The sequence below is a fragment of the Candidatus Polarisedimenticolia bacterium genome (genome assembly GCA_035764505.1).
Lineage (GTDB): Bacteria > Acidobacteriota > Polarisedimenticolia > Gp22-AA2 > AA152 > AA152.
Genome location: DASTZC010000130.1, coordinates 1 through 57,671, shown reverse-complemented (window position 1 = coordinate 57,671; position 57,671 = coordinate 1). Strand labels below are relative to the sequence as shown.

44 protein-coding genes (1 of these 44 running past the window's edge) are annotated in these 57,671 nt (G+C 66.6%); 26 read left to right on the top strand and 18 right to left on the bottom strand.

Annotated elements, in window-relative coordinates; all coding sequences use genetic code 11:
• Both VFW45_09305 and VFW45_09300 read right to left on the bottom strand, forming a co-directional pair.
• On the bottom strand, positions 1-559 hold part of the coding region annotated (locus VFW45_09305) for a hypothetical protein (GenBank protein HEU5180978.1) (this coding region is incomplete at its 3' end). Its footprint begins 275 nt before the window's first position; 559 of 834 annotated nt are visible.
• 141 nt (positions 560-700) lie between these two features.
• A complete protein-coding gene (locus tag VFW45_09300) occupies positions 701-1,408 on the bottom strand; it encodes a DUF72 domain-containing protein (protein HEU5180977.1) in 708 nt (235 codons plus the stop codon).
• Positions 1,409-1,482: 74 nt separating this feature from the next.
• On the opposite strand from VFW45_09300, the gene ligD reads away from it, so the two are divergent.
• From ligD to VFW45_09280, 4 genes are all read left to right on the top strand, one after another.
• Complete coding sequence (gene ligD, locus VFW45_09295; GenBank protein ID HEU5180976.1) at positions 1,483-4,239, top strand: DNA ligase D; 2,757 nt, start codon at positions 1,483-1,485, stop codon at positions 4,237-4,239.
• 16 nt (positions 4,240-4,255) lie between these two features.
• A complete protein-coding gene (locus VFW45_09290; GenBank protein ID HEU5180975.1) occupies positions 4,256-5,134 on the top strand; it encodes a Ku protein in 879 nt (292 codons plus the stop codon).
• A gap of 9 nt (positions 5,135-5,143) precedes the next feature.
• A complete protein-coding gene (locus VFW45_09285) occupies positions 5,144-5,965 on the top strand; it encodes a tetratricopeptide repeat protein (GenBank protein HEU5180974.1) in 822 nt (273 codons plus the stop codon).
• A 328-nt stretch (positions 5,966-6,293) separates the two neighbouring features.
• Positions 6,294-6,491, top strand: coding sequence for a hypothetical protein (locus VFW45_09280; protein HEU5180973.1), 198 nt, complete (start codon positions 6,294-6,296; stop codon positions 6,489-6,491).
• A gap of 76 nt (positions 6,492-6,567) precedes the next feature.
• Here the strand turns inward: VFW45_09280 and VFW45_09275 are convergent, their stop codons facing one another.
• Positions 6,568-7,020 carry a hypothetical protein gene (locus VFW45_09275; GenBank protein HEU5180972.1) on the bottom strand — a complete coding sequence of 151 codons (453 nt, stop codon included), beginning with the start codon at positions 7,018-7,020 and terminating at the stop codon, positions 6,568-6,570.
• 314 nt (positions 7,021-7,334) lie between these two features.
• The gene (locus VFW45_09270) at positions 7,335-8,561 is read right to left on the bottom strand and encodes a phospholipase D-like domain-containing protein (protein HEU5180971.1); all 1,227 of its coding nucleotides are present in this window, start codon (positions 8,559-8,561) and stop codon (positions 7,335-7,337) included.
• 157 nt (positions 8,562-8,718) lie between these two features.
• Here VFW45_09270 and VFW45_09265 point away from each other — a divergent pair, with 157 nt between their 5' ends.
• From VFW45_09265 to VFW45_09235, 7 genes are all read left to right on the top strand, one after another.
• Entirely contained in the window at positions 8,719-9,297 is a 579-nt protein-coding gene (locus VFW45_09265; protein ID HEU5180970.1) for a hypothetical protein, read from the top strand.
• A gap of 48 nt (positions 9,298-9,345) precedes the next feature.
• Positions 9,346-10,758, top strand: coding sequence for a CotH kinase family protein (locus VFW45_09260; GenBank protein ID HEU5180969.1), 1,413 nt, complete (start codon positions 9,346-9,348; stop codon positions 10,756-10,758).
• Positions 10,759-10,840: 82 nt separating this feature from the next.
• Complete coding sequence (locus tag VFW45_09255) at positions 10,841-11,623, top strand: SDR family oxidoreductase (protein HEU5180968.1); 783 nt, start codon at positions 10,841-10,843, stop codon at positions 11,621-11,623.
• 198 nt (positions 11,624-11,821) lie between these two features.
• Entirely contained in the window at positions 11,822-12,514 is a 693-nt protein-coding gene (locus tag VFW45_09250; protein HEU5180967.1) for a DNA starvation/stationary phase protection protein, read from the top strand.
• Positions 12,511-13,701 carry an FAD-dependent oxidoreductase gene (locus VFW45_09245; GenBank protein ID HEU5180966.1) on the top strand — a complete coding sequence of 397 codons (1,191 nt, stop codon included), beginning with the start codon at positions 12,511-12,513 and terminating at the stop codon, positions 13,699-13,701. Before VFW45_09250 ends, VFW45_09245 begins: the two co-directional genes overlap by 4 nt.
• Positions 13,702-13,959: 258 nt before the next feature.
• Entirely contained in the window at positions 13,960-17,766 is a 3,807-nt protein-coding gene (locus VFW45_09240; GenBank protein HEU5180965.1) for a MopE-related protein, read from the top strand.
• 462 nt (positions 17,767-18,228) lie between these two features.
• Positions 18,229-19,380, top strand: coding sequence for an alkaline phosphatase family protein (locus VFW45_09235; protein ID HEU5180964.1), 1,152 nt, complete (start codon positions 18,229-18,231; stop codon positions 19,378-19,380).
• 58 nt (positions 19,381-19,438) lie between these two features.
• Here VFW45_09235 and VFW45_09230 read toward each other — a convergent pair whose 3' ends face one another.
• Positions 19,439-19,801 carry a DUF1428 domain-containing protein gene (locus tag VFW45_09230; protein ID HEU5180963.1) on the bottom strand — a complete coding sequence of 121 codons (363 nt, stop codon included), beginning with the start codon at positions 19,799-19,801 and terminating at the stop codon, positions 19,439-19,441.
• Between the two features lie 138 nt (positions 19,802-19,939).
• On the opposite strand from VFW45_09230, the gene VFW45_09225 reads away from it, so the two are divergent.
• Genes VFW45_09225 through VFW45_09215 form a run of 3 tightly spaced genes read left to right on the top strand, consistent with a single transcriptional unit; the run spans position 19,940 to position 24,245 of the window.
• Entirely contained in the window at positions 19,940-20,497 is a 558-nt protein-coding gene (locus VFW45_09225; GenBank protein HEU5180962.1) for an RNA polymerase sigma factor, read from the top strand.
• Between the two features lie 46 nt (positions 20,498-20,543).
• Positions 20,544-21,386, top strand: a complete 843-nt coding sequence (locus tag VFW45_09220) for a zf-HC2 domain-containing protein (GenBank protein HEU5180961.1) — start codon at positions 20,544-20,546, stop codon at positions 21,384-21,386.
• 3 nt (positions 21,387-21,389) lie between these two features.
• On the top strand, positions 21,390-24,245 hold the full coding sequence (locus VFW45_09215; protein ID HEU5180960.1) for a CHAT domain-containing tetratricopeptide repeat protein: 2,856 nt from the start codon (positions 21,390-21,392) through the stop codon (positions 24,243-24,245).
• Positions 24,246-24,276: 31 nt separating this feature from the next.
• On the opposite strand, the gene VFW45_09210 is transcribed toward VFW45_09215, so the two are convergent.
• The 6 genes from VFW45_09210 to VFW45_09185 all read right to left on the bottom strand — a co-directional run bounded on the left by VFW45_09210 (position 24,277) and on the right by VFW45_09185 (position 33,695).
• Positions 24,277-26,607 (bottom strand): TonB-dependent receptor, encoded by a 2,331-nt coding sequence (locus VFW45_09210; protein ID HEU5180959.1) that lies wholly within the window; start codon positions 26,605-26,607, stop codon positions 24,277-24,279.
• Positions 26,583-27,608: a beta-propeller fold lactonase family protein gene (locus tag VFW45_09205; protein HEU5180958.1), complete on the bottom strand. Its 1,026-nt coding sequence runs from the start codon at positions 27,606-27,608 to the stop codon at positions 26,583-26,585. Before VFW45_09205 ends, VFW45_09210 begins: the two co-directional genes overlap by 25 nt.
• A 227-nt stretch (positions 27,609-27,835) precedes the next feature.
• Positions 27,836-28,576, bottom strand: coding sequence for a murein L,D-transpeptidase catalytic domain family protein (locus tag VFW45_09200; protein HEU5180957.1), 741 nt, complete (start codon positions 28,574-28,576; stop codon positions 27,836-27,838).
• Positions 28,577-28,652: 76 nt separating this feature from the next.
• The gene (locus tag VFW45_09195; protein ID HEU5180956.1) at positions 28,653-30,485 is read right to left on the bottom strand and encodes a L,D-transpeptidase family protein; all 1,833 of its coding nucleotides are present in this window, start codon (positions 30,483-30,485) and stop codon (positions 28,653-28,655) included.
• The gene (locus VFW45_09190; protein HEU5180955.1) at positions 30,482-32,014 is read right to left on the bottom strand and encodes an ATP-dependent DNA ligase; all 1,533 of its coding nucleotides are present in this window, start codon (positions 32,012-32,014) and stop codon (positions 30,482-30,484) included. Before VFW45_09190 ends, VFW45_09195 begins: the two co-directional genes overlap by 4 nt.
• 22 nt (positions 32,015-32,036) lie before the next feature.
• On the bottom strand, positions 32,037-33,695 hold the full coding sequence (locus VFW45_09185; GenBank protein ID HEU5180954.1) for a DUF748 domain-containing protein: 1,659 nt from the start codon (positions 33,693-33,695) through the stop codon (positions 32,037-32,039).
• Between the two features lie 438 nt (positions 33,696-34,133).
• On the opposite strand from VFW45_09185, the gene VFW45_09180 reads away from it, so the two are divergent.
• Complete coding sequence (locus VFW45_09180) at positions 34,134-34,895, top strand: exodeoxyribonuclease III (GenBank protein ID HEU5180953.1); 762 nt, start codon at positions 34,134-34,136, stop codon at positions 34,893-34,895.
• Between the two features lie 57 nt (positions 34,896-34,952).
• Here VFW45_09180 and VFW45_09175 read toward each other — a convergent pair whose 3' ends face one another.
• Positions 34,953-35,126 carry a hypothetical protein gene (locus VFW45_09175; protein HEU5180952.1) on the bottom strand — a complete coding sequence of 58 codons (174 nt, stop codon included), beginning with the start codon at positions 35,124-35,126 and terminating at the stop codon, positions 34,953-34,955.
• A 197-nt stretch (positions 35,127-35,323) separates the two neighbouring features.
• Here VFW45_09175 and VFW45_09170 point away from each other — a divergent pair, with 197 nt between their 5' ends.
• The 4 genes from VFW45_09170 to VFW45_09155 all read left to right on the top strand — a co-directional run bounded on the left by VFW45_09170 (position 35,324) and on the right by VFW45_09155 (position 39,800).
• Entirely contained in the window at positions 35,324-36,847 is a 1,524-nt protein-coding gene (locus VFW45_09170; protein HEU5180951.1) for a DUF3943 domain-containing protein, read from the top strand.
• A 133-nt stretch (positions 36,848-36,980) separates the two neighbouring features.
• Positions 36,981-38,069 carry a PA0069 family radical SAM protein gene (locus VFW45_09165; protein HEU5180950.1) on the top strand — a complete coding sequence of 363 codons (1,089 nt, stop codon included), beginning with the start codon at positions 36,981-36,983 and terminating at the stop codon, positions 38,067-38,069.
• Between the two features lie 253 nt (positions 38,070-38,322).
• Positions 38,323-38,895 (top strand): hypothetical protein, encoded by a 573-nt coding sequence (locus VFW45_09160; protein ID HEU5180949.1) that lies wholly within the window; start codon positions 38,323-38,325, stop codon positions 38,893-38,895.
• A gap of 131 nt (positions 38,896-39,026) precedes the next feature.
• Complete coding sequence (locus VFW45_09155; protein HEU5180948.1) at positions 39,027-39,800, top strand: HAD family hydrolase; 774 nt, start codon at positions 39,027-39,029, stop codon at positions 39,798-39,800.
• 101 nt (positions 39,801-39,901) lie between these two features.
• Here VFW45_09155 and VFW45_09150 read toward each other — a convergent pair whose 3' ends face one another.
• Positions 39,902-40,087 (bottom strand): CsbD family protein, encoded by a 186-nt coding sequence (locus VFW45_09150; protein HEU5180947.1) that lies wholly within the window; start codon positions 40,085-40,087, stop codon positions 39,902-39,904.
• 209 nt (positions 40,088-40,296) lie between these two features.
• Between VFW45_09150 and VFW45_09145 the strand changes: the two genes are divergently transcribed.
• The 5 genes from VFW45_09145 to VFW45_09125 all read left to right on the top strand — a co-directional run bounded on the left by VFW45_09145 (position 40,297) and on the right by VFW45_09125 (position 44,500).
• On the top strand, positions 40,297-40,842 hold the full coding sequence (locus VFW45_09145; GenBank protein HEU5180946.1) for a DUF6328 family protein: 546 nt from the start codon (positions 40,297-40,299) through the stop codon (positions 40,840-40,842).
• Positions 40,839-42,428, top strand: a complete 1,590-nt coding sequence (locus VFW45_09140) for an FAD-dependent oxidoreductase (protein ID HEU5180945.1) — start codon at positions 40,839-40,841, stop codon at positions 42,426-42,428. The genes VFW45_09145 and VFW45_09140 overlap by 4 nt, the downstream gene beginning before the upstream one ends.
• A 173-nt stretch (positions 42,429-42,601) precedes the next feature.
• On the top strand, positions 42,602-42,751 hold the full coding sequence (locus tag VFW45_09135; protein HEU5180944.1) for a lmo0937 family membrane protein: 150 nt from the start codon (positions 42,602-42,604) through the stop codon (positions 42,749-42,751).
• 101 nt (positions 42,752-42,852) lie between these two features.
• Positions 42,853-43,077 carry a hypothetical protein gene (locus VFW45_09130; GenBank protein ID HEU5180943.1) on the top strand — a complete coding sequence of 75 codons (225 nt, stop codon included), beginning with the start codon at positions 42,853-42,855 and terminating at the stop codon, positions 43,075-43,077.
• A gap of 97 nt (positions 43,078-43,174) precedes the next feature.
• Positions 43,175-44,500 (top strand): NAD(P)/FAD-dependent oxidoreductase, encoded by a 1,326-nt coding sequence (locus VFW45_09125; GenBank protein HEU5180942.1) that lies wholly within the window; start codon positions 43,175-43,177, stop codon positions 44,498-44,500.
• Positions 44,501-44,545: 45 nt separating this feature from the next.
• Here VFW45_09125 and kdpB read toward each other — a convergent pair whose 3' ends face one another.
• The 3 genes from kdpB to kdpA are packed head-to-tail and all read right to left on the bottom strand — an operon-like array spanning position 44,546 to position 48,914.
• Entirely contained in the window at positions 44,546-46,582 is a 2,037-nt protein-coding gene (kdpB, locus tag VFW45_09120; GenBank protein HEU5180941.1) for a potassium-transporting ATPase subunit KdpB, read from the bottom strand.
• A 19-nt stretch (positions 46,583-46,601) separates the two neighbouring features.
• On the bottom strand, positions 46,602-47,192 hold the full coding sequence (gene kdpC, locus VFW45_09115) for a potassium-transporting ATPase subunit KdpC (GenBank protein ID HEU5180940.1): 591 nt from the start codon (positions 47,190-47,192) through the stop codon (positions 46,602-46,604).
• A 12-nt stretch (positions 47,193-47,204) separates the two neighbouring features.
• A complete protein-coding gene (kdpA, locus tag VFW45_09110) occupies positions 47,205-48,914 on the bottom strand; it encodes a potassium-transporting ATPase subunit KdpA (protein ID HEU5180939.1) in 1,710 nt (569 codons plus the stop codon).
• Between the two features lie 428 nt (positions 48,915-49,342).
• Here kdpA and kdpD point away from each other — a divergent pair, with 428 nt between their 5' ends.
• Positions 49,343-52,090: a two-component system sensor histidine kinase KdpD gene (gene kdpD, locus VFW45_09105; protein HEU5180938.1), complete on the top strand. Its 2,748-nt coding sequence runs from the start codon at positions 49,343-49,345 to the stop codon at positions 52,088-52,090.
• Positions 52,087-52,788, top strand: a complete 702-nt coding sequence (gene kdpE, locus VFW45_09100; GenBank protein HEU5180937.1) for a two-component system response regulator KdpE — start codon at positions 52,087-52,089, stop codon at positions 52,786-52,788. The genes kdpD and kdpE overlap by 4 nt, the downstream gene beginning before the upstream one ends.
• 9 nt (positions 52,789-52,797) lie before the next feature.
• Here the strand turns inward: kdpE and VFW45_09095 are convergent, their stop codons facing one another.
• Positions 52,798-56,421, bottom strand: coding sequence for a M1 family aminopeptidase (locus VFW45_09095; GenBank protein ID HEU5180936.1), 3,624 nt, complete (start codon positions 56,419-56,421; stop codon positions 52,798-52,800).
• 4 nt (positions 56,422-56,425) lie between these two features.
• A complete protein-coding gene (locus tag VFW45_09090) occupies positions 56,426-57,316 on the bottom strand; it encodes an ABC transporter ATP-binding protein (GenBank protein HEU5180935.1) in 891 nt (296 codons plus the stop codon).
• Positions 57,317-57,671: the final 355 nt, after the last annotated feature.

Here is a 57,671-nt window from a genome sequence, read left to right as displayed (position 1 = left end):
GATCTCCGGATTCGACTCGAACCATCTCGACCAAGGTGCGGCGCTCATCCTTTTGAGAGACTGGCAGACGGCCGGAAACGAGCGCTTCGCGCAGCGCTTCCATCTTCAGGCGTGAGGGGCGATGAATGCGCTCGTCGCTTGAGAAGAAGCTACGGGCCAGACGATCCACCAGGAGGGGCCTAGCCAGGCACTCCTGAATCAGGAAGGGATCGTCATGAAGCGCCGCAAAGACTTCCCGAAGGCGGTCCGGCAAGCGGGTGCTGCGCGCCAATCTCTGCATCTCCGCCTGCAGCATCGGGGCGGTGACGGGCGCGTGCCACTGTTCCTGCAGGATCGCCGACTTCCACAGGGTGTCACGGACCTTGGCTTTCAGCGCCTCGGGAGGGACGGCTTGGTCGAAAGGAAGCCTGGCTTCCAGCTGATGGGAGTAATAGACACGCTCGATGGCCTGCTGGGCATCGACGCGCTCCTCGAAGGTCAAATCACGGGCTGTCGCGGGCAGCGCACCGGCAATCAGCGGCAGCAGAAGGCAGGTGGGAAACCTGAGGGAGTTTCCCAAGGTTCACCTCCTTCGCCCGATCGAGAGCAACGCCATCGAGCATCACAGCCGTCATCGTCTCTGGATGGGTCAGTCTGGCACCCTCGCTATGAACCGTCAAGGGGATTCGCCCAGGATTGCCTGCGAGGGGGACGTGCGGTGCTACCTCGCTTGGCTCTCGGCCCGCCAAAGCTGCGTGAGGTGGTCCGCGAACCGGGTGGCGAGCCCCTCGTCCTCGTGCTTGAAGTAAACGTAGGCGCGCTCCAGCTTCTCCGCGCCGAGGCGCTCGACCCAGCCGCGCAGGCCCTTTTCGTCGTAGTGAGTGCGGCGTAGCCGCAGGTAGGCGAACTCCGACGTGCGGACGAAAGGAGTGTCCCCCTCGTCGGTGTCGGCGACGCACAGGGCGGCGCCGTGCTCCTCCAGCGTCTTGTAGACCTCGTCGTCCTGCCAGGAATCGTGGCGGAACTCGAGCGCTGCCCGCCGCCCGCGGGGGAGCGCGCCGAGCAGGTCGCGCAGCCGCGCCACGTCCTTCTTCATATAAGGAGGCAGCTGGAACAGCAGCACCCCGAGCTTGTCTCCCAGGATCTCCGCCCGCTTCGTGAACTCCCCGACGGAAGGACCGGCCAGGTTCAGCTGCTTCATGTGGGTGATGCGCCGCGGCGCCTTCAGTGTGAAGGCGAAACTGTCGGGCACCTCGCCGGCCCAGCGCTCGAGCAGCGATTCGGGCGGCATGCGGTAGAAGGTGTTGTTGATCTCGACCGTCGGGAAGCGGCCGGCGTAATAGCGCAGCATCTGGTCTGCCGGCAGCTTTTCGGGATAGAAGTGGCCGACCCACTCCTTGTAGGAATAGCCGCTGGTTCCTGCTAGCATTTGCACGTTTTCCGGCTCCGCTCGGCACCCTCGCTCATCGCTCAAGAGGTGCAACACCGCCAGGTCAAGGAGGCATCCTGGCCGATCGACCGCCCAAGGACAAGAGCAAAAAGCCTGCCCCCGCGCCGACCGGTACTCCGCTGGGGGAGTACTCCGCCAAGCGGGTCTTCACGGCCACCCCCGAGCCGGGACCGGCCCTCACCGGAAAGGGAAGCGGCCCGCTCATGTTCGTGATCCAGCAGCATTCAGCCCGGGCGCTGCACTACGATCTGCGCCTCGAGTGCGACGGGGTCCTGAAATCATGGGCCGTCCCCAAGGGACCGTCGCTGGATCCTACCGAAAAACGCCTCGCCGTCCACGTCGAAGATCACCCTTATGACTACGCTTCCTTCGAAGGGGTCATTCCCCCGGGTCAATACGGGTCCGGAGAGGTGATTGTCTGGGATTGCGGCCTATATTCTCCCGACGAGGGGCAGAAGACCTGGTTCCACGACCGGCCGGAGGCGGAGAAGCAGGTGCGCGAAGGGATCGACCAGGGGAAGCTCAGCTTTCTGCTGCGCGGCGAGAAGGTGAAGGGATCGTTCGCCTTGGTGCGCACCAAGGAGGCGAAGAGCTGGCTGCTGATCAAGCACAAGGACCGCTTCGTCACCACGCGGGACGTCACCGCACAGAACCGCTCGGTCCTGTGCGGCGCGCCGGTGGAGGCGATGAAGGTCGTGCCGGCGCGGCGCATGCCGGCGGAGCGCCTCGTTCCCACGGGAGAGGTCGAGCCGATGCCGGCGAAGCTCGAGCCGATGCACGCCGAAATCGGCGAAGCGGCCTTCAATCGGCCCGACTGGATGTGGGAGCCGAAGCTGGACGGCTACCGCGTGCTCGCCTTCATCGACGGTAAGAAAGTCAGCCTGCGCTCCCGGCGCGGCCTGGAGCTGGTCCCCTGCTTCCCGGGCCTGGTGGAAGAGCTGGGCTCTCAGGCAGTGTCCGGGATGATCCTGGACGGCGAAATCGTGGCCTTCGACGCTGACGGCAGGCCTTCCTTCAACGCGCTGCAGAACCGGGTCCAGGTGAAATCGCCGCGCGACCTGGCGGCGGCCGAGCAGAGCGTGCCGGTGGTCTATTTCTGTTTCGACCTGCTGCATTTCGCCGGCATCGGACTGACCTCGCGCCCCTACCACGAGCGGCGGCGCTACCTGTCGCAATGCCTGCTCCCCACGCCGCGCGTGCAGCTGGTGCATGCCTCGGAGGACGGCGTGGCGCTGAGCGAGGCGGCGCAAGCCGCCGGCTTCGAGGGAGTAGTCGGCAAGCGCATCTCCAGCCGCTACCAGCCCGGCAAGCGCTCCGACCAGTGGCTCAAGGTCAAGCCGACCCAGAGCGTCGATTTCGTCATCGGCGGCTACACCCGGGGGAAGGGCTCGCGCGAGAGCCTGGGGGCGATCCTGGTCGGGACCTGGGAAAAAGGGAAGCTGCGATTCGCCTCGCATGTGGGCTCGGGCTTCGACGAGCGCTCGCTGGCGCAGATGAAAGAGAGGCTCGAGCCGCTGCGCCAGGACGACTGCCCGTTTGCCGAAGAGCCGGAGCTGACCAATCCGACAATCTGGGTGAAGCCCGAGCTGGTGGCCGAGGTGAAGTTCCACAGCTGGACCGAAGACGGCCACCTGCGCGCCCCGGTCTTCCTGAGGCTGCGCGACGATCTGTCGGCGCGCGACCTGCGCAAGGCCCGGCCGGCGCGCGCGACGGTGCCACCCGCCGCATCGGCCGCGCCTTCGGATGAAATCGGGGAGGTGGTGGCGCAGCTCGATGCCTCCCGCAAGGACTTTCCCCTGGCGGTGGGGCCGCATCGCATCCGGCTCACCAACCTGGACCGGGTCTACTGGCCGGCCAACGAGGCGCTGCACCAGCCCGCTCTGACCAAGCGCGACCTGCTGCGCTACCTGGCTCGGGTGTCGCCTTGCATCCTGCCGCACCTCAAGGACCGTCCCCTCACCATGATCCGCATGCCCGAGGGGATCCATGGTCAGCGCTTCTTCCAGAAGCACTGGGAGCAGGAACGGCCCCCCTTCGTCGAGACGATCACCGTCTTCTCGTCCCACAAAGAGGAGCAGCACGCCTACCTGCTGTGCAACAACTTCCCGACGCTGCTCTGGCTGGCGCAGTCGGGGACCCTGGAGTACCACGTCTGGCACTCGCGCGCCTGCCTGGGAGAAGACGCCGTCGTGCAGGGGACCGATTATGCCTCGTCGCTCGAGGCGCTGGAGGGATCGATCCTGGATTGCCCCGATTACCTGGTCTTCGATCTCGACCCCTACATCTATTCGGGCAAAGAGGCGCCGGGAGACGAGCCGGAGCTGAATAACGTCGCCTTCGAGAAGGGGAAGGAGGTCGCCTTCCACCTGCGCGAGCTGCTGCAGGGAATGTCGCTGGAGCCGGTGGTGAAGACCTCGGGCAAGACCGGGCTGCACGTCTTCGTGCCGATTCGCCGCTCCATCGGCTTCGACAAGGCCCGCGAGCTGTGCGAGATCGTCGGTCGGCACCTGATGCGGCGGCATCCGAAGGACATCACGATGGAATGGAGCGTGCCCCGGCGGACCGGCAAGATTTTCTTCGACTATAATATGAACGCCCGCGGCAAGACGCTGAACGTGGCCTACTCGCCGCGCGGCGCACCCGGAGCTCCCGTCTCCATGCCGCTGACCTGGGAGGAGCTGGCTATCGCGCACCCTCTCGATTTCCGGATCACCAACGTCGCCGAGCGCCTCGCCGCCAACGGGGACCGATGGAGCGACGTCCTGAACCGCAAACAGGATCTCGAGCGCCTGCTCAACCGCGCCACCTGAACAACCGGAGGGAAGCATGGCACCACGGTCAATCGCGTCCTTAACCGTATCCTTCGGGCTCGTGTCGATCCCGGTGAAGCTCTACTCCGCCACCGAGTCCAGCCACGCGATCTCCTTCAACCTGCTGCACAAGGGGTGTGGGTCGCGGCTCAAGCAGCAGTACTTCTGCGCCAAGGAGGAGGTGCCGGTCTCGCGGGACGAGATGGTCAAGGGGTACGAGTTCGCCAAGGACCAGTACGTCATGTTCACGCCGGAGGAGCTCAAGGCGATGGAGGAGGCGGGGACGCACAGCGCCGACATCACCGAGTTCGTGCCGATCGAATCGATCGATCCGGTCTACTTCGACAAGGCCTACTACCTCGCCCCCGACAAAGGAGGCGCCAAGCCCTACGCGCTGCTCACCCAGGCGCTGCGCGAGTCGAACCGCTGCGCCATCGGGCGCTGGGCGGCGCGCGGCAAGCAGTACATCATCATGATCCGCCCGGTCGAGGACGGATTGGTCATGCAGCAGCTCCTCTACGCCGGTGAGGTGCGATCCATCCGGGAGATCGAGATCCCGAAGACCGACGTCAAGGACGCGGAGCTCAAGCTCGCCAAGCTGCTGATCGAGCAGCAGGCCTCCGACAAGTTCGATCCCGCCCCCTACGTCGACGAGGTGCGCTCCCGCATCGAGACGGCGGTGCAGCAGAAAGTGGAGGGGCAGGAGATCACCATGGCCGAGGTCCCCGAGGGCGGCGGCCAGGTCATCGATCTGATGGAAGCGCTGCGCGCCAGCCTGGAGCGCAAGGCCCCCACCAAGGCGCAGGAGCCGGCCGAGGCAGCCGAAGGGCGCAAGCCCCCGAGACGCGCCCGGGAGGCGGCGGGAGCTGCCACGAAAAAGAGCGCCAAAAAATAGGGCGACGCCGTGAACGGCTACAGCGTCCGCGAAGTCGAGAAGCTGGTCCACATGCCGCGCAGCGCCATCCGGGCGCTGGTCGAGGCGGGGTTCGTCTCCCCGGCGCGCGGACCGCGCAACGCCTGGAGATTCTCCTTCCAGGACCTGATCGTGCTGCGGACCGCGCAGGCTCTCGCGGCGGCCAAGGTGCCGCGCAAGCGGATCACCCGCTCGGTCCGGGAGCTCCGCCGCCACCTTCCCGAATCGATGCCGCTCTCGGGCCTCAGCATCGCGGCCCTATCCGACAGCGTCGTGGTGAAGGAGGGCTCGCGCAGCTGGCAGGCCGAGTCGGGACAATACCTGCTGGCCTTCGAAGGCAATCCCGCCGACGGCTCGCTGAGCATTCTGGAGCGGCCCGACGTCCCGGCCGCCGCCGGCGCCGAGGACTGGTACGAGCACGGCGCCGCCCTCGAGTCCCAGGATCGGGAGCGCGCCCGCGAGGCTTACGAGCAGGCGATAGCGGCCGACCCGGGCCACGTCGAGGCACGCATCAACCTCGGGTGCCTGCTCCATGAGATGGGGCGGCTCGAGCAGGCCGAGAGCGTCTACCGCGCGGCGCTGCGCGCCGGCGGGAGCGACCCGGTGCTCCTGTACAACCTGGGGGTCCTGCTGGATGACCTGGGCCGCAAGCGCGAGGCGCTGGAATCGTACGAAGCGGCGCTGCGCACCGACCCCGGGTTTGCCGACTGTCACTACAACCTGGCCCTGCTGTGCGAAGGGCTCGGAAAGCCCAAAGACGCCATCCGTCACATGGCCGAATACCGCAAGCTCACCGCGACGAACCGCCCGTAAGGGCCGGCCCGGTACCGTAAGCAATCTTCGCTCGCGACCCGAATCCTGCAGGAAAGCCACGCCGCTGCCCGGAGGCTCAGGCGGTAGGTGACATGGATGGTGGCGCGTATCGAGTTTTGCCCCGGCCCGGGAAGCGCCAGCAGCGACAATATAGGAAGCTTGCCCCGCCTTGCGATCCTCCACAAATGGTGGGAGACGGAAGGTTTCACCCCTGCGTGCAGTGTCCAATCGTGACTCGGCACGGTCTCGAGGGCGGGAGCGCCGTCTTTCTGCGGGCGATACTGGACTTGGGTGACTTGCGGCACTAAGTTGAGGGCCGGAGGTGCAAATGACCACGAAGACCGGCAGGACGAAGCGAACGACCCGCACGACGACTGGGACGCGCACGACCGGAACGACGAAGTCGATCAGGAAGATGCAGACCCGGATGAAGAAGGTGCGCCGGCAGGCGACGGCCGCGAAGCGCAAGCACGCAAAGCTGGTGGCTGCCTATCGCAAGCTGCAGAGAAAGGTCCGCGCCGCATAGCTCGGTTCGTCAAGCAACACAAAGGCCGGCCTCGGGGGGGATTCCGAGGGCGGCCTTCGTATTTATTGCTCTAGTTTCAATGACTCCAGACCGTCGCCTTGCGTGCCCACTCGCTGCGGGGATACCGGCGCTTCAGGGCCTTGGCCGCCATCGCCAGATACTTGGCGTCGTTGCTCTTCTTGTAGGCGGCCACCCCCTCCCAGTAGCAGGCCTCCGGCCCGGCTCCCGCTTTGGGGAAGCTCTCCGCCACGGTATGCAGCGTCTCTTCCGCCTTGGCGTACTCCTCCTTCTGGAACTGCAGCTTTCCCACACCCAGGTTGAGCTGCGCGAGGAAGTCCTCGGCCGGCAGGAACCCCTCGATCCGGTGGCGCTCCACGCCGTCGGAATCGAGGACCAGCTGGGTAGGAGTCCAGTGTGCGTTGAAGCGGTCGAAGACAGGCTTCTGCTCTTTGATGTGCACTTTGATGGGCACGAACTGCGTGGAAACTGCATCGACGACGCGGGAATCGGGGTAGACCTCGGCTTCCAGCCGAGCGCACCCTCCTCACATCGGGGCGGCGCTGAAGTCGAGCAGCACAGGCTTTCCCGAGCGCTTCGCTTCCTGCAGCCCTTCCTCCACATCTTTCAGCCATTGAATCTCAGCCATGGCACTCTCCTTTGATACGTCCCAACGGCCTGCTGTGAGACGATGACACGCAGCACATAAGGCTCTGCAGCAAGTCTAGCCAATGGGAACCGACCGGACGAGTCGAAAACCACGAACCCGGTCATTCGGCCGACTTCTTGGGTCTCTGCCTTTACCATGAATTACGTAGGGGAAGCGTATCGGACGTCAGGCGCGGCTCAGTACAGCGGCTCGAACCAGCTGGAGAAGGTCTCGAAGAAGCGCGCGGTGAAGCCGCGATGCTTCCAGGCGTCGAAGGTGATCTCGTGGCAGACCTTCAGGTCGCGCTGGAACATCGCCTCGACCGAGGCGGCGAAGCGGCGGTCGTAGAGCGAAACGCCATCTTCTGCGTTCTTGGACATGGAGCGGGCATCCAGGTTGATCGATCCGATGGTCGAGAAGAGGCTGTCCACGACCAGGGTCTTGGAATGGATCATCGTCGGCTGATACTCGAAGATGCGAACTCCCCCCTGCAGCAGCTCGCCGTAATCGTGCCGCGAGGCCATCCGGACCGGGGGAACGTCGGTGTTGGGCCCGGGGACCATCACCTTGACCTCGACGCCGCGCCGTGCCGCCGCGATGAGCGCAGCGCGGATCTGGTCGTCGGGAAGGAAATAGGAGTTCTGGATGTGGATGCTCTTGCGGGAGGACTCGATCGCCATGAAGTAGAGCATCTTCGGGAGCGACGAGGCATCGCCTTTGGAAGCCTTCATGGCGTGGGCCGTCATGGCGCCGGCTGGCTCGAGCTTCGGATAGAAGCGCTCCCCGGCCAGGATCTCACCGGTGGTGTAGGTCCAGTCTTCCCCGAAGATCGCCTGCATCTGGGAAACTACCGGGCCGGTGATGCGGGCGGTGCTGTCGTGCCATTCCGCCTTGTTCCGGGCTTTTCCCATCCAGCGCCGGTCGATGCAGAAGCCGCCCGCATAGCCGATCCTCCCGTCGACCACCAGCAGCTTGCGGTGGGTGCGGCGCCCGTAATAAGCGTGGCTCCGCGCCGGCCGGTAGTCCTTGCAGATGACACCTGCCGCGAGCAGCTCGTCGCGCAGCTTGCCCAGCTTGCTTCCCTGGGCGTCGGGCATCAGCCGGACCTGCACCCCGCGCCGGCTCGCCGCCATCAGCGCATCGGCGAACAGCCTGCCGGCCTCATCGTCCATGTAGATGTAAGTCTCCAGATTGACGGTGGAGCGCGCCTCGGCGATGTCCCGCAGCATGGCCGGGAAGACGCCGTCGCCGTTCTCCAGGAGCTGCGCGTCGTTTCCCTGCACCATGGTGCCGCCGAAGTTGTCCAGGGATCGCAGGAACGCCGCGTCTTCGACTGCCATGGGGGCACTCAGCGCGTAGGTGCTGCGCTGTTCGGGATGGAGTGTCGAGCAGCCGCCGAGAAACAGGGCCGCGACGAGGCACATGAGGGCCGCGAGCCGGCAAGTCATCCCGGAAAGCTAAGCACACAAGGTGCCGAAAGTCACACTGGGAGCCACAAAAAGGCACGCACGGCGGTGGTCGCCGCATCTCTCCGGTGCTAGGGTGCTCCAGGAAGAACCCAACATTTTCGGGAGGTGTTCGATGAAGAAGGCAGTACTTCTCGCGCTTCTGTTGCTCCCGGCGCTCGGCCTGGTGGCCTGGGGCGGCGACGACAATAGCCAGGGCGACAACGACAATCACCGGCTTCCGGCGATCCTCGCCTTCGACACGATGTACGGTGTGGAAGGGCCGCTGCTCGGTTCGGCCAACGCGATCCGCGGCGTCGTCGGTGACGAGGCGCCGTGGGAAATCGCGCATTTCATCCGGGGCAGGCTCGACACCAGCGGCCGGCTCAAGATCGCGGTCAGGGGCCTGGTTTTCGCAGACGATCCGCTGTCGCCTCCGGATTTCATCGGCAAGAACGACGAGCCGACCTTCCGGGCGGTGGTGAGCTGCCTGACCGAGAGCCCACAGGAAACCATCGTGGTCGCCAACGTCACGACCGATCCCTTTCCGGCCAGCCTTCAGGGAGACTCCTTCATCCAGCAGAAGCTCGATCTGCCGAACCCATGCATCGCCCCCATCATCTTCGTGATCGCCGGATCCGAGGACAAGTGGTTCGCGGTGACCGGGTTCGAGGCGGAAGAAGGGGGAGAGGAATCGGCGCACCATCATCGCTGATTTTGGGACAAGCAAACGGTGCAGCGTTCCGGCAGGCCCCGGGAGAGCATGCGCCGGGCAACTTTGGCGGCCTTCATGGCCGCGGGGTGTCTGGCTGCGCTGATTTCCTTACCGCAAACGGCAGGCGCCGGCCATCGCGAAAAGAGCGAGGCCGGCGTCCCGCCCTCCGGCCGGATCGAGTTCACCAGCTCCACCCTGCCTCTCATCGTCATCGACACCGAAGGCCGTGCCATCCATGACAAGTCGCGCATCGACGCGCGCATGAAGGTGATCGGCGAGACGGGGCACGAGCGCAACGATCTGAAGACGAGCCCCCCCACCTACACGGGCCACATCGGCATCGAAATCCGCGGCCAGAGCAGCCAGGACTGTCCCAAGAAGCAATACGCATTCGAGACCCGCATCGGCCCCAACGGCTCGTCGCGCGAGGTTCCGCTCCTGGGGATGCCGGCCGCCGCGGAATGGATCCTGCAGGGTCCCTGCTTCGACCGCAGCCTCCTGCGCAACCTCCTCGCCTATCAGCTGAGCAACAAGATGGGGCGCTACGCCGTGCGTGCGCGGCTGGTAGAGGCCTTCATCCGCGAGCGCGGGACCGAGAATCCCGCGGACCACTATCGCGGGGTCTACGTGCTGATGGAGAGGATCGCGCGCGGCCCCGAGCGGGTGAACGTCGCGGCGGCGAGCGACCGCGACCCGAGCGGCGGCTACATCCTGAAGATCGACAAGGGAGAGGGTCCCCATGTCATCACCGCGCACGGAACGAAGATCCTCTTCGTGGATCCGGAGAAGCCCAGCCCGGCACAGAAGCGCTACGTGCGCGACTATTTCGACGAGTTCGAGTCGGCCCTGGAAGAAGGCGGCTCCGACCCTGAAAAAGGCTACCCCCACAGCATCGACGTCGACTCCTTCATCGATTACTTCCTCCTGAACGAGCTCATGAAGAATGTCGACGCCTTCCGGATCAGCACCTACATGCACAAGGAGCGGGGCGGCAAGCTGGAGATGGGGCCGGTGTGGGATTTCGACCGCTCTTCGGGGAACATCGACTCGATGGGCGGGAACCGCCCCGATGGCTGGTACTTCACGGAGAAGATCTCGGGGTTCACCGTCCCCTTCTGGTGGAGGCGGCTGGTCCAGGAAGAGGCCTTCCGGAAGCGCCTGTCGCAGCGCTGGAAGACGCTGCGCCAGGACACCCTGAGCGATGCTTCCATCACCGGCATCATCGATGCCGACCTCTCCCGGCTGAAGGACGCGGCGGAGAGGAATTTCGCGGTCTGGCCCTTCCTGGGCTCGACGCAGCCGCCCTTCAACCGCGACCCGAAGCCGAGCGCCGATTACGCCGGAGAAATCCGGGAGCTGAAAGACTTCCTCAAGGCGCGCGCCGCCTGGATGGACGATCACGTCGACACCCTGGGCGCGGCGGGCGCCTCGCCTGCCAACCGGGCGCAATTTCATCCATAAAGAGCACTGCTGAATGCAGGCGCCGACGGCCGGCATCCTATATGCTAGGCCCCGGTTCCGGCGGATCCAGTCGGGAGGAGAAATGAGCGAGGACAAGCGGACCGCCGCGATCAGCGGCGCGGCCCAGGGGATCGGTCGGAAGACGGCCGAGCTGTTGGCCAGCCGCGGCTATCGCGTGGCCCTCAACGACCTGCGCATGCCCGAGGAGACGCTCGGCGCGATCCGCGCCGGGGGCGGCGAGGCAATGGCCCACGTCGGGGACGTGACCGACGAAGCGTTGGCCGAGAAGTTCGCGCGGGCCGTCCTCGACACCTGGGGAAGGGCCGACGTGCTGGTCAACAATGCCGGGATCAGCCTGATCGCTGCGGCCGAAGCCACCTCGGCAATGGACTACCGCCGCGTGCTGGAGGTGAACCTGGTCGCGCCTTTCCTGCTGGCGAGGGCCTTCGGCTCGAAGATGCTCGCCGCTGGGAAGGGCTGCATCGTCAACGTCGCCTCGGTGGCCGGCTTGCTCGGCATCGCCGATCGGGCAGCTTACAACGCGTCGAAGCATGGCCTGATCGGGCTGACGCGGACCCTGGCGGCGGAATGGGGAGATCGCGGGGTGCGCGTGAATGCGGTCTGTCCCGGCTGGGTGAAGACCGAGATGGACGCCGCCGATCAGGTGGGCGGACAGTACAACGACGCCGACATCATCGGCAGGGTGCCGATGGGCCGGTTCGCGGCTCCCGACGATGTCGCCCGGGCGATCGCCTTCCTGGCGGACGACGGGGAGAGCGGCTTCGTCAACGGCTGCACCTTGACGGTGGACGGCGGCTGGACCGCCGACGGCGGCTGGCAGTCGCTGCGCGGCCGCCACCGGTAGAGTTCCCCTCCGGCCTTCCCGCATCGTTCCGGAACTCCCGCACGCCGGCCCCGCGGCGAAACTCTAAGCACCCCTTTCTCGCCTCCGACCCTTCGCCGATGTAGCATCCCGAGAAAGCCCAAGGCGCCCAAAAGCGCAGCCGGCGGACGCCGCCGGACCAATCAGAACGTACACCACCATCGACGGAGGATTCCTTCAATGCGCGCCGACAGAAAAGGCAGCATCATCGGGAGCAAGGGACGGGTCCGCGAGGAAGATCTGGGAAAGCGCCACAGCGCGGTCACCAAGATCGACCGGGCGCGGCCGATCGATCATCAGAAGGCGCGCGAGTTCCAGGCCTTCGGCCAGATGACCCACAGGCCGATCGCCCTGTCTGAGAATGTCGCCCGCGAGAGCGTGGAGAACCTCAACCAGGTCCTTGCCGATACGATGACGCTGCGCGATCTGTACAAGAAGCACCACTGGCAGGCCGCCGGTCCCACCTTCAACCAGGTCCATCTGCTGTTCGATCAGCACTACGAGGAGCAGTCGCTGCTGGTCGACATGATCGCGGAGCGCATCCAGATGCTCGGCGGCGTGACCCTGGCCATGGCGGCCGACGTGGCGGAGACCACCCTGATCCCGCGGCCCCCGAAAGGGCGCGAGGAGCTGCCGGTGCAGGTCTCCCGGCTGCTGCACGCGCACGAGATCATCCTCCAGGAGGCGCGCGCCATGGCCCGCCGGGCGGACGACAGAGGGGACGACGGGACGAACGATCTGCTGATCTCGAACGTCATCCGCGACAACGAGAAGCAGGTCTGGTTCCTGTCGGAGCATGTCGTCGATCTCCCGATGGTCAAGGCCGGGGCGGAAGGCGCCGATGAGCCACGGGGGCGCGAGGGAAGCCGATGAACCGGTCCGCCTACCTGATCGTCGGCGGAGGGATGACCGGCGACGCGGCCGTGGGCGGCATTCGCGAGGTGGATCGCGACGGCCCGATCGCGGTGATCGGCTCGGAGCCTCATCCGCCCTACGATCGACCGCCGCTCTCCAAGGGGCTCTGGAAGGACAAGCAGGAGGAGGCCATCTGGCGCAAGAGCGACGCGTCCGGGGTGAGGTGGCACCGCGGCAGGACCGTCCGCCGGCTGGATCCTCGGAACCATCGCGTCACGGACGATCAGGGGCAGGAGCACGCCTACGACAAGCTTCTGCTGGCCACCGGGGCCACACCGCGCCGGCTCGATTTCGGCGGCGAGCAGGTCGTCTACTTCCGAACGCTGGACGATTACCGGCGCCTCCGCACGATGGCCGCACATAAGCGGCGCTTCGCCGTCATCGGCGGAGGTTTCATCGGCTCCGAGATCGCGGCGGCGCTGGCCATGAACGGCCGCGAGGTGACCCTCATCTTTCCTGACCAAGGGATCGGCGGGCGCATCTTTCCTCCGGCGCTTGCGGAGTTCCTCAACGGCTACTATCGCGACAAGGGGGTCGAGGTGCTCCCTGGCAGCTCCGTCGTCGGCATGGAGAACCGCGGCGCGTCGGCGCTGCTCCGGGTGCGCACCCCCGAGGGAAACGAGCGGCAGGTCGAGACCGACGGCGTGGTGGCCGGGATCGGCATCAGCCCCAACGTGGAGCTGGCCCACGGTGCGGGGCTCGAGACGCAGAACGGCATCCGTGTCGATGCATCGCTGCGTGCCGGCCATCCCGACATCTTCGCGGCGGGGGACGTCGCCACGGTGCGCAACCCGATTTTGGAGCGCTGGGTGCGGGTGGAGCATGAGGACAATGCGAACACCATGGGACGCATGGCGGGCCGGGCCATGGCAGGCGAAGCGCTGTCCTTCGACCATCTCTCGTTCTTCTATTCGGATCTCTTCGATCTGGGATACGAGGCGGTCGGCGAGCTCGACGCACGCGCCGAGCTGGTGGCTGACTGGAAGGATCCGTATCGCGAAGGGGTGGTCTACTACCTGCAGGACGGCCGCGTCCGAGGCGTGCTCCTGTGGAACGTGTGGGAACAGGTCGACAAAGCCCGCCAGCTGATCGCCGAGCCGGGGCCGTTCCAGCCGGAGGATCTCAAAGGCCGCCTAGGGTCCTGAGTACGCCCAGGCGAAATCTCCACGACAAAGAATTTGCGTTAGGCGGGCCGAATCGGCGTATAGTACCCCCAAGTTTTCTTCCGCAATCACAGCTAACGGTCGCCTGTCTCCAAGGTCGGGGGAGGCATGGGAAGATCGACGTTTCGGCCGCGGACCTCCGGCGTCCGCCCGGCCGTCAGGCTCGCGTGCGCTGCCGGACTCTTTCTCGCCCTGGGTGTCCCCGGGCGCATCCAGGGGAATCCATCCCGCCAATCTTCCTTGAGCTTCGATCAGCGCGTCGCAGCGCGCCGCCGAATCGAAGAAGTCCTCTGGCGCCACCGAATCTGGCCCGTGGGCAACCAGGGTCCCAAGCCCCCGCTCGAAGCGGTGCTGGATGATCGGGTATTGAGGGAAACCGTCCGCGACGCCCTGCGCAAATCAACTGCCCTCGAATTCCTCTTCAATCGTCCCATTACTTCCAGACAGCTCCAGGCTGAGCTCGACCGCATGGTCCGGCAGAGCGAAGACTCGCAGACGCTGGCCGAGATGCTCGCGGCGCTCGACAACGACCCGTTGCTGGCCGCCGAGGTCCTGGCGCGGCCGCTCCTGGCCGACCGGTTCCTGCGCGCCGCCTACTCGGATGACGAGCGGTTCCACGGAGAGACACGCCGGCGTGCCCGTTCGGTGCTCACCAGCCATCCCGATTCTCAAACGCTTCGCCGTCTCGCCGATCGATACGAGGAGAGAACTCTCATTCTGGAATTGTCCCCCGCCGCATCGACACGGGGTCTCGGTTCGGGTACCCGGGTTCTCGACCCGCCCGACTGGAACGAGGCGGTTCGTCGGCTCGCCGTCCGATTGCCGCCGGAAAGCGTGAGCCCTGATGCATCCCGGAGCGATTGCGGGATCGACGCGATCCTGGCCGCGCTGCCCCCCGGCCGTGCCGGCCGCCTCGAGGAGAACGAGGACGGCCTCTCTGTCGTCATCCTGCTGGAGAAGCTTCCAGGGCTCGTCCGGTTCGGAGTCGCCTCCTGGCCGAAAGTGCCCTTCGACACCTGGTGGACTGAGGCACAGCCCGGCATGTCGGATGCACTGCAGGTCGACGCCGGACCTTACGTCGTGCCCGATTCGGCTCCTTCACCCTCCTGCACCAATGATTCGTGGGTGGCCACGGGTGGGACGCCGCCTTCGCCGCGGCGCTATTTCACCATGATCTGGACCGGAGCCGAGATGATCGCCTGGGGTGGCGACAATTTCGGCGGCGTCAACACCGGCGGTCGATACGACCCTGCGACCGCCTCCTGGTCCCCGACCACGACGGTGGGAGCACCCAACCCCCGTTCCGATCACACCGCCGTCTGGACCGGCACCCACATGATCATATGGGGAGGAACCGAAACTCCTGCCGGGACGACGGGAAGCCGCTACAACCCGGCGAGCGGCACCTGGAGCCCGATCAGCACCCTCAACCAGGCAACCGGTCGCGGCGGTCACACGGCCGTCTGGACCGGCTCCCGGATGCTCGTCTGGGGAGGCGTCGGGGCGATAGGGATCCCGGTGGCGACGGGAGGGCGATACGACCCGTCCGCCGACACCTGGTCCGCCATGAACCCGGCGCCTCTCGCCGGCCGCTGGCTGCATTCCTCGGTATGGACTGGCACGGAGATGATCGTCACAGGGGGCCGCGACGCACCGGGTCCGGCCCTGCCGTTCTACGACGGCGGTATCTACAACCCGGCAACGGATTCATGGGCGCTGTTGTACCTGCCGATCGAGGCGCGTCGCAGCCACACGGCCGTCTGGGACGGCAGCTCGATGATCGTGTGGGGCGGTGACAACAACCACGGAATCGCCTACGGCAACGGGGCCCGCTGGTTTCCGGCCAGCGGCAGCTGGACGCTGGTCTCGACGGCGGGGCAGCCAACGCGCACCAACCACACCGCGGTCTGGACCGGCGACGAGATGATCGTGTGGAGCGGCTGGCCGGGAGTCCCGAACGCGACCAACAACACGGGAGCGCGGTATCGCCCCGATATCGACGCCTGGGTCGGCACGGCCACCAGCGGCGCGCCATTCGCCCGCACGGATCACCAAGCGGTCTGGGCGGGCACCCGGATGATTGTCTGGGGGGGACAGACCGGCGGGGGAGGGATCCTCGACACGGGGGGCGTCTACTGCGCCTGCCGAAGCTGGAGCCTGGACGGAGACGGGGATGGACACGGCAATTTGAGCGGGACCCCGACGACGACCTGCGACGGGACGCGTCCCACCGGGCTCTATGCGCAGGGGGACTGCAACGACGCCAATCCTGCCATCCATCCCGGCGCCTACGACGGCGACTGCAACAACGTCGACGAAGACTGCGATCTGGTTGCGGATGACGATTACGTCGCGCCCGTCCATTCCTGTGGAGTCGGGGTCTGCGCCCGGACCGGCCCCATCGTCTGTGTCAGCGGGCAGCTCCAGGACCAGTGCGCGCCGGGTCCGCAGGAGGAGTCTCTCGACATCACCTGCGACGCGCGCGACGGCGACTGCGATGGTCCGGTCGATGAGGATTACCTCCCGGTCCCGGACAGTTGGACCGCCACACCCGCTTCGCCGGAGGCCGTATCGGGGCTTGGCGCCGTCTGGAGCGGATCGGAGCTGCTCGTCTGGAGCGGCAGCCAGAATGGCAACCTGCTGGATTTCGGACAGCGTTATTCTCCCGCGACCAATTCGTGGGAGGTCTTCTACGATCCGCTTGGACTGGAGCCGCGGCAGGGACATACGGTGGTATGGACCGGCGACTCGATGATGATCTGGGGCGGTGAAGACGGGTTCCAGTATTTCGCGGACGGCGACGAGTTTCATCCCGCGTCGGAAGCGTGGAACATGGTGGACGACTTCTCGGCGCCCCAGCCGCGCAGCGGCCATACGGCAGTCTGGACGGGGAACACAATGATCGTCTGGGGCGGCAGGAACGATGAAAGTTTCCTGCGCGACGGCGGCGTCTATGAGCCTTCGTCGCCCTTCTGGTCAGCCACCGGCCTGACGGGGGCTCCGACGGCGCGCACCGGCCACACGGCGGTCTGGACCGGAAACCGCATGGTCGTCTGGGGAGGTTTGGGGGGCACGCCGGTCTCGCCCTTGCCTCTGGCGACCGGATCGCGCTACAACCCCGCGACCGGCAGCTGGTCCGCGACTTCGACCACCGGAGCGCCCTCGGCCCGCTCGGGCCACACCGCCGTCTGGACCGGCACGCAGATGATCATCTGGGGGGGAACAGGATCCTCAGGGCTGCTGGCCACTGGAGCGCGCTACGATCCGACCGCCAATACCTGGAGCGCGCTTCCGACCATCGGCGCGCCTGCCGCGCGCTCGGGACACACGGCCGTCTGGACCGGGAGCCAGATGATCGTATGGGGAGGCGTGGGCGCCTCCGGCCGACTCGCCGATGGCAAGATCTACGACCTGTCAGCCAACGCCTGGTTCGATCTGAGCGGCATCGCGGCGCCGGCGGCGCGCGGCAGCGCTTCGGCGGTCTGGACGGGAAGCGACATGATCGTGTGGGGAGGAGAAAATGGTGCCGCTCTTGCCAGCGGCGGCCGCTACCGCCTGCAGACGATTTGCGGGCTCGGCCCTTGCCAGGCCGTCGGCCAGTCGACTTGTTCCGGAGGAGTGCTGGGCTTCGCCTGCATCCCCGGTCCCTCGTCGCCCGAGGTCTGCGACGGGGTCGACAACGACTGCGACGATATCGTGGACGATAATGTTCCGGTTCCGGGCGGCGGATTGTCGATGGGCGCGAGCTGGGATCCGTCCGTTGGATTCGGGCTCTCCTGGACGCCGATCCCGAACGCCACCTCGTACGACATGGTCGTTGGCTCCGTTGCGACGCTGCACGCCACCGGCGGCGACTTCAGCATCTCCACCTCCGGCTGTGTCCTGAACGATTACGCCTCCACCTCGGTGAGCTTCGGACTCATCGGCGACGGCTACTGGTTCCTCATCCGGGGCGTCAACGCCTGCTCGGGGAACGGGACCTATGACGGCCCCGGCGCCTCTCAGGTCGGCGCCCGCGACCCCGAAATCGTCCCCGATTGTCCCTGAGGCCGCTGGCACGACGACATGAGTTCATCTTCCCATCCGAAACTTTCATGAGTGATTCCGACGATCGGCCCGGCGGACCGGGAAACTACCGGCCGTTCCCGGCAAGGCTCTCCTTCATCCAGCGCAAGAGAAGAGGAAACGGGTCGTTCTGGTGTCGGACCTGCCCGGGCACGGCACCGTGGCCTGATCGATCTGCCAAACGTTCCCTGGGCGGTGTGAGTTGATCCGCGTCGATTTCCAATTCTTTTTCCAGAGCTTTTCCATGCCGCCCCCTGGGCCGCGGTCCGGGTGCAGTGTAATCTCGGAATGGTTCGTTTCGAAGCGTCCCGGGGCCCGCGCGCCAGCGCGCTGATACACCTCTTTGCCCATGGGGTTCCAATGGTAATCAAAGACTCGCCGACCGTCGCGAGAGCGGCTCGGCTTACCGTTGCCGTTCTATTGTTATTCCTTGCCGGCGGGCTCTTGGCGGTAGGCGAAGCGCAGGCCGCGTCCAAGCGCTCCCCCAAGTCGCGCATCAAGAAGATTGTCGTGGTCATGATGGAGAACCGCAGCTTTGACCACCTGCTGGGATGGCACCCGACCGCCGATGGGATGCAGGAGGGGCTCTCCTACCCCGACGATGGCGGCAATCTCCAACCGACTCACCATCTTGAGGACTTCCAGGGTTGCGGGCACCCCGATCCGGACCACAGCTACGCGGGCGGGCGGGAGAACGTCGCCGAAGGGGCCATGAACGGCTTTCTGAAGACGGATGAGAATGACGATTACGCGATCGGCTATTACCTCGAGAACGACAAGCCCTTCCTCTCGGCCCTGGCGCGCAACTTCACCACGCTCGATCGGTTCTTTTCCTCGATCCTGGGCCCGACCTATCCGAACCGAATCTTTCTTCACGCCGCCCAGACCGACCGGTTGGAGAACACCCCGGAGCGGAGCACGCTGCCCACCATCTGGGATCGGCTGGCCGAGAAGGGTGTGTCGGCGGGCTACTACTACACCGACTTCTCCTTCCTGATCTTCTGGGGGGACAAGTACGCCTCCATCAGCCGTCCCTACGAGCGGTTCCTGACCGACGCCGCGGCCGGCAAGCTGCCTCAGGTCTCTTTCGTGGACCCGCGGTTCCTGGGCTATGAGCTGGGGATTGGCGGGAGTGACCATCCGAAGGGGGACATCCGGGAGGGGGACGCCTTTTTGTCCCGCACGTTCCACGCCCTTGCCGAGGGTCCCGACTGGCCGAACACCATCTTCATCGTCACCTATGACGAGTGGGGAGGCTTCTTCGACCACGTGAAGCCGCCGCGCGCCGCGGCGCCCAACGACGTGGATCAGGACGTGGTGAACGGCAAGGCCCTTCTGGGGCTGCGCGTCCCCACGATCATCGCCTCGCCGTTCACCAAAGGGGATCCGAGCAACCCGCGGGTGGTCTCCGCGGTCTTCGACCACACCTCGATTCTGAAGCTGATCGAATGGCGCTGGGGACTCACCCCTTTGACGGCGCGGGACGCCTCGAGCGACGTGGGCAACCTGCTCGACGCGCTGGATGGCGAGCACTACGATACGACGGTGCCGGAGCTTCCGAAACCCGATTCCCCGCCGCTGCACCTGTGCAACTGATGTCTTGAGCCGACCGCCCGGCGGCGCGGCGCCGCCGGGCCGTCCCGGCGTCAGCGGCTCACATCGAGACGATCGATTTGAACCCGCCCCAGAACATCCGCTTGGAGTCGAAGGGCATCGCCTTGGGGTCCATCATGTCGTTCAGGCGGGGGTCCTTCATGACTTTCGCATTGATGCGGTCGCGGGCGGCGCGCGACTTGTAGACGATGTAGGCGAACACCACCGTCTCGCTGGGCTTGAGCTTCACGCTGCGCGGGAAGGAGGTCCACTTGCCACGCTTCACGTCGTCCGCGACTCCTTCGAGGTATTCCAGCGCGCCGTGGTCGCGCCACACCTTGCCAGCCTTCTGCGCCATGCGGCGGTAAGCCGCCAGCTTCTTCTTCGGAACCGGGACCACATACCCATCGACGTATCGAGCCATGGGAGTCCTCCATCTTGGTTGGATTCGACGGGGGCATTGTATGCGGTGCGAAGCGGGCTGGCCACCGGGGACCCGGCACGTGAGGTTGGCGGGCGGAGGGAGGCTTCGGGTACGATAACCCGAACCCTTGGAAAGCTCATGGCCTATCTCGACAAGAGCCTCGAAGCTCGTCTCCTGCTTGGTGACGTCGAAGCGCTGGACGTCGTGAGCCGGTGGATTGCGCACGTCCTGACGCTGCCCCGCTTCTGGCGGCTGAATCAGGAGTGGAGGGATCTCCACCAGGAGGCGATGGCCTGCCTGATCGAGAGCCTGCGAGAGGGCCGCTTCGACGCTTTGCGCGACCTGCGGGTCTACGTGAAAGGGATTGCGCACCATGTCGCGCTGCAGAGGCTGCGGGAGATCCGCGGAGAGAGGGGACGCGCAGTGCAGGGGGATGAATTGAATCCTGGTGCCGACTCCGAAGGCCTGGTGATGACGCAGCAGCTGGTGCGCCGCGTGCTGGACCTGGCGTCGGAGGAGTGCCGGGAGCTCATCGCTTCTTATTTTCTGGAACAGCAGAGCTACGAGGAGATTGCCGGCGGGCTGGAAGTGCCCGTCGGAACGATCAAGTCGCGTCTGTTCCGCTGCCTGGAGAGCGCTTACTGGGCCGCCGCGGGAACGCGCGTCGCCAGACGCCAACTGGTCAAGAAAGCGTGAACAGAATGCCGGCTCGGCACAAGAATAAGGTCAGGGGGAAGCGCCGATGACTCACGAGGAGGCGCAGGAGCTGATTCCCGCGTTCGCTGCCTCGAAGCTGCAGGGGTCCACCCTCGACGGGCTGCGGGCCCATCTGAGCGCCTGTGGAGAGTGCGCCGAGCTGGCCTCGGGCATCGCCGGGATCGTGGGGACCCTTCAAGAAGGGGGCCTGGCGCTGTTGGATGCTCATCCGAGCGAAAAGGAGCTGCGGGCCTATTTCGAGGGAGCCTCAACTCTCGCGGAGAGCGGGCAGATCGAGAAGCATCTGCGCACCTGCGCTTCCTGCAGCCTGGAAGTGTCGACCAAGACCCGCGGCGACGTCGTGCTTCGCGACCGACGGCCTGGGAGCCGGACAACTGCTTCTGCCTGGCAGCTCGGCGCCGCGGCGGCCGCCATCCTGGGGGCGGGGATCCTCATCGGCGTCATGGTCAAAGCCGGAGTATCCCGGCCCTCCGGAACCGATGTTGTACCCGCCGGCCCGACTTCCTGGAGCGGCCCGGTGGATCTGCATGTCCTGCCGCCGCCGCAGCGAGGCGAGACGATCCCGCGTTTCATTCTCAAGAAGGGCCAGCCCGGCACGATCCTGCACCTGCCGCGGGTCATCCCGCGCGGAGGTAGCCCTTCGGATCGGTTCCGTCTCCTGCTGCGCAGCGGAGATGGAGCCGTCAAGTTCGACCAAGTTTATCCGCGGCCGGAAATTGAGCGGGCGTTCGACGCCTGGGGCGTGATGCCGCTCTTCATGCCGGCATCGAGCCTCCCCTCGGGCCGGTACGAATTGACGGTACAGCGGGACGATCCGTCGGCCGAGAAGATCGCATCCATTCCCTTCGAGGTAACCCGCGAGGAATAGTGCATGGACACCACGAGGCAGCGCTGCGCCGCCAAGACAATTCTGGGCGTTCTGACGCTGCTGATCGGAGCGTGTCGCGCCCAGCCCCCTTCCGTGAAACCCACTCTTTCCCTCATCGAAGAGAAGGTCAAGAGACAAGAGGATTTTCAGGGGGCCGCCCGCATGGCGCGGGACGTCCTGCGCCGCCTGGATGCATCGGGCCAGGGGGACAGCCTCGACGCCGCCGACGCCATCGACCTCCTGCGGCGCGCATCGTGGGGGGTCAACCAGTGCGGTGATCCCGATGCCTTGAGCCTCTGCCGTCGGGCCATGGCAATCCGAGAAAAGCACCAGCGCGTCGACGACATGGGCTACGTATGGAGTCTCAGCAACTATGCCAATTGCCTGGGTCCAGGCGGCAATGACTTCCGCGCTGCCAAGCCCTACTACGAGCGTGCCGTCGCAATCGCTGAGAAGGTGCTCGAGCCCATGGATCCCAGTCTGGGGCGAAGGCTGAGCAATCTCGCCGCGGTCGATAGCGAGCTGGGGGAGTACGGCGCGGCGCGGCCGTTGTTCGAAAGAGCCCTGACGATACTCGAGAAGAACCTGGGTCCGAAGCATCACGACGTTGGAGTCGCGCACTTCAATCTCGGGGCGCTCGTCGAGCTTCTGGGCGATTACGAAGCAGCGCGCTCGCACTACGAGTGGATCCTTGCCAATCAGGTAAACGACCCGGCGAGCACGGATACCGGCGGCGTACTGACCCGCCTCGGAATCGTGCTGAACGAGACCGGAGATCCGCGCGGCGCGGAGGAGCTCTACCGCCGGGCCTTACGCATCTATGAGACGAACGGGGGGCCGGAAGACAAGAACGTCGCCTGGATCCTCGGCAACCTCGGACGGCTGAAGCTGGAAAGCGGCGATCGGGAAGGGGCCTACCGTCTGCTCGAGAGAGCGGCCGCGATCGGACGCAAGGAGCACGCAATCGGCAGTGCAGAGGCGGTCCCCGGCATGCTCTTTTTTGCGGACGTCCTGACCGATCGGGGTGAAACGCAGCGGGCGGCGGCGATCTTCGAGGAGGCGCTGTCGATCCAATCAACGGCTTTCGGGCCGGAGGGGTGGCACCTCGCTCCAGGAATGGTGGGCTATGCCCGGCTGTATTACAAGACGGGGCGCTCCGCGGCGGCGCTCGACTACGCCCTTCGAGGCGAGTCGTTCGCCCGGCGGCAGTTTCAGGAGACGGCCCGCGGCCTCTCCGAGCGGGAGGCCCTGCGCTACGACCGCGTCCGCGAATCGGGCATGGACGTGGCGCTCTCGGTTCTCGCGATGTCTTCCTCCGACCGTCCGGTCGACGCCGTGGAAAGGGTGTGGGATGCCCTGGTGCGCTCGCGCGCCCTGGTCCTGGACGAAATGGTTGGGCGGCGCCGCAACCTCCTGGTGACCGGTGTGCCGGGGATCGAGGCCCTGTTCGCTGATCTTGACGCCGCGCGCAATCGCCTGGCGAAGCTTGCCGCCACCGCTGGGGAGCCGGCCGACCCCGCGGCACACCACAAGAAGGTCGAAGAGGCGAGGCAGGATGAAGAGCGCATGGAAAGGGCCGTCGGCGAGAAGAGCGCCGAGTTCAGGCAGCGCATCGCGGCGCGAAGATTCGGTCTGTCCGAGGTGGTCGCCTCAATGCCCAGGGACAGTGCGCTCGTGTCCTATGTCCTGTACGGTCGTCCCGCGGCCACCGGCGGCCGGAGATCGCCCCGCAGCTCGTACGGCGCCTTCGTAACGGTGGCCGGCCAGGCGAAGCCTTCGTTCGTACGGATCGGAGAGGCAGGGACGGTCGACTCCCTGGTCGAGCGATGGAGGCGAATCGTCTCCTCGCCTCCCCCGCCGGCAGCGATGGCAGAAACGCAGGACAGGGACCGCGAGATGGGAAACCGGCTGCGCCAGCTCCTGTGGGACCGGCTGCCCGGCCCCGTGCGCGAGGCGCGCAGCGTATTCCTCGTTCCCGACGGCAGTATCCACCTGGTCAATCTTGCGGCGCTGCCCGATGGACACGGCGGGCGGCTCCTCGAGTCGGGGCCGAGCGTGCACTACCTCTCCGCCGAGCGGGACCTCTCCCGGCCTGTCAGGAGCCGCCCGCCCGGGGGGAGTTTCCTCGTCATGGGCGCTCCCGATTTCGGCGACGCCGTTCCCAGTTCGGCATGCGATCAGGCGAAGGTCCACTTCCCGGTTCTCCGCGGGGGCGGGACACACTTCAGTCCTTTGCCCGCGAGCAAGGACGAGGCGAAGCAGGTCGCCGACCTCCTGGCAAGCCGCTTTCGAGCCGACCATAAAGCTCACGAGGACAACCTCCTGGTGGGCCGCGAGGCAACGGAGGAGGCTTTCAAGAGGCTCGCCGCAGGACAACGGGTGATTCACCTGGCGACCCACGCTTTCCTGACGGGTGAGAGCGGGGCCAATCCTCTTGAGGACTCGGGGCTGGCCTTCGCGGGCGCCAACGCCAGGCGCTGCGATCCCGGGGAGGCCGAGGACGGCCTCCTGATGGCCGACGAGATCACCTCGCAGGATCTGTCGGCGGCCGAGTGGGTGGTGCTGTCGGCCTGCGACACGGGAGTCGGACCCATCCAGGCAGGGGAGGGGGTGCAGGGGCTGCGGCGCGCCTTCGAGCTGGCCGGCGCCGGGACGCTCGTCATGAGCCTCTGGTCGATGGAGGATCAGGCGACGCGGGATTGGATGAAAGATCTCTACGAAGCGCGCCTGAATGGCGCCTCCTGGCCCGAGGCGGTCCACCAGGCAAGCCTCTCGCTCATGGCCGAAAGGCGCCGGGCTGGATTGAGCACCGATCCTTTTTATTGGGGAGCGTTCGTCGCGGCCGGCGACTGGAGGTAGCGCCTTTTCGACAGCGGCTTCCGGCAGGGCGTCATGGGCCGGGGCTCCAGGTCACGCGGATTCCGGCATGCACGACACGCGGCAGCCCCAGCGTCGTGACCGGGGTCTTTCCGGTCTCGTACCGATCGTCGAGCACGTTCTCCGCAGAGACGAAAGCCTCGAGACGCCGCGCAAGGGGGACCGAGGCGAACAGGTCGAGCACGTGCAGGCTGCCCAGCTCGAGCGTGTTGCGATCGTCCTCGAAAGCCTCTCCGCTGTAGCGCGCCTGTGCCCCGAGACGCCACCCGCGCGGACTCTCGTAGCGCAGCTGCATCGTCGCCTGGGAGCGCGGCACCTGCGGCACGCGGGCGCCCAGGAGCGCCGCATCGGCCTCGCCCGCGTCCACGACGGTCGCGTCGGCGAGCAGCAATCCCGCGCCCGCCACCCAGCCGGCTGCCGGACGCGCCTGGAAATCGAGCTCCAACCCGCGGCTGCGGGTGCGGGCGACGTTCATGCGCTGCCGGGTATTGCCGGTCGGATCGGAAGGCAGCGTGACGTTCAGGATGGCGTCGTCCACCTCGGTCCAGAAGATTCGCGCCTCGGTGTGGGTCCGGGCGGCGGGAGAGCCGAAGCCGGCGCCGGCCTCCCACCCGCGCAGCGTCTCGGGCCCCAGATCGGCATTCGCCAGCGTCGTCACGGCGCCGGCTTGGAAGGGGCGGTACAGCTCGTTGAGGGTCGGCGCCCGGAACGAGCTCCAGAGGGAAGCGGTCAGGTCCACGGAAGGGGTGGCGGCGAACAGGCAGGAGAGTCGCGGTCCCCAGGAGCCGGCGCGCCTGTCGGGCTCCTCGGTCTCGATGCCCGCGGGATCGCGCTGCTCGCCCTGGTTGGTCCAGCGATCGACGCGGACACCGGCGATGAGCCGCGTGCGCTCTCCGATGCGTGTGTGGCTGTCGGCGAAAATCGCCAGGCTGTCCTGGCGGCCCCCTGCCTCGGTAACCTCGCCCGTCGCCTGCAGCGTCTCGCGGCTCGTTCCCCGGACCCGCGATGCTTCCAGCCCGGCGAGGATCTCCTCCCTCTCGGCGAGCGCCCGGCTCCACTGCGAGGTAAGCCCAAAAGCATTGGAGGGAACATTCTGCAGGCGTGTGGGCGTCTCGGAATCGCGCGCCGCATCGACGCTGGAGAAGGTCTGCTCGTAGCTCTCGCGCAGCGCGTAGACCCGCGCGCGGAGGTCCCCGCCTCCCAGCTCCCCGTCCCACCCCACGGCGGCCTCGTCGAGATTCGTGGCGTTGCGCTGCAGCGGCGTACCGTTGCCGCGATCCTCGTCGAAGGTCGAAAGGCGGGCGAACAGCCGCCCCGCGCCCCCGACCCTGCGGCCGCCGGTCAGCTCCAGGATTCGCTGGTCCGAGCTGGCTGGAATATCGACGTCGCCCCGCTCTTCGGGAGCGGTCAGGATGTAGCCGTCGGTGCGGAAGCTCTCGGCGGCGAAGGAGCCGCTCCACTCGCCGTGCGCGCCCGAGGCATGCAGCGCCGCATCGGTGGTCGACTGGCTTCCCAGCGCGGCTTCCGCCTCAATCCCGGGGTCCTCGTCGGAGCGGCGCATCATCTGCACGACTCCCGCCAGGGCGGAGCTGCCGTACAGCGACGAGCTCCCGCGCAGGACTTCGATGCGATCCACCGCCAGGCGCGGAACGCGGCCCCAGGCCACCCAGCCGCCGAAGGGATCGTTGAGGGGCAGCCCGTCGTCCAGGACGAGAGCCCGTCCGGCCCCACTGCCTCCCACGGCGCGCAGCGTGGCGCCTTGCGTCGTCGGGTTGGCGACCCGGCTGCTGGTCCGGCGGAACAGGGTGTAGCCGGCCACCTGGCGTAAGGCGTCGTCCAGGCGCGTCGCCGCCGTGACCGCCAGGGCCTCGCGGTCCAGCACGGCCTGGCTCGCGGCCGTCCGGGATTGCGGCTCATCGATGCGCTCGGCCGTGACGGTGACCTGCTCAACGGGGCGGGGGGGCAGCAACATGAGCGACAGTTCCAGATCCTCTTCGACGAGGCTCACGAGCTGCTCGGGGGCCGACGCGCCACGGGAGACGGCTGCGAGGGCATAGATTCCCGGGGGCAGGGAAGTGAAGATGAACCGGCCCTCCTCGTTGCTCCGGGTGGAGCGCAGCTTGCCGTCGCCTTCGAGGGTCACGCGAGCTCCCGGTGCCGGTGAACCGGCGGCGTCGACAACGATCCCCCGCAGCTGCAACGTGTGGGAAGAATCCGTGGCGGGAGACGTTTCGGCGGTGTGTACCGGGGAACCGGTGAGAACGATGAGAGCGACGAAGGCGGCAACGCGCCGGGTCAGGCGCAGCGTCCGGGCGGGGCTCAGCGCGGAATGACGACGTCCCACGGCCGCTCCCCCACGGGGATTGTCTTGATGAGGCGCCGATCTCGTGTGTCGATGACCGACACGTCGTTCGACAGGCCGTTGGCCGTGTACAGCTTCGTGCCGTCGGGCGTCAGGGCGATTCCCCAGGGGCGGCGTCCGGCGGCGATCGTGGCGATCGGGGCGTTTTGGGCCGGGTCGAGCACCGCAACGGAATTGCCGCGGCCGGTTGAGACGTAGACCGCGTGCCCATCCGGCGACACCGCCAGCCCCATCGGCTTGACCCCCTCGCCGTCGATGCGCACCACGCCGAGGACCGACATCGTCCGGGTATCGAGGATCGAGACGGTGCCTCCTTCCTCGGCGCTCACGTACGCTCGAGAGGCGTCGGGAGAGAAATCGACCGCCCGGGGGCGCTTCCCGGTCGCGGCGGAGCCGAGCAGACGTCCGGTTCGCGCGTCGAGGACCGTTACCTTGTCGCTCGCCTCCGAGGTGACGAAGACCGCCCTGCCGTCAGGTGAGAGACCTACTCCTTCGGGCTCATCTCCGACCGGAACCGTCTCCAGGATCCGCCCCGAGGGCATGTCGGTGATTGACACCGTCCCGGCGTCCTCGTTCGCCGTGTAGAGCAAGGACTCGTCCCGAGTGATGGCGAAGCGCTCCGGGTCGGAGCCGACGGCATAGCGACGCAGCACTTTCCCGGTCTTGGCGTCCAGCGCCACGACGGCGTCGTCCCCCTTGTCTTCGTGAATGGACGGATAAGTGACCGCGACATAGACGCGCCGCCCGTCGGCGCTGACCTGCATGCCGCGAAGGCGCCCACCGACGATGAAGGTTGCGATGACCCGATCGGCCCGCGTGTCGATGGCGCTGATGGTGCCGCCCCATTCGTTGCTGACATAAGCGCGGTCAGGACGGGGGAGATCCTGCGATTGGGCGGCGCAGCCCAGGATGGAAAGGACAACAGCGAGGGGCAGCGCGCCGGCGACGGCGCTCCGAGAAAGGAAGGATCCCGACGGACGCATTCGAGCTCTCCGCGAGTCGGACCCTATCTTCTTATCCGGCGCGCCAGCCGGTTATCGGGGGAATACCCCAAGACAAACCCGGCAATCACCCGGCCTCAATGAGGGTGATTCCTCGGGAGCTGATTCAATGAAACCACGTAGAGCTGTGGGGAAAAAAAGGCGCGCGATGCGAGGTCGGGAAGGTGAAGGAGAGGACTTCTGAAAAGAGCGAGCGCCGAGGAAGCCGGTCAGGGAGCCTGGTTCGTTGCCACGGCAACCGTCTGCATCGAAGGGTGCCAGGCGTAGAGCAGGGTTTGCTCTTTGATCCGGTCGATCAGATCGTGGGCGATCTCGGTGCGCACCGCGGGACAGCCGTGACTTCGGCCGAGACGGCCTACCGTGTGCGCGAAGGTCTCGGATACGTAAGGCGCGCCGTGCATCACGATAGTGCGCGACTCCGCCTGATCGTTGAGTCCCGCGTCAATGCCGTGAAGCTTCAGGGAGTAGCCGTTCTTCCCGTTGTAGGTCGTGCCGGTCACGAAAGCCCCGAGCGAGGTCATCAGGCTCCCTTCCTCGTTGGAGAAGAATTGCGCCATGTTCTCCCCGGAGCCCCGGCCGTGCGCCACCAGCTCGTTGAAGAGCAGCTCGTGAGTCGCGAGGTCGAAGACCCAGAGCCGCTTGGCGGTGGAAGGGAGGCTGTAGTCGATCACGGTGAGGAGCGAGCGGGCGACCTGGCCGCGGCTGTTCAGGGCTTCCCAGGCGGACAGGGCGGCGTGCAGCGCTTCGGGCCGGACCGTCGGTGCGGCGCGCCTCAGGGCCGATTCGAGCTCCATGACGGGGTCCGGGTCGGACAGGGTGGCAGCGGACGCCGGCAGTGTCTGGGCCGATGCGGGGAGGGACGGCGCCGGGCCGGTGGTATCCGCTCCCAGGCACACAGAGCCCCCCACCGTCAGTCCGATTACCAGGATGAAAGGCCGTAGGTTCATCATGGGAGTACCTAGATTCTAGGGCCCGGATCTACGGAATTCAAGGTATAGACTCCCCAAAAACTCGAGGTTTTTGAGGTTATTGCGAGGTTTTTTGTCCGCCTGGCCGGGACAGGAGGCTGGCCTGACGGGAGGCCCGGTCGAGGGCCGTCATCTGGGCCGCGTCGAAATCGTAGATGTCGGGCGCGAAGCGCAGCCCCCCATCGGCATCGGCCCAGGCCGTCAGGTAGAGGATGTGGACAGGAACCGGGGGACGGACCGGAATGGATTTCTCGTTTTCGTTCTGCAGGGCTTCGGTGAGCTTTTCAGTGGCTTCGCCGAGAACCGTGTCGGCCAGCTCGCGGGCCTTTTCGACCCGGATGCAGCCGTGGCTGAGGTCCCGGTCCTGCTGCGCGAACAGGGTGCGCGCCGGCGTATCGTGCAGGTAGATCTGGAAATCGTTCGTCAGCTGGAATTTCATCCGGCCCAGCGCGTTGTCGGGCCCCGGATCCTGGCGCAGGTGGTAATGGAACTCGTCGTCATCGACCCGGCCCCAGTGGACGCTCGCCGGATCGACCTCGTGCGCATCTTCTCCCTCACCGTCGTAGATCTTGATGCCGTGGCTCTGGAAGACGGCGGGATTCTCACGCAGCTCCGGCAGGTACTCGCGCACGGCCAGGGCGTCCGGCACGTTCCAGGGAGGATTGGCGATGACCGCGACGATCCGATCGCTGAAGACGGGGGTGGGCGTGAAGGCCTGCCCGACGACGATGCGGCTGCGCAGCTCGGTTCGATCCCCCCGCAGCAGCTGCAGATCGAAGCCCGGAATGTTCACCTCGAGGTGCGGGTCGCCGAGGCGGCGCGGCATCCAGCGCCAGCGCTCCAGGTTCAGCTCGACCTGGCGGATGCGGCGCTCCACCGGCACGTTCAGCTCCGCCAGGGTCGCCTCTGAGACGCGGCCGTCGGGCTCGAGGCCGTGGGCCGTCTGGAACTGTCGCACCTTCTCCTCCAAAGCGGCGTCGAAGACGGCGTCGGCGCCGCCGGGGGATGCCGGCTTCGCCGCGCCCCCTTCCAGGCGCTGACGGAGCAGCGCCACGCGCGGCCCGCGCGCTCCCTTCTGCAGCTTCGGGCCCGCCGGGATCGCCGGCCAGCCACCCGCCTCCTTGGCGTCGCGCAGCTGCTTCAATCCAAGCTGCAGGCGCGCGTAGCCGGGGTGCGGGGGCGGCAGCTTCTCCAGGAGCTTGGCGAGATCGCCGTTCTGCAGGGCGGTCTCCAGGGCCTTGGGCAGGTCGAGCTCGGGAGGCTCGGCGTGCCATTCGCTGCGAATCTCGTCGGGGTGCACGCGGCCGGTGGACAGGTCGGAACCGTAGCGGAAGAAGGCGGTGGTCAGGAGCAGATCGAAATCGGCCCACTCGGAAACGGCAGCCTTCGCGCGCGCTTCCTTCATCCCGCCGCGCATGCGCTCCAGACGGCTCAGCTCATAGTCCTCCGGATTCAGGCCGTGGTCCCCGGATCTCGACAAGGCATCCAACAAAGTGTCGGCGGCGGCGAGGACGCGGCCCGATTCGCCGCACCAGGCCAGCTTCTGCCCGCGCTGCGCATAGAACTCGCGCAGCGTCTGGCGCGTCGGAAAGGCGGGGCTGGAAGGGCGGTTGGCTCCCTTGGCAGGGACCGGCGCCGCGCGCAGCTGATGCGCCAGCGCCGCTTCGATTTCGTCGGCAGACACGTCGGGGCGTCCCGTGTCCACCAGGTCTTTCAGGCGTTCCTGCAAACGATTCGCGACGCCGGAGCCGGAGCCGCAGCCCAGCGCGGCGCCGAGGAAGGCACAGAGCATTGCACCAGGGAAGATGAGAATCGATCCAGGACCTCTCGCGGGACGCATCGTGGGATTGTAACCGCGGATCCGGTGCCAGCCCACCCCTCGGCCCTTCATCGCCCCTCGGCGAGGCGACGGATCTCGTCGAGAGTCGTGGCCTCGTCGGCCCGTTTGTCGGGACGGAAGCGCTTCACCCGCGCAAAGCGCAGCGCCAGGCCCGAATCGTAGCGCGGGCTGCGCTGCACGCCGTCGAAGGCGATCTCCACCACCTTCTCGGGGCGCACGCGGACCAGGAAGCCGTTCGCTTCCAGTGCCAGGGGCGGCAGCCCGGCAGTCAGCTCGCGCAGCATCGCGTCGGTGAGCCCTTTGAAGGTCTTCCCCATCATCCAGTAGCGCCCCGCGAGTCCCGCGTCACGCGCCCCCAGGTGCAGGTTGGAGAGCAGGCCCTGACGCCGGCCATGGCCCCATACGGCGGCCAGGATCACCAGGTCGACGCTGTGCGCCGGCTTGAGCTTGCGCCAGTTGGAGCCGCGCCGCCCCGATGCGTAAGGAGCCTCGAGCGCCTTGAGCACCAGCCCCTCGTGTCCCGCGGCGCGCGCTTCGGAGAGGACAGACTCGATTTCCGCAACGCTCTGCACGATGCGCCGCGGCACGACGCGGTTTTCGGGCAGCAGCTTCTCGAGGGCGGCGCGGCGCTCGCGATTGGGGCGATCCACCCAGGAATCGCTTCCCAGGTACAGGAGATCGAAGAAGAAGGGCTCCAGCTGCAGGGCCTGATCCTCTTCGGCCTGGAAGCGGCTCATCAGGTCCTGGAACTCGGCGGGCTTTCCCCCCTCGCCGAAAGCCACCGCCTCGCCGTCCAGGATGAAGGATTCCGCCGGCATCCGCTGCGCGATTTCGACCAGCTCGGGCGAGGAGGCGGTCACATCTCGCAGCGAGCGGGTGAAGACGCGCACCGCGTCGCCGGCGCGATGCAGCTGGACGCGTATTCCGTCGAGCTTCCACTCGGCGGCCGCGCGCCCGCCCATCTGGGTGAGCGCCTCCTCGGGGGAGGAGGCCGCAGCCGCCAGCATCGGCTCGACGGGGACGAGAGGCGTGACGCGAAAGCGGTCCAGCTCAGGCGCGCCGCCCTGACGAGCCGCTTCGATGGCTTCCCGTAGGCCGCCCGCGAGCATGACGGCCCGCCGCAGAGCGCCACCGTCGACTCCCAGGATCGGGGCGAGGGCGTCGAGCACCAGCGACCGCAGCGCCCCCTGACGCAACTCCCCTACGATCAAGGCGGCGATGAATTCCCGCTCGTCCGGCGTCGCCGCGGCGAGCAGCCTGCCGAGCAGCTCGACCCGGGCGCGGATCGACCCCGGCCCCGCGGCACCTCCGAGAGAGGCGATGGCTTGATCGAGATCGGCGACCGTCAATGACGAGGTGGAGGCCGGCGACGAGCCTTGCAGCGCCTCCGTCACCAGAGCACCTCCCACGCCGGGGGCCTCCCGCGCCAGATCGCCGCTCAAATAATGGGCCGCCAGGACCAGGTCGGGGGTGTCGAGGGTCGAGAACAGCAGTCCGAGGCGTTCACGCTTGTCGCCGCGCCGCGGCGCGGCGCGCAGATCCTTCCAGGTCTGCACCAGGGCGGACAGAGGAGCCGACATCAGCGTCCGGCCCCAGGGAGCCTCAAGACTCAGACCGCTTGGCGTCCCGCTGCTTCTTCCAGTGCCGGTAGTAGGCGGGGTTCACTTTGGAGACCTCGTTCTCGAATCCCGGCATGATCGACTCGACGAAGGCGTTCTTGAGCAGGCCCCCGAGGATCTCGAGCGCGCTCGATTTCGGGTTCTCCACGGGTCCCGAGAGCTTGGCGACGGTGGCCACCTCGTCGCGCTTGTTCTGCAGGATCTTGGCCACGACGCCGACCATCTTCTCGTAGGCCTTGTGCATCGGGCTCTCGTGCTTGTCCTGGCTGGGGTCGTACACGTTGATGTCGCGGAACAGCGGCTTCACGTAGCCACGCACCTGGCGATCCTTCACCCGCAGGTCCATGTAGAGCGAAAACACCCCGCCGGCCACGTCGAAGTTGCCGTGCGCCTTCAGCATCGGATTGATGTTCTTCAGCTGGGTTTCGGCGATTTCCAGCTTCATGCCGAAATTCGGATCCTTCCCTTCCGGGAAGAAGCTGGCCGCGGCCTGTACCTTGCCGGTGCCCATCAGCGCGCCGGTAAGGGTCGCCTTGGCGATGCCGTCCTCGGACCGGCTGCTCAGGTTCTCCAGCTCGAAGTCGGCGCCGGTCACGAAGAGGCGATAGGGTGGCTGGGTCGTCTGGTTGACGAAGCCGATGGTCCCGTCCTGCAGGCGCAGGCGGCGTATCCGGAAGAGCTTCTCGGGGGCGTTGAGGGCCTGCTTGGCCCTGTCCCGCACTTCGCGCGCCACCGCCCGGGCCTTCTCGTGGGGCTCGCCGCCGTACAGGTAGTCGACCCAGGCGTCGGCGATCACGACCTGGTCGAGATCGACGATCTCGACGTTCTGACCGTTTTCGATCCGCCCGCTGCCGCTCATGAGCCCCCGGCGGACCCGCAGTGCGTATTGGTCGAGGACGGGCGCGAAATACCCCAGGTCGAGGCGCTCCAGGATGAGGTCGGCCTTCACCCCGGGGTGCGGCTTGGCCAGGAAGTCGGCGTGTCCCTTGATCTCGGCGCGGCCCACGTCGAACACGTTCCCCGTGAGGTGGACGGCCGAGGGGTAGACGCGGTCTTTCGAGCGGATGTTGCGGATGTTCGAAGCCGTCATCTCGATCTTGGTCGCCTTGAGGGGCTTCTCGGAGGCGGTTTCCTGATAGACCAGGGATCCTCCGTGCATCACCATCTTGTTGATCTTCAGCGGATAGATCGCCTGCAGGGCGTCCTGCCAGCCCTTCTGGTCGAGCCGTACCTGGTCCTTGTCCTCTTCCTGGAGCTGGGCGAGGTTTGCATAAATCGAAGGATTCTCGAAGGTGCAGTCGGCGACCATCCGGAGCCGCAGCAGCTCGAGCCACTGCACGCTCATGCGGAGGCGCGGGATAGCGATCACCGGAGGATCGGGGTGCTCATCCTGGACGACGCGGACATCGCGCAGGGTCAGAGAAAGCCCGACGAGGCTGAAATCAAGCTTGGGAACGGTGGCCGTGTAGCCTTGCAGCTCGGCGTTGGCCCGCCGCTGCACGACCTTGCGGATCGGCTCATCGAGGGCGAAGTCGGCGATCAAGGCAAGCGTGAAGAGGACGCCGAGCGTGATGAGAGTGATCTTACCGGCTCGGGAGCGCCGGAACCGATTCCAGGGACTGCGAAGGTCGAAGTGTCTCATGGATGGCCACGGACTCCCGGTGCTCTTTTCCCCCAACGCAGCGCCGTCACCGGCGGGGATCCTGTCGCGTTTCCCCTCCGAAGAGTCCTCTCCCGAAGTGCCTACCCACAAGCATTCTCAGCCCTGCAGCATGGCGGTTCAATAGCTTAAAGACCCTAGTGCCGCGTATCCGAAACACGTTGCTCGATCCATCCTGGCTTGCGGCGCTGCGTCTCGCACTTGCGTACCGCTCTGGGTAAGCGGCACTTCGACGCGCCGAGCAATCCGGGCGCCTGGACGGCCTCGGTGTTAATGAGATTTCCGATAATCGACACTGGGGTATCGGCAGCGCTACCGTGAATTTCGGAGAGAGACTCGATGATGGCGAGCGCCCCCAGGCCGTTCGACGCGCTGCCCGGTGGGCTCCTATACTGTGCTTCTTTTCCGGCAGGAAGATCGATGAAGATCGCTACCTGGAACGTCAACGGCATCCGGGCCCGCCAGAGCGAGGTGGCGGAGTGGGCGCAGCGCGAGCGGCCGGACGTGATCTGCCTGCAGGAGCTGAAGGCGACGGTCGAGCAGATTCCCGGATCTTTATGCGATCTGGCGGGCTACTGGTGCTACTGGCACGGGAACAAGGCCTACTCGGGCGTCGGGCTGCATGTCAGCAAGGAGCTCTCCCCGGAGCGTCCGGAGTTCTCGCACCCTCCGTTCGATCATGAAAGCCGCATCGTGACGGCGCGCGTGGGAGGGCTGACGATCGCTTCGATCTACGTGCCCAACGGCGGCAAGGATTACGCGGCAAAGCTGCGATTCCTCGAGGCGATGGAGGCATACGCCGCATCGTTCGCGGCGAATGCGGCCTCCCTGGTGCTGTGCGGCGATTTGAACGTGGCGCATGCCGAAATCGACGTGCATCCACGCGAGCGGCGTCCCAATGTCATCGGCCAGCGTCCGGAGGAGCGCGCCCTGATGGATCGGATCCTCTCACGCGGCCTTTCCGATCTGGGCCGCACGCTCGATCCGCAAAATGACCGCCTGTTCACCTGGTGGGCGCCCTGGCGAAGCCTGCGCCAGAGGAACATCGGATGGCGGCTCGATTACATCCTCGCCTCGCAGGACGTCGCGGGACGGGCTGTGTCCTGTCCCTCGTACCGCGAGGTGGGGACCAGCGATCACGCCCCAGTCATTGCCACATTTTCCGAGGCTGCAACGGGTTAGCGTCTCCCGCCTCCTGGAAACACCCTACCTTATTAATAGGAGGCGTCCCGGAGCCCCTCAGGACGAGCTGTCCTTGGAGCGGGTCCGTGTCACGCCCATCACGATGCCAAGGCCAAGGAGAATCACGCAGGCGATGGTGATATAGAGGTGCGAGACTCCGGCGACCGACAAAGCCCAGGCGACTCCCGCGATGAAGATCAAGAATCCGACCAGGTAGATGACCATAGACATGGCTGGAACCTCCTTGCGCCGGCGCAGGCCGAGACCCGGCGGGGGGGCCGGTCAATGAAGCTCGGCGAGCCTTCGGCCCGACCAGCCTAGCGCACCCCCGGACCGCTTCCAAGGGATGCCGCCGCCGATTTTCTGCCGATTCGCTTTGCCGCGGCGACGCTCGTGGCCTAACATCGCCTGCCCGGTCGGAGGTGGCGATGGCTTACCGAAGCGCGCCATGGCGGCGCTTCCACGCATCGCGTCGGGCCATTCTCGCGATCGCGATTCTGGGTTGTGTGACGGTTATCTCCGGGGCAGCTGCGGCCGGGGAGAGCGTTTCGCAGGAGCCGCCGGTCGCGCTGTCCGAGCCGCAATCCGGCACCGTCCAGGAAAAACCTTCCGAGCCCGCGACCCCGCCGGAAGCCTCACCTCCGGCGCCGGTCCCGCCCCTACGCAAGAGCTTCTGGATTCCGGCGGCCGACATCGTCGCCTTCGAGCTCCTCCTCAACCTCTACAACCGGCACTTCGACGGCAGCGACTACGATTCGTCGTGGGACACGATCAAGGACAACGCCGGTGGGCCCTGGGTCGTGGACGACGATCCCTTCGCCATCAACCAGCTCTGGCACCCCTATCAGGGGGCCGTCTATCAGAACTTCGCGCGCTCGGCGGGCCTCAATTTCTGGCAGGCGTCCGCCTATACCTTCGCGGGGAGCTGGCTGTGGGAGATTGCCGGCGAGACGACCCCGCCGTCGCGCAACGATCAGATCGCCAGCGGCATCGGCGGGAATTTCCTCGGCGAGCCGCTTTTCCGCATGGCCAGCATGGTCCTGAAAAACGGACCTGCGGGGGGCCCGGGCTTCTGGCGCGAGCTCGGCGCGGCGGGGATCTCACCCGCCACCGGATTCAACCGGCTGGCTTACGGCAGCCGGTTCGACGCGATCTACGACGACGGCGACCCGGTCTACTTCAGCCGTCTCCAGGTGGGGGCGAGCGGCGCCACGCAGAACGACCCTGGGACCTCGAGCGAAGTCGATCGCTACGAGGGTCTGCTCGATTTCTCCATGGACTACGGGCTGCCGGGAAAGCCGGGCTTCGAGCATGAGAAGCCGTTCGACTACTTCAGCTTCCAGGTGACCCTGTCGAGCGCCGTCGGATTCGAGAGCCTGCTGACGCGTGGGCTCATCTTCGGGGACGATTACGGCGAGGGAGGCAGTCTGCGGGGGGTGTGGGGCCTGTACGGGACGTACGATTACATCGCGCCTCAGAGCTTCCGCGTCTCCACCACGGCCCTCGCCCTGGGGACCACCGCGCAGTGGTCGCTCTCCGACGCCACGGCGCTGCAGTTCACCGCGCTGCTGGGAGCGGGTTACGGCGCAGTCGGCACGATCAACGGCGCCGACGAGAACGACTACCACTACGGCGTGACGCCCCAGGCGCTGCTGGCGCTGCGCGCCAATTTCGGCGAGCGTGCGTCGCTCGACCTGACGGGGCGCGATTACTTCGTGAGCCGCGTCGCCGCCGCCGACACCGGCGGCCACGACAACATCGCGCGGGCCGACGCCTCCTTCACCGTGCGCCTGGCCCACAAGCAGGCGATCTCGCTCAAATACCTGTGGAACCACCGCGACGCATCCTATCCCGACCTGGGCGACCGGACGCAGACGCACGCGACGCTCGGACTGTTCTACACGCGCCTCGGACACGATCGCTTCGGAACGGTCGACTGGAACCTCCCCTGAGCGGATGGGTGCCCGATCGTCGGTGGCCTGCACCTGTCGGGGGTGGCCGGTCTCGCGCGGACCGGCCGACCGCGGCTTCGGGGCTATACTGGAAGCTCTCGCGTCTGCCGCAATGAGAAGGAGCTGAGGACAGATGTCTTTTCCGCGCCGGGTGAGCAACCCGCCCAATCCGTGGCGCAGCGATTACGTCGAGTGGCTCGACGCGCCGCCGCTGGTCGCCCTCGAGGTCTACGAGGAGGAGGCGAAGAGCATCATCGCCCACAACGACAGCCCGGATGTCGGCTTCGAGTGGAGCGTCAATCCGTACCGGGGATGCCAGCACGCCTGCGCCTACTGCTATGCCCGCCCGACGCACCAGTTCCTGGGATTCGGCGCCGGGACCGACTTCGACTCGCGCATCGTCGTCAAGAGCAACGCCGCCGAGCTGCTGCGCCGCGAGCTGGGCCACCGGCGCTGGGCGCAGGGACGCAAGACCATTGCCTTCTCGGGAGTCACCGACTGCTACCAGCCTCTCGAAGCTTCCTACGAGCTGACCCGCAGCTGCCTGGAGATCTGCCACGAGCACGGCCACCCGGTCGCCATCATCACCAAGAGCGCCCTGGTCCGCCGCGATGCCGAACAATTGGCCTCCATGAGCCGGCGGGGCGGCGCGCACGTCACCGTCTCCATCCCGTTCGCCAGCGAGGAGGATGCGAGGAAGATCGAGCCGCTGGCCAGCTCGCCTACCACGCGCTTCGAGACGATCCGCCGGCTCGCCGCCGCAGGCGTCCCGGTCGGCGTGGGCATCGCGCCGGTGATACCCGGGCTGACCGACTCCGCCATTCCCGAAATCCTGCAGAGGGCCCGCGACGCGGGGGCGCGCGATGCCTTCATGGTGCTCCTGCGCCTGCCGGGCGAGGTCCTGCCGGTGTTCGAGGAGCGCATGCGCGAAGCTTTTCCGGACCGTTTCAAGAAAGTCTTCGGTGCCATCCGTGAGATGCGCGGCGGCCGGATGAATGTCGCCGAGTTCGGCGAGCGTATGTCGGGCAGGGGCGCCCGCTGGACAGCGATCGAGCAGCTCTTCGACGCCCAATGCCGCCGACTCGGTCTGAGCCACCGGGACGACGACCGCGCAGAACTGGAGACGCCCATCCCTGCCGCTCCCAGGCAGCTGTCGCTGTTTGGCTCGAACTCCGAGCCGGAGAGTCCCCAAGGAAGATCCTCCGCCCGTCGATCCCGGTAACTTCGCCACGACCCCAGGCCGCGGACCGCGGCTCCGGGCAAATTCGTCGGTGCCCCGCCGCGAGCATTCACCGTACCGTCATCTCCGGATGCATTTCAGACGGCATCACTTACTCCAAACCTTTTCTGCAGAGAGCCTTGAATCGGGCGCATCGCGGGCCGAGAATGTCACGAATACACGAAGCCCCGTCCGGCACCGCGCTGCCGCTTCTGAGGAAGGGTTGGCCGGGGCTGGTCTCGATACGGAGGTTGTGATGGACAATACGACGATGTTGATCATGGCGATTGTAGTGGTCGTCGGAGCTCTCGTGGCGGCCGCCTTGATTTGGAACACGACCCGGAAGCGTCGCAGCCAGGATCTCAGGGACCAGTTCGGCCCCGAGTACGATCGGGCTGTTGATACCTTCGGCGGACCCCGTCCGGCCGAGCGGGAGCTCGCGGCCCGGCAGAAGCGGGTGGAGAGACTCCATATTCGGCCCCTGTCGCCGGAGCTGCACCAGCGCTTCACCGAAGCCTGGAAGCGGGTGCAGGCGCGCTTCGTGGACGACCCTTCCATGGCCGTCAGCGAAGCGAACGGGCTGGTCAAGGAAGTCATGCAGGCCCGCGGCTACCCGATCGGCGATTTCGAGCAGCGAGCGGCGGACATCTCGGTGGACCATCCGAACGTGGTGGCCCACTACCGCGCCGCGCGTGATATCGCGCTGTCGAACCACCAGGGACGGGCCGGGACCGAGGAGCTGCGCCAGGCGCTGGTTCACTACCGCTCCCTTTTCGACGAGCTGCTCCTGGAGACTCCCTCCACCGTCCGCAGAGTGAGCGCCCGATAGGTTCCATCCCGGCGGACAGGCTCCGTCCTGTCCGCCGGGTTTCCCCCTTCGGAATCATTCTTCCCAGCGAACGGCATGACAGGAACGCCCGCCCGTCCGGGCGCGGCGATCCCCCGAAGAACGGAGAGACGATGTCGAATCTTGGCAAGTGTAGTTTCATCGACGAGCCGACGAGCCTGCCGAAGGAATCGCTGCGTCAGATGTCCGAAGGCTCCAGCGCCGCGTTCTTCGACGTGGATGGGACGCTGGTCGATTCGGTCCAGCTGCATGCCGCGTGCTGGCATGAGACCTTCGCGGCGTTCGGCAAGCAGGTCCCGGTCTCCGAGATCAGCAAGCAGATCGGCAAGGGCTCCGACCAGCTCCTGCCTGTCTTCTTCTCCGAGACCGAGATCGCGCGCATCGGGGAAGAGGTGGATCGCCATCACGGACATCTTTTCCATGACAAGTACATCCACAAGGTGCGCCCTTTTCCCAAGGTGCGCGAGCTGCTCACGCGCCTGCGGGAGGACGGCGTTTTCATTGCGCTGGCCTCCTCGGCCGATCGAGAGGACCTCGAGCACTACAAGCGGCTGGCCGGGATCCAGGACCTGGTCGACCACGAAACCACCTCGGAAGAGGTGGAGAAGTCGAAGCCGCATCCCGACCTGTTCGCCGTCGCGCTGGAGGCGCTCGGGGCACCCCCGGCGGAGCAGGTCGTCGTGATAGGAGACTCGCCTTACGACAGCCAGGCGGCAGGCAAGCTCGGCCTGCGCACGATTGGGCTGTTGAGCGGGGGGTTCGCCAGAGAGGAGCTGCTGGAGGCAGGGTGCATCGAGATCCACCGGGACCCCGAAGACCTCTATGACCACTACATGAAATCGATACTGGCTGCCTTGGCCCGGCCCGAGACGCGCCGGGCCGGATAGAGGGAAGGGCGTGACGGATTGCGAGGAGTGGTTAAGGGGGGATAAGGGGAACAAAAAATGGGGAACGGCGTTGAGGTGCCGTTCCCCACGCAGCGGAGGCCTCAGATCGAGCTGATGATGCGCTGGATCTCGTCCTTGCCCTTGCCGAGCTTCTTCTGAAGGCGGCCGAGGAGCTCGTCCTCGCGCCCTTCCTGATATGAGAGGTCGTCGTCGGTCAGCTCGCCATACTTCTGTTTCAGCTTACCTTTGACCTCGTTCCATTCGCCCTTGAAAGTCAGTTCGTTCACGGTTTTCCTCCTTTCGGATTGTCCGTTCGAGCCGCGTATCGGCTCGATCCAGCCTAGCCCGCCATCGGGGCGAACACCATAGCGGAAAGTACGCACGCATGCCGCGCCGCGCCGGACCGCGCACACGTCTTGTCGCCGCGGTTTTGGCGCGTATTCTGGAAAGCAGGAATGCCTTCCCGGAGGCAGTCGAGTGAATTGGTGGAGCGACCATGCTGCGGCCTCAGAGGGCGGATGAACAGGAAGAGCTTTCCCTCTCCATGGCGGCCCAGCAGCTGCTCGAGGAAGCGCGCACGGTCGTGCCCGGGATCCAGGCCCTGTTCGGGTTCCAGCTCATCGCCGTGTTCAGCGCTACCTTCGCCGCCAAGCTGACCTCGGGTGAGCAGCACCTTCACCTGCTGGCGCTCTCCCTGGCGGCGATCGCCATCGCCCTCATCATGACGCCGGCCGCCTACCACCGGCAGACCGGGCCGCGCAGGGTGACCCAGAGCTTCATCCGTCTCTCGACGCGGCTGCTCCTGGCCAGCATGCTGCCGCTCGCCGTCAGCATCTGCATCGACTTCTATCTCGTGGGGAGGATCATCGGCGGTCCGGGAAAGATCCCGTACCTGACCGCGGGCCTCTTCGCGGTCTTCCTATCCCTGTGGTTCGTGCTGCCACGCCTGTCCTTCCTGTGGCGCGCGGCCGACCTCGATGAAAACCCGGCTGCGTCGCGCCCCGGCGGGACGCTTCGCCGTGAACGGAGAGTGAATCCATGAAGCGTCAATCCGTGAGAAGCCTTCCGAAGAGCGAGTCCTACGACAACCGGTCCCCCTGGATGGAGGATGTGAAGCTTCCCGCCTTCCCGCCGCTGGCGGAGAACCCCCGCGTCGACGTGGGGATCGTGGGGGCCGGGATCAGCGGCCTGACGATCGCCTACCTCCTCACTCAGGCGGGCAAGTCGGTCGTGGTCATCGACGACGGCGGTCTCGCCAGCGGCATGACCCAGTTCACCACCGCCCACCTGTCGTGCGCCATCGACGCCGGCTACCTGGAGATCGAGAGGATCCATGGCCAGCAGGCGGCGAGGCTGGTGGCGGAGAGCCATCTTTCCGCCATCCACCGCATCGAGCACATCGTGCGCAAGGAGGCGATCGACTGCGACTTCGAGCGGCTCGACGGTTTTCTCTTTCTCGGGCCGGACGACCGCGAGGAGCACCTCGAACGCGAGCTCGAGGCGGTGCGGCGCGCCGGGCTCGCCGATGTGGAGAAGCTGGCGCGCGCGCCGCATTCCCCCTTCGACACGGGACCCTGCCTGCGCTATCCGAACCAGGCCCAGTTCCACCCGCTGAAGTACATGGCGGCCCTGGCGGCTGCCGTGCAGCGCGGCGGAGGCCGGATCTTCGGCCGCACCCACGCCAAAGAGATCCGCGGGGGAGGGGCTGCGCGCATCAAGGCCGGGAGCAAGAGCATTCTGGCCGACGCGGTGGTGGTGGCGACCAACACCCCGATCAACGATCTGTTTGCCGTCCACACCAAGCAGGCGCCCTACATGACCTACGTCATCGGCGCGCGGGTGCCGGCGGGGTCGATGACCCGGGCGTTGTACTGGGACACCCACGATCCCTATCACTATGTGCGCCTGCAGCCGGGCGGATGGCCCGACGGGCGCCACGACCTGCTCATCGTAGGCGGCGAGGACCACAAATCCGGCCAGGCAGACGACGCGCCCCAGCGCCAGGCGCGTCTCGAGACCTGGGCGCGCGCGCGTTTCCCCTTCATCGAGTCGGTCGATTTCCGCTGGGGCGGTCAGGTCATGGAGGCGGTCGACGGCCTGGCCTTCATCGGCCGGAACCCGCTCGATCAGGACAACGTGTTCATCGCCACCGGGGATTGCGGCATGGGGATCACGCACGGCACGATCGCCGGAATCCTCATCACCGATCTGATCCTGGGCCGGAAGAACTCGTGGGAGCCGGTCTACGATCCTTCGCGCAAGAGGCTCGCGTCGCTGGGCCGCTTCGGGCGGGAGACGATCAATATGGCCGCGCAATACGCCGACTGGGTGACGGGAGGCGAAGTGAGCTCGCCGGAGGCGATCCCGCGCGGCGTCGGGGCGGTGATGCGGCGTGGGTTTGGCAAGGTCGCGGTGTACCGCGACGAGACGGGCATGGTGCACGAGCGCTCCGCCGTCTGCCCGCATCTGGGCTGCATCGTCCACTGGAACCGCGCAACCAAGACCTGGGACTGTCCCTGTCATGGGTCGCGCTTCGACTGTCTCGGCAAGGTGATCAACGGGCCGGCCAACAGTGATCTGGCGCAGACCAACGGCAGGCGGCGCGAAGCCGGTGGCCACGAGGAATAATCGCCGGAGGACGGGGCGGGCCGCAATCCCGGGTAATCACCCTACGGCACTTACGCGCATACCATCAGTTACTTACATACTGAAAAAGTGCGGATTTCGTTCGCCTACCACGGCAGTGCCGACTATTATGCTCTCTGCGGACTGGGGCAACCTTAAAAGCTTAGGAGGTCAACATGCTCGAGACGATCGCGGTAATCCTGTTGGTACTTTGGATACTCGGATTGGTCTCGTCCTATACCATGGGCGGGTTCATACACCTTCTCCTGGTACTGGCGATCGTGGTATTCCTGATCCGGATCCTCAGAGGTCGTACCGCTGTCTGACGGGCCGGACATTGGTCGAGGAGCGCCGGCCGCGAGGCCGGCAGCTTCCCGATCGTCTTGTTGAAGCGCGCCCTCCGCGCGCGCGGGAGTTCGACATGAACATGAACGCGATCCGAATCATCGGGATTGTGTTGATTATCGTTGGTGTCGCGGCGCTGGCCTATGGGCGCTTCAGCTATACCAAAGATACGCACGACGCCAAGATTGGCAAACTGGAGCTGTCCGTCAAGGACAGGGAGACCGTGCACATCCCGCCCTGGGCAGGGTGGGTAAGCATAGGAGTCGGCGTGCTCGTGCTGGTGGCGCCCCTTTCACGCAAAGTGTGAGGCGTCTCCGGCAGGCACGTTGATTTGAGGCGTCCGTCGCGGCACGGAATACCCCTCCCGGCCGCGACGGGCGCCTTTTTCGATCCGGGAGACGGAGATGAGGCGGGTCGATGTGGCGGTGGTGGGCGCCGGCGTGGCCGGGCTGGCGGCGGCGGGAGAGCTGGCGCACCACGGCCACCGCGTCGAGGTGCTGGAGGCGCGCGACCGCATCGGCGGCCGGATCTATACCTGCAGCGATGAAAGAATCCCCGTCCCCATCGAGCTGGGCGCCGAGTTCGTCCACGGCAAGGCTCCTGAGACCCAGCGCCTCCTGAAGCAGGCCCATCTGGCGGCCTGCGACGTGGGAAGGGAGCATTGGCAATTCCACCGCGGCAGCGTCCGCCGCGTCACCTACTTCCCGAAAATCGACCGGGTCCTCAAGCGGATCGGCCCGCGCGATCGCAACGGATCCTTCGCGACCTTTCTGAAAAGGCAGCCGGGAGGACGAAGCGAGGCCCAGGGGCGGACCGCCGCCGAAGAGTTCGTCGAAGGCTTCTTCGCCGCCGACCCGCAGCGCATCAGCGCCCGCGCTGTGGCCCCGCAAGGCGAGGAAAGCCCCAGCGAGGCGGCTTCGCACAGCGCCCGCATCGTCCAGGGCTATGACGCCCTGGCCTGGTGGCTTGCGCGCCAGCTCGGATCGCGCATCCGGCTGCGCGCCGCGGTCACCGACATCGAATGGGAGCGGGGCCGAGCCGAGCTGACCGTGCGGCTTCCCAAGGACGGGAGCACGCGCCTGCGGGCCCGCGCGGTCGCTGTCACCGTACCGCTCGGGGTGCTGCAGGCGCGTCCCGGAGACCGCGGCAGCATCCGGCTGCGCCCCGATCCGCCGCGGATTCGCAAGGCGCTTAACGCGATGGCCATGGGACCGGTCACCCGGCTGGTCTTCTGGTTCGAGGACTATCCGTGGCGCATGAGCCCGCGGCTCGGAAGCAATGGCCAGCTGGAGCGCCTGAGCTTCCTGCACCTGAAGAGCGGCCCTTTCAAGGTCTGGTGGACTCCCTTTCCGCTGCGCTGGCCCCTGATGGTGGCCTGGTGCGGGGGTCCTCCATCGGCCGGGCTGGCGCGGCGGAAGCCGGGTGAGATCGAAGGCGCGGCGCTGCAGGACCTCGCGGTCGGCCTTGGAGTGTCGCGGCGACGGATCGCTTCCAAGGTACGCGCCGTCTGGACACACGATTGGAACAATGATCCCTTTTCGCGCGGCGCCTATGCCTACACTCTGGCGGGGTGCGACGATTCCGTGGGCTCTCTCGCCCGTTCGGTGGAATCGACCCTCTTCTTCGCCGGCGAGGCGACCGATCCCGAAGGCTCCGGGACCGTCGAGGGAGCGATCACGACCGGACTGCGCGCGGCGCGCCAGATCCATGCGGCGCTGCGCCGGGACTGACGCGGCGATCGCGAGCGCGGGGACGGCTGTGAAGCGGGCGGCTCTTCAGGCGAGATGGAGCGCGGACAGGAAGATGTCGATCAGCTTGATTCCCACGAACGGAAGCGCGATTCCGCCCAGACCGTACACCAGGAGATTGCGCCGCAGCAGGGCCTCGGCGCCGATCGGCCGGTAGCGCACACCCTTCAGGGCGAGCGGAATCAAGGCGATGATGATCAGGGCGTTGAAGATCACGGCGGAGAGGATGGCCGACTGCGGAGTCCTCAGCCGCATGACGTTGAGAGGCCCGAGCTGCGGCATGGCCAGGATGAACATGGCGGGAATGATGGCGAAGTACTTCGCCACGTCGTTGGCGATCGAGAAAGTCGTCAACGTCCCCCGAGTCATCAAGAGCTGCTTTCCGATCTCGACGATCTCGAGAAGTTTGGTCGGGTTCGAATCGAGATCTACCATGTTGCCGGCCTCCTTGGCGGCGCTGGTGCCGGTGTTCATGGCGACCCCGACGTCAGCCTGAGCCAGGGCGGGGGCGTCGTTCGTGCCGTCCCCCGTCATCGCCACCATGCGGCCCGCTTCCTGCTCGCGGCGGATCAGCTTCAGCTTGTCCTCGGGTGTCGCCTGGGCCATGAAGTCGTCCACTCCGGCCTCGGCGGCGATGGCGGCGGCGGTGAGCGGATTGTCCCCGGTGATCATCACCGTCTTGATCCCCATGGCCCGCAGCTGTGTGAAGCGCTCGCGAATTCCGCCCTTGACGACGTCCTTGAGGTGAACCAGCCCGAGGGCGCGGCCGTTCTCCGCCACGGCGAGCGGGGTGCCGCCGGTGCGGGCGATCTGATCCGATCCCGCCAGCAGCTCGACCGGCAGCTTGAATCCCTTCTGGGCGACCCAACCCTCGATCGCATCGACCGCCCCCTTGCGGATGTCGCGCCCCTCGAGCGTGATACCCGACATGCGCGTGTGGGCCGAGAAGGGCACGAAGAGGGCCTGGGCGGCGGCCAGCTCGCGCGCCCGAATGCCATACTGCTTCGCCAGCACGACGATCGACCGTCCCTCCGGGGTCTCGTCGGCGAGCGAGGCGAGCTGAGCCGCGTCGGCCAGAATCTGCTCCGAGACCCCCGGAGCCGGCAGGAACTTCACCGCCTGGCGGTTGCCCAGGGTGATGGTTCCGGTCTTGTCCAGCAGCAGCGTGTCGACGTCGCCCGCCGCTTCGACCGAGCGACCCGACATGGCCAGGACGTTGTGCTGCACCAGCCGGTCCATCCCGGCGATGCCGATGGCCGAGACCAGTGCGCCGATGGTGGTCGGGATGAGGCAAACGAGAAGCGAGATGAGGACCGGCACCGAAACGGACGTGCCGGCATAGGCCGCGAACGGCGGCAGGCTGGCCACGACCAGCAGGAAAATCAGGGTCAGTACCGCCAGAAGGATGTTGAGGGCGATCTCGTTCGGCGTCTTCTGCCGCACCGCGCCTTCGACCAATGCGATCATCCGATCCAGGAAGGTGTTGCCCGGGTTGGAGGTGATCCGGACGTGAATCCAGTCGGACAGGACTCGCGTGCCGCCGGTGACGGCGCAGCGGTCGCCTCCCGCTTCGCGGATCACCGGCGCCGACTCGCCGGTGATGGCCGACTCGTCGACACTGGCCACTCCTTCGACGACGTCCCCGTCTCCCGGGATGATCTGGCCGGCCTCCACGCGCACCCGGTCGCCGATGCGGAGGGCGCCGGCGGAAACCGTCTCGGTTGCGCCGTCCAGCAGGCGCACCGCGCTGGTCTCGGCCCGCGTCTTGCGCAGAGTCGCCGCCTGGGCCTTGCCGCGCCCTTCCGCCATCGCCTCGGCGAAATTGGCGAACAGGACGGTGAACCAGAGCCAGAACGCGACCTGCCCCGTGAACAGGGGGCTTCCGCCGCCGGTGAGCAGCTCGCGCACCCAGATGATCGTCGTGAGGAGGCTGCCGACCTCGACGATGAACATGACCGGGTTGCGGAGTTGAACTCTCGGGTCGAGCTTGCGAAACGAATCGACCATTGCGGGACGAAGAATGCTCGGTTCCCACAGCGAAATTCTCCGGGCGCGCTCCGACATCACCCGCGGTCCTCCCTGTTCAGCGCCGCCCGGCCGGCGCGATTCCGAACGCCGAGTCTAGCGCGAGATTCAATTCCAGGACGTTGACCACCGGCCGGCCCAGGAAGCCCAGGGCCGGCGCCTGGGTGTGGGAATGGATCAGCTCTCGGACTCGCTCGACGGGGACTCCCCGCGCCTCGGCGATGCGCCGCGCCTGCAACTCGGCGGCCTGAGGAGGGATGTGGGGATCCAATCCGCCGCCGCTTGCCGTCACCAGCTCCGACGGCACCTGGCCGGGCGTCACCCCTTCGCGCGTGGTCACGGCTCCCAGGCGTTCCCGCACGCTTTTCAGATGTTCCGGGTTGGACGGACCCAGGTTGCTGCCGCCGGTCGAGGCGGCGTTGTAGTCGACCGCCGATGGCCTGGGGTAAAAGTAGTCGTCGCGGGTGAACCGCTGCGCGAGCAGGCGGGAGCCCACCACCGTTCCGTCGTCCCGAAGGATGAGGCTCCCCTCGGCCTGGGCAGGGAACAGCGTCCGCCCGATGCTCCAGACGACCAGGGGATAGCCGATCCCGAGGAGGACCATCGTCACCAGGGTGAATCGGACGGCTCGTTTCAACTCGGTCCACATGACGCGCTCCCGTCAGCGCAGCGCCAGGTGCTCGGCGATCGGGCCCAGCACCGCCACCGGCATGAACATCAGCAACCCGAGGATCACGATCACGGCCCACAAAGTGAACCCGAACGTCGCGCTGTCCGCGCGCAGCGTTCCGCTGGTCTCCGGGGCCGCTGGTTTGGCGCCCAGCATGCCGGCCAGCGCCAGCGGCGCCAGGATCGGGATGTAGCGGGCAAGCAGCATCACCAGTCCGGTCGAGATGTTCCAGAACGGAGTGTTGTCCCCCAGCCCCTCGAAGCCGGAACCGTTATTGGCGGTGGCCGAGGTGAACTCGTAGAGCATCTCGGAGAATCCATGGGGGCCCGGGTTCTTCAGCCAGCCGAGGCTTGTCCCGGGGTCGGCGGTGGCCGCCCAGACATGGCAGGCGATGGCCGTGCCCACGAGAATCGACAGCGGGTGCCACAGCATCGCCAGGCTGGCCAGCTTCACCTCCTTGGCCTCGACCTTCTTTCCCAGGAGCTCCGGCGTGCGCCCGATCATCATTCCGGCCACGAAAACCGCCACGATGATGAAGATCAGCATGTTGATGAAGCCGACGCCCACCCCTCCGAAGATGTTGTTGAGCCACATTCCGGCCATCGGCATGAGGCCTCCCAGAGGCGTGAAAGAATCGTGCATGGCGTTCACGGAGCCGTTGGAGGTCACCGTGGTCGTCACCCCCCACAGGGCGGAGAGCCCGGCACCGAAGCGCGTCTCCTTGCCTTCCATCGATCCGGTCGATTGATCGACCCCCAGCGTCGCGATCGCAGGGTTGCCCGCGGCTTCCTGCTGCACGCCGAAGGCCACCATCGGCAGATAGACCGCCAGCATGGTCGCGAAGATCATCACGGCCAGACGCCGGCGGCGCAGCATCGCTCCCAGGGTCCACACCATGGCCATCGGGATGACGGCGATCGACCAGGTCTCGACCAGGTTGCACAGCGCCGTCGGATTCTCGTAGGGATGGGCGGAATTGGGGCCGAAATAGCCACCGCCGTTGGTGCCGAGCTGCTTGATCGCCACTTCCGGCGCCACCATGCCGCGGGCGATCGACTGCTCCCCGCCCTCCAGCGTGGTCGCCTTGGCCGCACCTGCGAAGGTCGCCGGGACGCCCTGCCAGATCAGGAAGATCCCCACGGCCAGCGCCAGGGGGAGCAGGAGGCGCAGCGTCGCCCGGATCAGGTCGACGTAGAAATTCCCCAGATTCGTCAGTCGGTTCCCCCCGAGGCCGCGGATGATCGCGACGCACGCCGCGATTCCGGTGGCCGCGGTGACGAACTGCAGGAAGATGACGGCGATCATCTGACTCAGAGTCGACAGACCCGTCTCGCCGCTGTAATGCTGCAGGTTGGTGTTGGTGACGAAGCTCGAGATCGTGTTGAAGGCGAGCGTCGGCTCCATGTTGCCGATGCGGTCGGGATTGAGTGGCAGGACCTTTTGCAGGCTGACCACCGCGAAGGTGGCCAGCCACATCACCACGTTCGACAACAGAAGGGATCGCCCGTAGCCTTTCCAGTCCTGCCCTTCGGCGGGATCGACGCCGCACAGCCGCAGCACCATCCGCTCCAGCGGAACAAAGAGAGGATCGAGAAAGGTGCGCTCTCCCTGGAAGACGCGCGCCATGTAACGGCCCAGCGGCACGCTGGTCGCGATCGTCAGTGCGATGATGAAGAGAACGGCGGCGTTGTCGATTGCCATCGAGGTCCTCGGATCCTCAGAAGCGCTCGGGCCGGAGCATGGCGTAGAACAAGTACGCTCCTGCAGCGACGCTCAGCAACAGCAGCCACATGGCCGGCCTCCTACACGCGCTCGCAGAATTCGAGGAAGGCGAACATCGCCCCGAACACCGCCAGCCCGAGCAGAACCATTCCCAGGATCAGCACCTTTTCCTCCATCTCGCCGGCTCGCTCGACATTACGGCGCGCGCCATAAAAAAAGCGCAAAATGAAGGACGGGGCGTCTCAAGAAGCCGTAAAGATGCTCATGAAACCGCGGCAGGCGCTGTATATATGGTCGGCCGTTACAGCTGGCGGCTTTGGTGCGGCCGCACCTGAACGGCCGGCACTTCCGAGTTCTTCCCGCTGCTCCAGGATGAGCGGCGGAATCAGTCGCAAGGGGAGCAGCTGTTGAGCGAGCGCCGACCCGACCCCGATCGCCTCCTGGAGCAGCTCAAGAGGGAGGAGAGCCGGGCCCAGCGCGGCCGCCTCAAGGTCTTCTTCGGCGCCAACGCCGGAGTCGGCAAGACCTACGCCATGCTCTCCGCGGGCCAGGCGCTGCGGCGTGAAGGCAAGGAAGTGGTGGCAGGGATTGTCGAGACCCACGGCAGGAACGAGACCGAAGCGTTGTTGGCGGGATTGGAGGTTCTACCGTCTCGCCGCGTCGATTACCAGGGGAAGCAGCTGCGGGAGTTCGATCTGGACGCCGCGCTCAGGCGGCACCCCGCCGTCCTCCTGGTCGACGAGCTGGCCCACGACAACCTGCCGGGCTCGCGCCATCCGAAGCGCTGGCAGGACGTGGAGGAGCTGCTCGACGCCGGCATCGACGTCTATTCGACGCTGAACGTCCAGCACCTGGAGAGCCTCAACGACGTGGTCGGCCAGGTCACCGGCGTCCGGGTGCGCGAGACCATCCCCGACAAGGTCTTCGAGAATGCCGACGAGGTGGCACTGATCGACCTGACTCCCGACGAGCTGCTGACGCGGCTGCGCGACGGGAAGGTCTACCTGCCCGAGCAGGCGCAGGTTGCGGCGCGCAACTTCTTCCGCAAGGGGAACCTGATCGCGCTGCGCGAGCTGGCGCTGCGCCAGACCGCCGATCGAGTCGACGAACAGATGCGGGCCTACCGTCTGGACCGGTCGATCCGGCAGGTGTGGCCCGCGAAGGAGCGGCTGCTGGTCTGCGTGGGTACCGGGCCGGGCATGGAGAAGCTGATCCGCGAGGCGGCGCGGTTGGCGGGGCGGCTGGAAGCTGAATGGTACGCCGTCTACGTCGAGACTCCGGCGCTGCAGCGCCTCCCCGAGACCAGGCGCAACCGCGTCCTCAGGATGGCCAGGCTGGCGCAGGAGATGGGCGCGGAGACCGAGACGCTCACCGCTCCGGAGCCGGCGGAGGCCTTGATCGAGTACGCCCGCAGCAACAACATCACCCGCATCCTGGTGGGCCGCGATCGCAGCCCGCGCTGGCGCTTCTGGGCGCCGACCCTCTCCGAGAGGATCGGGCGCCGCGCTCCCGACCTCGACGTGGTCCTCGTGGGGCTGGAGGAGCCGCCGGGCGGAGCCCGGCCGGCGCCCGCCGAGCCTGAGACGGAGGAGGGGCTTCGCGACCGCCGCAAGATCCCACTACGGCGCTACGGCCATGCCGCTTTGACCTGCCTGGCGACGACGGCCGTCGCCTTCGCCCTCAGAGTCTGGTTCGATCCCGCCAACATCGTGATGCTCTTCCTTCTGAGCGTCGTCCTGGTGGCGGTCTGGTACGGCAGGCGACCGGCAATCTTGGCGGCCTTCCTCAACGTCGCCCTGTTCGACTTCTTCTTCGTGCCACCCACCTTCACCATGGGCGTGCACGACGTGCAGTACCTGCTCACCTTCGCGGTGATGCTGGCGGTCGCCCTGGTCATCGGCCACCTCACTTCCGATCTGCGCTACCAGGCGCGCGTCGCCATCCACCGCGAACGGCGGGCGCGGGTCCTCTACGAGCTCGGGCGTGAGCTGTCGGGCGCCATCTCTCCCGGCCAGATCGCCGGGATCTGCGATCGCTACAGCGAGGAGACCTTCCGGGCGGTCGCCGCGATCATGCTGCCCGACGCGGAGGGTCGCATCCAGCCTCCCGGGCCGGAATCCAGCGCCACGCCGAATCCCGTCGTGGACCTTGGGACGGCCCAGTGGGTCTTCGATCGCAATCAGCCGGCGGGCTTCGGCACCGACACCCTGCCGGGAATCCCGGTGCAGTACGTCCCGCTGAAGGCTCCCGGCCACGTGCGCGGCGTGCTGGCCTTGCAGCCCTCGAATCCGCGCCTGCTGCTGGTGCCCGAGCAGCGCCGGCTCCTGGAGACCTTCGCCGCCTTGATCGGCATCGCGCTGGAGCGCGTGCACTATGCCGAGATGGCCCAGGGGGCGCTGCTGCAGATCGAATCGGAGCGGCTGCGCAGCTCGCTGCTGAGCGCCCTGTCACACGACCTGCGCACGCCGATGACCTCGGTGCTCGGGCTGGCCGAGTCGCTGCCGATGACCACGCCGACGCTGTCGCAGCAACAGCGGGAGATGGTCGATGCCATCCGGGAGGAGGCGGCACGCATGAGCACCTTGATGACCAACCTGCTGGAGATGGCGCGCCTCGAGTCGGGTGAGGTGCGCCTCAACCGGCAGTGGCAGCGGCTCGACGAGCTGGCCGACGCGGCGCTGCGCGGCCGGGGCGAGGCGCTGCGGGGCCGCCGCATTGAGCTGAAGGTTCCACCCGACCTGCCGATGGCGCGCCTCGACGCCGTCCTGATCGAGCGGGTCCTCGCGAACCTGCTGGAGAATGCCGCCAAGTACACCCCCCCGGGAAGCCGAATCCGTCTCGGGGCACGGAACGCGGAGGACCATCTCGAGGTGTTCGTGGCCGACGAAGGCCCCGGAATCCCTCCGGAGATGCTGGACACGATCTTCGACAAGTTCACCCGGGCGAACATGGAATCGGCCCAGCCGGGCGTCGGTCTGGGGCTGTCGATCTGCCGCGCCATCGTGGAGGCGCACGGCGGGATCATCCAGGCACGCAACCTTCCCGAAGGGGGGGCCGAGTTCCGCTTCACCTTGCCGCTTTCAACGGAAGGAAGCCAGAGGGCTCCTGGAGAGGTCCCCGAGGCGCGCGCCGAAGGTGGAGAAAGAAGAGCGTGAGCGATCTGTCGCCGGTCGCCCTCATCGTCGAGGACGAAAAACCGATCCGCCGCTTCGTCCGCACGGCCCTGGAGGCCCAGGGCTTCCAGGTTTTCGAGGCGGAATCGGGAGCCCAGGGGCTCATCGAGGCCGGGACCCGGTCGCCCGATCTCCTGATCCTGGATCTCGGGCTTCCCGACATGGATGGAATCGATTTCCTGCGCGATCTGCGGGGATGGTCGGACCGGCCGGTGATCGTCCTGTCGGCACGCTCGGTCGAGACGGAGAAGATCCGGGCGCTGGACGCGGGCGCCGACGACTATCTCACCAAGCCCTTCGGAATCGGCGAGCTGCTGGCGCGGGTGCGGGTGGCGATGCGGCACCGGGCGCGCGGCGGGGAGGACGGGACTTCGACACTGAGATTCGGCGACGTGGAGGTCGATCTGGCGGCGCGCACCGTCTCACGCGCGGGCAAGGAAATCCATCTCACCCCGATCGAGTACCGGCTGCTGGCCCACTTCATCCGCCACGCCGGCAAGGTGCTGACGCACCGGCAGATCCTGCGGGAGGTCTGGGGCCCTTCGCAGACCGAGAGCCCCGAGTACCTGCGCGTCTACGTGGGGCATCTCCGGCAGAAGCTGGAGGCCGATCCGGCCCGCCCGCGCCATCTCCTCACCGAGATCGGCGTCGGCTACCGCTTCATGATCTCGCCCGCCTGAGCCCCACTCTCAGCGCGAGGCGCGCGCCTGCGGTGTCGACGCGCTCACCGAGACGATGTTGTCGTCGGGGTCGCGGTCGATCAGCTTGTTGAAGGGATCGATCCCGGCCTTCACCGGCTCCTCGTCGACCACCATCTCGAAGCTCGTCGCCGAGCCGTCGACGTGGCGCTTCTCCAGCGCCAGGAGCTTGCCTTCGGAAGGCCCCTTCGGATCGCGCGCGCCGAACACGCCGAAGTCGACCCAGTCATCGATCGGCACGGCCGTCTCCTTCCCCTTGCCGTCGGAGCGGAACTTGGCCGTTTCCACTTCGATGCGCACCGCGTACTTGCCGTCGGGGCGCTTCGACCAGGTGGCGCTCTCCGCCTTGTTGGCGTACAGGGTGATCTGACGGAACAGGTCGTCGACGATCGACCGCCGCTCCAGCGGAACGGCGCTCTGGATGTAATCCAGAAACTCGACCGAGTAGGTGTAAGGAGGCTCCTGGAAGGCGGTCGCCTTGACGTAGCGCGCCAGCGCCTGGTTCAGCGCCTGCTCGCCCACGTAGTCCTTCAGCGCGTACATCACCAAGCTTCCCTTGCGGTAATGGATGTAGGGCTGGTTCTCCACCAGGTAGGAAGGCAGCTCCTCGATCCGCTCGCTGCCGCGTCCCTGCAGGTAGCGGTCCAGCTCATACTTCAGGAAGCGGCGCATCTTCTCCGGGCCGTACATTTTCTCCATCACCATCAGGGCGGAGTACTGCGACATCGTCTCGGACATCAGCGTCGCCCCCTGGACGTTGCCGCCCATCACCTGGTGGGCCCACCACTGATGCGCCACCTCGTGGGCCGTGACGTAGGAGACGTAGTCGATGGCATCGGGCTTGTCGTCCAGCCGCGCGATGAAGCCGATGCTTTCCGAGAAGGGAATGGTGTTGGGGAAGGACTGCGCGAAGGTGGCATAGCGCGGGAACTCCACGATGCGCACCTGCTTGTGCTGATAGGGGCCGAAGTTGGCGGTGAAGTAATCCAGCGATTTCTTGGTCGCCTCGATCATCCGGTCGACGTTGTAGGGATGTCCGGGGTGGTAGTAGATCTCGATGGCGACGTCGTTCCAGTGGTCCTTCTTCACGGCGTAGCGCGCCGACAGGTAGGCGAAGAAGTCGAAGATCGGGGAATCCATCTCGTAGCGGAAGTAGCGGCGGCCGTTCTCCGTCCACTCCCGCTTCAGGTATCCCGGGGCCAGGGCGATCTGATCGGGGCTGGTGCTCACGGTGGTGCCGAACTTCACCCAGTCGGCTTCGGCGGAGATGTAGTTGTCGCGGCGCGCCGCGGCGTCGTCGATCTTGGGGAAGCGGGTCACCGGCGGCAGATCGCGGCGCCGTCGCTCGGTCGGATCGTCCAGCTCGAGGGTCTTGTTATAGCCGACGTGCGGGAAGAACTCGCCGCTGTCGAAGAAGGTGCCGTTGGCGACGAACTGGTTGCGGGCCCCGTTGTTGACGAAGCCGCGGTTCTCGATGGCGAAGTCATAGTCGACCCGCATCGTCGCTCCCGGGGCCAGCGGCGGATCCAGCCGATAGATGCGGTAGCCGAGATCCTTGTCCTCCTGCGACAGGACGGCCCCGGCCGGCTTGAGCGCGTGCAGGACCAGGTCGGGATTCATGGTCATGTGCAGCCGATCGATCGGCGCATCGGTCTTGTTCGTGAGCACGTAATTGCCGCGGACGGAGACCGAGCGGTCCTCCGGCCGGATGTCGACGGCGGCTTCGACCTCCGTGACGCGCGGCTGCGGCTCTTTGAGGTACTTGCGGTACTTCTTCTCGTAGTCGGCCTGCCGATCGAACATCGTCTTGGTCGGCCGGTAATGGTTCAGGACGACGGTGTTGTAGTAGATCACGCCGCCGCTCCCCAGGATGCCTAGCACCGCCGCGGCCAGCGTCGCGAGCGCCGGCGGGCCCAGGCGGTTGCGCCCCTCCCGCAGGCGCAGGCGGAACGATGACTCCGATCCGCGCACCCACAGCAGGTGCGCCACCGTCACCAGCACCGTGCAGACCAATCCCCAATACAGATAGAACCAGGCGAGCGGCTGGACGAAGTGGCCATAGCCGTTCATGTCGGAATAGGGCGAGTCGGGAGCATTGCCGAAGCGGTACAGGAAATGCTCGTATCGCAGCGCCGGCAGGATGAAGCCAGCGATGTAGAACAGGCTCGACACCAGCCATCCCACGAACTTGTTGTCCACGAGAACCTGGACGAACAGGCAGAGCGCCGCGTAGAACAGCATCCGCGGCAGGACCACCAGGAAGAGACCCTTGAGATAAAGAGCCACCTCGAAGTTGGTGTAGCCGTTGAAGGCCTGGAATCCGATGCAGAACACCATCGCGGCGGCCAGCATGGCGACGACGATCCCGATCAGCGCCGTGAACCTCGAGGCCCAGCCGACCCAGGTCGGAACTGGCAGAGCGTCGAGAGTCTCCGACATCCGCAAGGTGCGCTCCCGCCACACCAGCTCGCCGCTGTAGAAGGTCAGGACGAGGAAGAGGAACAGCCCGAAGGCACCCATGACGGCCCGGATCATCAGGTTGGTGACGGGATAGATCTTGGTGCCGTAGAGATCGTCGAGGGAATAGACCGAGCCGAAGACGTTCAGCAGGCCGGCGAACAGCATCACCAGGAAGGGCGCCCCTTTCAGGGCCCCGACCAGCTCGATGCGCGTCTGGCGGGCGTACTGCTTCCAGGCCGCCGCCCGATCGAAGCGCTGGGCCGGCGCAGGCACGCGGACGGCGGCGCCGCGCGCCGGAGATATCGCCTCGGCTGCCTGGCTCGCCTTCCGGGCCTTGCGCCGCGCCCCGCGGCCGGCGACGGTGGTGAACCGGAAGCGCGCCCAGGTGACGACCAGGAACACCGCGGCGACGGAGAGCCACAGGAGGCGGTTCTCCAGCAGGATGCCGCGCAGCGGCATCGCCCCGGTGTTCTTCTCGATCACCGTCCAGTAGCGCGTCACCAGCTCGAAGGCCCCGAAGCCGTACGGATCGACCAGGGCGGCGAGGGTGCGGTTCTCCAGATCGCCCAGGAAGATTCCCGAGATGGCGTAGCCGACGAAGAAGACCACCACGCCGGCGTAGGTGACCAGCATGCTCCGGCTCAGCGTCGCCAGCGCGAAGAAGATCGCGCCGGTGATGATCACGTTGGGCAGGACGAAGGCGAGCATCGAGAAGAGATAGGGAGCCAGGTTGATCGGGCCGATGCGCTCCGGCTCCAGCCACGGCATCAACCCGCCGATGAAGACGCCGAGCAGGACGGCGACGTAGACCAGCCAGGAGACGAACAGGGCCCCCGAGAGGCGGCCGAAAAGGTATTCGGCCTTGCGCAGCGGAAGAGAGAAGAAGAGCGCGTCGGCCTGTGTCTCGAAATCGCGGTGGACGCTGCCGGCGGCAAAGGCGGTCGTCAGGAAGGTGCCGATGACCGTCATGACCAGCAGGATCTGCATCAGGACGAAGGGGGCGTTGCGGTTGACGCTGCCGATCGATCCGCCGATCGAGATGACGTCGGTCGTGACGGCGCCGAAGGTCATCAGGAAGAAGAGAATCGCGGAGATCCAGAACAGCGGCTGCCGGAGCTGGTAGCGGACCTCGAAGGCGAAGATGCGGGCGAGCATGGCGTCAGGCCGCCCGCGTGCCGGCGTCGCGCAGCGTGGAGAAGTAGACGTCTTCCAGGTCGACGATGACCGGCTCGAAGGTCGCGTCCGGGCGGTCCTGCGACAGGACGTGGATGGCGGTGCGTCCTCCCACCAAGTGGGTCGAGATCACCGCCAGGTCGCGCTCGTGTTCCGCCAGCTGCTCGCGCGGCACGATCTTCTTCCAGACGCGCCCCCGCAGCGACTCGATGGCAGAACCCGGCTCGCCGCTGACCAGAACCCGCCCCGAGGCGATGATCGCCATACGGCTGCACAGATCGCTGACGTCCTCGACGATGTGAGTCGAGAGGATGACCACCACGTTCTCACCGATCTCGCTGAGCATGTTGTGGAAGCGCAGCCGCTCCGCCGGATCCAGTCCGGCGGTCGGCTCGTCGACGATCATCAGGCGCGGATTGCCCAGCATCGCCTGGGCGATCCCGAAGCGCTGCTTCATCCCGCCGGAGAAGGTCCCCAGCCGCCGCTTGCGCACATCCCACAGGTTGGTCCGGTGCATGACCGATTCGACCACCTCGGCCCGTGCCTTGCGATCGATGATCCCCTTGAGGACGGCGAAATGATCCAGAAGCTCCAGGGCCGAAACGCGCGGGTAGACCCCGAACTCCTGCGGCAGGTAGCCGAGGATCCGGCGCACCGCGTCCTTTTGCCGCAGCACGTCGATCTCCCCGAAGGAGATCGAGCCGCCGTCGGGCTCCTGCAAGGTGGCGATGGTGCGCATCAGAGTCGACTTCCCGGCCCCGTTCGGGCCCAGCAGCCCGAACATCCCGGCGGGAATGCGCAGCGAGACGCCCTTCAGCGCCTGGACGCCGCCCGGATAGGTCTTGGTGACGCCGTCGATGACGAGATCGGGGGTCATGCTTCCTCCAGGTGATGATTCGCTTGTCCGGGTGATGCTTCCATAATACGAGCAGGGCCGGCAATAGGTTCCGGCCGGACGGCGCTTATTCATGTCCGAAAGGTCCCGACAGCCTGGGCCCGGGCGGGGGCACCGTTGGACGCGACGGCAAAGAGCGGCCGCGCGTCAACACTACGTTGGGCCTGAGCCCGAACAGGGGCACCGTTTGACGCGTCGGCAAAAGGCGGCCGCGCGTCAACGGCCGGCACTTGATCAGGCTTGGGGCCGGGAGGCAGGCCTCAAGAGGGCTTGTTGAAGGCTTGATCCATGCGTTCGAGCATCGCCTGCTCTGAAGAAGAGATCTTGCCGAAACCGA

Bases quoted from the DNA above. Each gene is read 5' to 3' on its own strand.
- VFW45_09300 (HEU5180977.1), bottom strand. From the start codon at position 1,408: ATGCTAGCAGGAACCAGCGGCTATTCCTACAAGGAGTGGGTCGGCCAC.
- VFW45_09290 (HEU5180975.1), top strand. From the start codon at position 4,256: ATGGCACCACGGTCAATCGCGTCCTTAACCGTATCCTTCGGGCTCGTG.
- VFW45_09280 (HEU5180973.1), top strand. From the start codon at position 6,294: ATGACCACGAAGACCGGCAGGACGAAGCGAACGACCCGCACGACGACT.
- VFW45_09270 (HEU5180971.1), bottom strand. From the start codon at position 8,561: ATGTGCCTCGTCGCGGCCCTGTTTCTCGGCGGCTGCTCGACACTCCAT.
- VFW45_09265 (HEU5180970.1), top strand. From the start codon at position 8,719: ATGAAGAAGGCAGTACTTCTCGCGCTTCTGTTGCTCCCGGCGCTCGGC.
- VFW45_09260 (HEU5180969.1), top strand. From the start codon at position 9,346: ATGCGCCGGGCAACTTTGGCGGCCTTCATGGCCGCGGGGTGTCTGGCT.
- VFW45_09255 (HEU5180968.1), top strand. From the start codon at position 10,841: ATGAGCGAGGACAAGCGGACCGCCGCGATCAGCGGCGCGGCCCAGGGG.
- VFW45_09250 (HEU5180967.1), top strand. From the start codon at position 11,822: ATGCGCGCCGACAGAAAAGGCAGCATCATCGGGAGCAAGGGACGGGTC.
- VFW45_09245 (HEU5180966.1), top strand. From the start codon at position 12,511: ATGAACCGGTCCGCCTACCTGATCGTCGGCGGAGGGATGACCGGCGAC.
- VFW45_09230 (HEU5180963.1), bottom strand. From the start codon at position 19,801: ATGGCTCGATACGTCGATGGGTATGTGGTCCCGGTTCCGAAGAAGAAG.
- VFW45_09225 (HEU5180962.1), top strand. From the start codon at position 19,940: ATGGCCTATCTCGACAAGAGCCTCGAAGCTCGTCTCCTGCTTGGTGAC.
- VFW45_09220 (HEU5180961.1), top strand. From the start codon at position 20,544: ATGACTCACGAGGAGGCGCAGGAGCTGATTCCCGCGTTCGCTGCCTCG.
- VFW45_09215 (HEU5180960.1), top strand. From the start codon at position 21,390: ATGGACACCACGAGGCAGCGCTGCGCCGCCAAGACAATTCTGGGCGTT.
- VFW45_09205 (HEU5180958.1), bottom strand. From the start codon at position 27,608: ATGCGTCCGTCGGGATCCTTCCTTTCTCGGAGCGCCGTCGCCGGCGCG.
- VFW45_09200 (HEU5180957.1), bottom strand. From the start codon at position 28,576: ATGATGAACCTACGGCCTTTCATCCTGGTAATCGGACTGACGGTGGGG.
- VFW45_09195 (HEU5180956.1), bottom strand. From the start codon at position 30,485: ATGAAGGGCCGAGGGGTGGGCTGGCACCGGATCCGCGGTTACAATCCC.
- VFW45_09190 (HEU5180955.1), bottom strand. From the start codon at position 32,014: ATGTCGGCTCCTCTGTCCGCCCTGGTGCAGACCTGGAAGGATCTGCGC.
- VFW45_09185 (HEU5180954.1), bottom strand. From the start codon at position 33,695: ATGAGACACTTCGACCTTCGCAGTCCCTGGAATCGGTTCCGGCGCTCC.
- VFW45_09180 (HEU5180953.1), top strand. From the start codon at position 34,134: ATGAAGATCGCTACCTGGAACGTCAACGGCATCCGGGCCCGCCAGAGC.
- VFW45_09175 (HEU5180952.1), bottom strand. From the start codon at position 35,126: ATGTCTATGGTCATCTACCTGGTCGGATTCTTGATCTTCATCGCGGGA.
- VFW45_09170 (HEU5180951.1), top strand. From the start codon at position 35,324: ATGGCTTACCGAAGCGCGCCATGGCGGCGCTTCCACGCATCGCGTCGG.
- VFW45_09165 (HEU5180950.1), top strand. From the start codon at position 36,981: ATGTCTTTTCCGCGCCGGGTGAGCAACCCGCCCAATCCGTGGCGCAGC.
- VFW45_09160 (HEU5180949.1), top strand. From the start codon at position 38,323: ATGGACAATACGACGATGTTGATCATGGCGATTGTAGTGGTCGTCGGA.
- VFW45_09155 (HEU5180948.1), top strand. From the start codon at position 39,027: ATGTCGAATCTTGGCAAGTGTAGTTTCATCGACGAGCCGACGAGCCTG.
- VFW45_09145 (HEU5180946.1), top strand. From the start codon at position 40,297: ATGCTGCGGCCTCAGAGGGCGGATGAACAGGAAGAGCTTTCCCTCTCC.
- VFW45_09140 (HEU5180945.1), top strand. From the start codon at position 40,839: ATGAAGCGTCAATCCGTGAGAAGCCTTCCGAAGAGCGAGTCCTACGAC.
- VFW45_09135 (HEU5180944.1), top strand. From the start codon at position 42,602: ATGCTCGAGACGATCGCGGTAATCCTGTTGGTACTTTGGATACTCGGA.
- VFW45_09130 (HEU5180943.1), top strand. From the start codon at position 42,853: ATGAACGCGATCCGAATCATCGGGATTGTGTTGATTATCGTTGGTGTC.
- VFW45_09125 (HEU5180942.1), top strand. From the start codon at position 43,175: ATGAGGCGGGTCGATGTGGCGGTGGTGGGCGCCGGCGTGGCCGGGCTG.
- kdpB (HEU5180941.1), bottom strand. From the start codon at position 46,582: ATGTCGGAGCGCGCCCGGAGAATTTCGCTGTGGGAACCGAGCATTCTT.
- kdpC (HEU5180940.1), bottom strand. From the start codon at position 47,192: ATGTGGACCGAGTTGAAACGAGCCGTCCGATTCACCCTGGTGACGATG.
- kdpA (HEU5180939.1), bottom strand. From the start codon at position 48,914: ATGGCAATCGACAACGCCGCCGTTCTCTTCATCATCGCACTGACGATC.
- VFW45_09095 (HEU5180936.1), bottom strand. From the start codon at position 56,421: ATGCTCGCCCGCATCTTCGCCTTCGAGGTCCGCTACCAGCTCCGGCAG.
- VFW45_09090 (HEU5180935.1), bottom strand. From the start codon at position 57,316: ATGACCCCCGATCTCGTCATCGACGGCGTCACCAAGACCTATCCGGGC.